Consider the following 54,710-nt stretch of genomic DNA (forward strand, 5'->3'; position numbering starts at 1 on the left):
GCACCTCGATCGCGCCGAGCTTGGCGAGCGGAATGCCGGCGGCGACGCGGATCGCATCGTTCAGGTCCTTCGCCTCGATCAGGATGAAGCCGCCAAGATACTCCTTGGTCTCGATGAAAGGCCCATCTGTCACCGACGTCTCGCCATTGCGGACCCGCACTGTCACCGCAGACTTCGGCGATTGCAGCGCTTCGGCATGGATCATATTGCCGCTCGCCATCAGGTCGCGGTCATAGCCGAGCGAATCCGAATCGAGCTTATGCTTTTCATCCTTGGACATGACGTCGAGCGTCGTGCCATCGAACCAGACCTGGCAGAGATATTTCATCGCAGCGTCTCCTCTCTCAATTTGCTGACAGCCATAGACGAGCGGCTGCCAAACAAATCGACATCCCGATCCGCAGCATGACAAAAATTTTCGGCGCTGTCGAAAAAGCCTGAGCCCGGTCGACCAGTTCCGTCATCTCAAAAAGGAGAAACGGACATGTACAATCTTGAAGCAGCCCTCATCTACCACTGGCAGAAGAAGACCCTGTCGGACGAGGAGATCTTTCAAATGTCAAATCCCGGCGAAGTGATCGCTCGCACAGCGATCGGATTTGCCATTTTTGCCGTGATGATTCTTGGTCTGAATTTATGGGCAGCCTCAAACGACCAACGGCCGCAAGTCGCGGCCGCTTACCAGGTGCAATCGGTGTCGGCAGAAAAGCAATAGGGTGAAGCCCCGTTGCCTTGCTGGCTCGTGGCTTACTGAAATGCCGTTTCGAAGAAGCTGCGGAGCTTGCGCGAATGCAGCGCTTCCGGCGGCATGGCGGCCAGTTTCTGGATCGCGCGGATGCCGATCTGCAGATGCTGGTTCACCTGGGTGCGATAGAAGGCCGTCGCCATGCCCGGCAGCTTCAACTCGCCATGTAGCGGCTTGTCCGAAACGCAGAGCAGCGTGCCGTAGGGAACGCGGAAGCGGAAGCCGTTGGCGGCAATGGTTGCCGATTCCATATCGAGCGCGACTGCGCGGGCCTGGGACAGGCGCTTGACAGGGCCGGCCTGATCGCGCAGTTCCCAGTTGCGGTTGTCGATGGTGCCGACCGTGCCGGTGCGCATGATGCGCTTCAGTTCGAAGCCCTCATAGCCGGTGATCTCGGCAACCGCGGCCTCAAGCGCGACCTGCACTTCGGCGAGCGCCGGAATCGGCACCCAGACCGGCAGGTCATCGTCGAGAACGTGGTCCTCGCGCATGTACGCATGGGCAAGCACATAGTCGCCAAGTCGCTGGCTGTTGCGCAGGCCCGCACAATGGCCAAGCATCAGCCAGGCATGCGGGCGAAGCACGGCGACGTGGTCGGTGATCGTCTTGGCGTTGGATGGGCCGACGCCGATATTGATCATGGTGATCCCGGCATGGCCCTTCTTCTTCAGATGGTAGGCCGGCATCTGCGGCAGCCGCGGCGCGGTCACATCGCCCTCGGGTTGGCTGGAACCAGCCTTCGTGATGATGTTGCCCGGTTCGACGAACTCGGTATAGCCATCGCCGCCGCTCGCCATCAGGTCGCGCGCCCATTTGCAGAACTCATCGATATAGAACTGATAGTTCGTGAACAGCACGAAATTCTGGAAGTGCGCCGCACTGGTCGCCGTGTAGTGGACGAGGCGGGCTAGCGAATAGTCGATGCGCTGCGCAGTAAACGGCGCAAGCGGCGAAGGCTCGCCCGGCGGCGGGATATATTCGCCGTTGGCGATTTCGTCGTCCGTGGTGTTCAAATCCGGTGTGTCGAAGAGGTCGCGCAGCGGAATGTCTTCGAAAATACTGGCGGTTGCTTCGACGTGAGCGCCTTCGCCGAAGGCGAAATGAATCGGGATGGGCGTCGTCGATTCCGACACGACCACCGGAACATTGTGGCTGCGCATCAGGAGCGTCAGCTGCTCCTTGAGATAATGCTTGAAGAGCTGCGGGCGGGTGATCGTCGTCGTATAGACGCCAGGCGCGGTGACATGGCCGTAGGAGAGGCGCGAATCGATATGGCCGAAGCTCGTCGTCTCAATGCTGACCTGCGGGTAGAAAGCGCGATAGCGCGCTGTGATCGGCGCGCCTTTGGCGAGCTTGGTGAAATTGTCGATCAGGAACGCGGTGTTGCGATCGTAAAGTTCCGTCAACGCTTCCACGGCCTTGCCCGGATCATCGAAGGTCCTCGGCTGGAACGGGCTGGGAGAAGAAATGTCGAGGGGTGAAAAGGGAGAGATTCTGTTGCTCATGCGCCATTATAGAGTGTCGTTGGTTACAAGCAAACGACGTTGCAACAGGCGGCCCGGATTCTCGCAGCTATTTTTAGAGCCGCCCACTGGTCGGCGCGAGGATTACGCGCAGACGTTTGTTATTGTACCGTTGTGCAGTAAGGCGCGCCGGTCTGCACGCAGGTGAAGCTTGCGCCGAAGTGCGATTGTGCGCCGCTGCGGCCGGCGTGTTCGACCGCAACCGAGAAGCTGAATGCGAAGACGGCAGCAAACAGCATGATAACAACGAAGCGCCGTGCGATGATGATCGAGTCCATGTTCCTGGCCTACCCGTGCCCTATACTGGACACTGTTTTGCCATGGTCAGGCTGAACAGGTGCTGAGATACCGGTTCATCCGGCGTTCAGAAATATTACCAGTTTCGAATGGTCGCCGGCCTCTCTTCGCAGGCAAATAACAAGAGCCCCGCCGACGTCAGGCACGTCGAGTGCTTTCTGGGACAGGCAGGTGTTGTTTTAGAGCTTCGTCCAGGTCTGCGATTTGCAAAATACCTTCAGCACGCAGCCCTGCATCTTGATCTTGTTGCCGCTGACCGTGCCGGAGCCGCTATAGGTTTTGTCTTCGGAGGGGTCGGTAAGCTCGCCCGTATAGCTGTTACCTGTGCCCTGCATCTTGCCGATCTGCTTGCCGGCATATTTGCCTGTCTTCAGGGTCACGCAATAGCTGTCGCCGCAGGGAGCGATGGCAGCCGTGTCGCCAGCAACCGTTTTCCAATTGCCGACGATCGGCTCTTCGGCAAGAGCGGCACTCGCACTCATCAGCAATGCGATCGCAAGAACGGTAGTGCGGATCATGGTGTCATTCCTCCCCCAAGGCGCATCCGGTTCTGTGACCGGAATGCAGTGAGATTATCTAACGCGAACGTAAAGGTAAATATGGTTTTCGGAGCTCAAATACCCGTTTCGGCGGGTATCCGAGCGCCGTCGAAACACGACATCGAATTCAACTGCGCTCTTTTTGTGGTGAAGAAAGAGTTTAAATCCAAATCTTAACGGAAGGTTAAACTCGCCCGAAAATCCTTAATTTGCAAGGGAAGCGATGTTTAACAAAATCCCAAGTTTACCAAGCATTTGCACTTTGTTTGCATCGAATTAATCATGCATTTTAGGCGTTTTTTGAAAGCCGTCTGCGATAGTGAAGCCATCAAACGAGCGGGGCAAACCCGCCGGCCGGAAGAACCGGAAAGCCGCGAATGACGGCAAGGTTCGGACGGAAAACAGGGCAGATACGAACAGAAGTCAAACAGGGATAATTGCAATGGCACGCTTTGAAACGCCGATGTCTGGAAATGCCATGATGGGTGGTAACAGCGCCGATGCCCTTTGCGAACTGGGCGTGAACTACGCGACCGGCAGGGGCTGCAATGCGGACCTCGTTGCCGCCCACAAATGGTTGAATATCGCCGCCATCCGTGGCAGCGAGCGCGCCGCCGAGCTTCGCGCCGACGTGGCCGCGACCTTGACCAAGATGCAGCTCGCAGCAGCGCTGCGCGCCGCCCGCGAATGGATGACCACGCACTGACGCATGCCGCAAACGATTCGACGTACTGACTGATCTCGAAGGAGGGGATGTCGGCGGTCGACGCGAGGCGAACGCCGAAATGATGAAAACCGCGACCAGCCGGAACAAGGCGGGCGCGGTTTCGTCGTTTTGAGCTTAACCGATCGCCTTCAACACTTTGGGCAGCGCTTCGGCGAGCAGCTCCAGATCTTGCTTCGGGCCGACGCTGACGCGGATGCAGCGGTTGAGCGGCGCAACCCCCGGCATGCGGATGAAGACGCCGTGCTGGATCAGCCCATCGACGATGGCGCGGGCATAGGTGCCGTCGCGGCCGCAATCGATGGCAACGAAATTGGTGGCGGAGGCGAGAGGCAGCAGCCCGTTGACGCGGGCGATCGTGCCGATCTCCTCGCGCGCAGCCCGGATCTTGCCGATTACTTCGGCAAGATAGGCCTGATCCTTCAGCGCGGCGAGCGCCGCTACAGTCGCGAGCCTGTTCATGCCGAAATGATTGCGGATCTTGTCGAAGGCCAGCACGGTCTCCGGTGCGCCGATGACATAGCCGACGCGGGCGCCGGCAAGGCCATAGGCCTTGGAGAAGGTGCGGGTGCGCAAGACATTCGGCAGGTCGATCAGCGTTGAGATATCAGGCAGCGAGCTGGCAGGTCCGGTTTCGCTATAGGCTTCGTCGAGGATCAGCAGGCAATTTTCCGGCAATGCACGGGCAAAGGCGACGATCTTGTCGGCATCCCACCAGCTTCCCATCGGATTGTCGGGATTGGCGAAATAGACGAGCGGCGCATTCTCGCGCTTCACCGCTTCGAGCACTCCATCGAGATCCTCGCGATCATTGACGTAGGGCACAGTAACGAGGCGACCGCCGAAGCCGGCGACATGGAAATTGAAGGTGGGATAGCCGCCAAGCGAGGTGACGACGGGCGTACCCGGTTCGATCACCATACGCGCGATCAGGCCAAGCAGGCTGTCGATCCCTTCGCCGACGGCGATATTGGCGGATTGAACGCCAAGATGCGCCGCAAGCGCCTGCTTCAGCTCGAAATTCTCCGGATCGTTATACATCCAGATATCGCCGGCCCGCTCGCGCATGGCCGCGATGACCGAGGGCGCCGGCCCAAAGCCGTTCTCATTGGCGCCGACACGGGCCTTGACCGTCAGCCCGCGCTGACGCTCCAGCGCTTCTGGGCCGACGAAAGGAACGGTGGAGGGAAGGGCGCTGATCAGCGGCGTGAAGCGCGAGAAGGCGGACATGCTGGCTTTGTTTCCCGAATTCGGTTGCTGGGTGCGGCAGAATAGGCGCTTGGCGGGTGGTTGCAAGAGCGGAAAGATGCGGCCTTCGGATCGCGTCGCCGCACTCATTGAAAATCCGTATCAGTTGCCATTAAAGGGAGTCTCGGTCATCGCGATAGCATCGATCAATGAGGCGCTGATGGATAAGCTCGCAATAGCGTTCCTTGCATCAAACAATGGAACCTCATTTCGGACGGTCAACGAAGCCATCCGAGCGAACACAGTGAATGCTGCCGCTGTCGTGCTGGTTAGCAATAGGGCGTCGTCCGCAGCACTAGCCTATGCTGAGGCCAACGGTATTCCCTCGTTTCATATTCCGACCAAGGACAGGGAAGCTGAGGCGGACAAACAGCTTCGCGACATGCTTGTCGCCTATGGAGCTGAACTCGTTATCTTATCCGGCTATCTCAAGAAACTTGGCCCGCTTACGCTAGCCGCGTTTGATGGGCGAATATTGAATGTTCATCCGGGGCTGCTACCCAAATACGGCGGATTGGGGATGTACGGGCGAAGAGTTCACCAAGCCGTGCTCGATAATCGCGAGACCGAAACAGGCGCAACGATCCACCTCGTAGATGGAGAGTATGACCACGGAAGAACTGTGGCCACAACGACCGTTCAGATCCATCCCGACGATAGCGTACTTTCGCTGGAACAACGGGTCATGGTTGCAGAGGGCGATCTTTTCACTGATCTCATCCGCCGCATATCAATAGGCGGACTGCGCCTGCCGTTATGAAATGAGACGTTCGCAAAAGGCCGAACGCAGTCGCCGGACGCACTCCCAGGATCGACGGCTGCGCGTTCCATCTTGCTGCACCGTCGAAGTCGGAGCGGCAGCAGCTTTTGGGCTGCCACCGATTCGGGTTACAAGCCTGCTTCAGCCATCCAGAGTTCAGCATCCACACCGCCCGGAATTCGCAGCGGGGCGGATGGATCGGTGGCTGCCCGCCACACTGCCTTCGCCACGTCGGGCGCGTGGGTTACAGGACCGGTATCGTCCTGAACATTCTTGACAAATTGCTGAATGAGCGGCGCATAATCAGGATCGTCCAGACCACGCAAATGTGGACGCGCATTCTCCCCAAAGCGAGTTTCCGGCGACCGGCCTGGCAGGACAATATGCACCCGCACGCCAAATGGCTCCATCTCCACTGATAAGGACTCGGTGAAAGCGTTCACCGCTGCCTTGCTCGCCCGGTAGATCCCAATCACCGGCAGAGTCTTGACCGTCACCGTAGAGGTGACGTTGACGATGACTCCGGCCCGACGTTGACGCATCTGGGGCAATACGGCCTGAACCATTGCCAATGTGCCGATCGTATTTGTCTGAAATAGCGACTGCACCGTCTCCGGCGCAGTCAGCTCGATCGGTGAGGGCGCTCCGAAACCGGCATTGTTGACCAATACGTCTATCGGACCGGCGGCCTTCACGGCGTCCGCGATGCTTGCCGGATTGGTGACGTCGAGCGCGAGAATACGCAAGCGTTCGGAAACCGGTAGCAGCTCGGGTTTGGGCGTGCGCATTGTCGCGATGACATCCCACCCTCGTTCAAAAAACAGTTTCGCAGTCTCCAGGCCGAAGCCAGACGAGCAACCAGTAATCAATATCGTGGACATGAGTCTCTCCAAGCAAAAGGAATGATGCCATGGTAGTGACCGGGCGAGAGACTTTATATATGCTATAGTCTCCATTTCTTTAGCGTTAGTCCTGATTATGACCGTCGATCCCCTTGCCGAAATCGTCACGCTGCTGCAGCCGGCCGCACGCTTTTCGAAGCTGGTGGAATGCGCCGGCGCCTGGCGAATTCATCGCGAGGCCACAGGTGAGCCATTCTACTGCGCAATCCTCAAGGGGCATTGCCGCGTAACGTTTGGAGGACATCAGCCTTTCATCCTCCGAGCCGGCGATTTCGTGCTCGCGCCGGCTATGCGCGACATCGTCAGTGAGAGTGTTGACGCACCGGCCACTCTGTCCGCCATGGTTCCGACGCAGTTGAGTGGCGGTCATTTCCGCGTCGGCCGCCTCGAAGGGCCGCCGGACCTGCGCATGCGCATAGGGCATTGCAGCTTCGGCGCACCGGATGCGGCCTTGCTCGTTTCCCTCTTGCCTGATGTCGTTATCGTTCGCGGCGAGCCCCGACTCGCGACGCTGATGCAATTGGTCGGTGAGGAAACGCGCGAGCGCCGGCCGGCACGCGAACTCGTGCTGGAGCGGCTGCTGGAGGTGTTGTTGATCGAGGCATTGCGATCCGGCACGGAAACAACCGTCACGTCGAGCTTGAGTCGCGGCCTTGCCGATGAACGCCTAGCCGCAGCACTTCACGCGATGCATGCGCGTCCTGCCCATCCTTGGACTGTCGCGGATCTTGCGACCGAAGCGGCCCTGTCCCGATCGGCTTTCTTTGCGCGTTTCAGCCGCGTCGTTGGCCTGCCGCCAATGGAATATCTATTGGCTTGGCGCATGGCCCTCGCAAAGCAGCTATTGCGCAGCCGCGAATTGGGGTTGGATCAGGTAGCTGAACGCGTTGGCTACGGATCAGCAAGCACTTTCAGCGTCGCCTTCGCGCGATACGCAGGCATGCCGCCTGCACGATATGCCCGCGGGGACGTGCGAAGCGATTGAGGACGTGAAGCCGAATTTAAACCGGCCGCCTTCTGCCGCGCGCAGCCAGCGCTTCGACGTTGCCGATCATGAAATCGGCGCGCACGACGCGGCGAAGCGTCTCCGGTTCGATCAGGTTGATGAAGCGGACATGGACGCGATTATCGATGCGGCTGACCTCGGCGCAGGCTATGCGGTAGGCGAGACCGAGGATGTTCAGATAGTAGTGGGTCGGCAGGCCGACCGTCGTGGCGACGGTGAAGCTCGCGCCACCACGCGAGATGTCGGTAATCTCGGCGCTGCGCACCGAAATGCCGTTGAGACAGGGACGAACAGCCACGAGACGCGCCGGCCGCTGGACGTAGAAACGTTCCCAGCTGCGTTCGTAGACTTCGGATTTGACTTTCGCCAGATGGGTTGCGCGAAGCATTGTCATTCCCTGTTAGAAAACAGACCGAATTCATCTCGGTTACAGCATGAACCTTGCACGGAGATTTTGCAGAAGCGTCAATTGCATTGGTAGAATTTTAACGGGTTCGTCTTTTGTACCGATTTGGGCGCGTCTTGACAGGAGCATCGGCTTCGATCATACGAACGAGCGGTTCGAGGCGCCTGCCGCTCGCGGATGAAAATCCAAGGTGAAGTCCTCGCTGTTTTGGGTCACGGCCATTCAGGGCATGCTGACTGACGGTAATGCGAGCTCCGTTTCACAGTCGTAAATGCGTGCCTTAGCAAAGGCTGATCTCATGACGACGTATCCGTCCATAGATGAATTGAAGGCTCAGGCCCGACGTCTGCGCCAGGCGATAGCCGAGCGCGGCGACGACATGAGCCACTCGACGGCGCTGGAGCTCATCGCCAAGCAGCACGGGCTGCGCGATTGGAACACGCTCTCGGCGCTTGCGGCGAAACCGAATGACGGGCCGGATGCGCCCTTCGATGTCGGCTCCGCCGTGCGCGGACGCTATCTGAACAAGCCGTTTACCGGCAAGGTTCTTGCGATGTCGGCGAAGTCTGGCGGGCTCTACAGGATCACCATCCACTTCGACGAACCGGTCGATGTAGTGGAGTTCGAGAGCTTCTCGGCATTCCGCCAGCGCATAAACGCCCAAGTCGATGCCGACGGCATTTCGCCGCGCAGGACATCGAACGGCGTGCCGCATCTGGTTCTCGACCTTTAATCTTCATCCCTGCTTGTTACGCCGCTATCTTTGCCGCTCGCGAGCGATTCCGCCCGGATACCACCATGACGCACACCCTCGAAAACAATATGTTTCTCACAGGCTGGCTGCCTGGCGTCTTTGCCAGGACAGCCGCGCCGATAATCGTCATCACCACGGTCAGCGGCCTCTTTGCCGTCGTCGACGCCTATTTCCTCGGCGTCTATGTCGGCGCCGAGGCGCTCTCCGCCGTCAGCCTCATCTTTCCCGCGCTGATGCTGCTGATCGCGCTGCAGACGCTGGTTTCAAACGGCATGGCGAGCATTCTCGCCCGCCGTCTCGGCGCCGGAAATCGTGACGCCGCGAAGTCCGTGTTTACCGGCGCCCATACGCTGGCGCTTGCCGTCGTGGTGGCGATCAACTTCGTCTACTGGCTCGCAGGCCGGCAGTTCATTGCCGTGGCAGCGGCGGGAAACGCCGATGTTGCCCGCAGCGCCGAGGCCTTCATGGGCGTCATGGTCGCGTTCGCGCCGATCAGCTTCTTTCTTTCGATCCATCTCGACGGGCTGCGTTGCGAAGGAAAGCTCGGCTTCATGACGCTGGTGACGCTTGCCTCGACGCTGCTGAACATTCTGGCAAACTGGCTCCTGATGGCGGTCTTTCAGTGGGGCGTCGTCGGCTCCGCCGGCGGCTCGGTCCTGGCGCAATTCATCTGCCTAATGATCGTCATCATCTATCGCCTGCGTCGGCCGAATGGCCTTTGGATCGACATGGCGCTGCATGTTCGCGAGTGGCGCGGCATCTTCGCCTTCGGCGCTCCGATGAGCCTCGGTTTCATCGGCATTTCGCTGAGCTCGGCCGCGATCCTCTTCAACGTGTCGATCTGGCACCAGGGGGATTATGTCGCGACAGTCGGCGCCTACGGAATCGTCACAAGAGTAATGACCTTCGCCTATCTGCCGCTGCTGGGCTTGAGCATCGCGTTGCAGACCATATCAGGCCATAATCATGGCGCCGTCCTTCCAGCCCGCGTCGGTCATAGCGTCCTGATCGCCCTGATTTCGGCTCTGGTCTATTGCGGCGCCGTCGAACTCATCGTCGAGCTGCTGGCGAGACATCTGGGTTCAATCTTCGTCGCCGATCCCCTGATCGTCGCGGAAGTCGGCCGCATCCTGCCCTGGATGATCGGCGCCTACTTCCTCTTCGGTCAGGCGATCATCCTCTCATCTTATTTCCAATCAATCGGCGATGCGAAGCGCGGCGCGATCTTCGGTCTGTCACGGTCCTACCTGTTCACCTTGCCGCTGACATTCCTCCTGCCGCTCGTCTTCGGCGAACGCGGGATCTGGATGACGCCGATCTTCGCTGAGATGGGAATGATCCTGCTCACCTGGCTGGTATTGTCGCGCAATGCAAGGGATCGCAAATGGCGCTATGGCTTGTTGCCGGCATGAGAATGGAAAAGGCCGCGCTTTCGAGCGCGGCCTTTTCGCTATGAGCCTATATCAGGCGTCATTCAGGACTTGAGCAGCCATTCATGTTCCACGGCATTGTGGAATTTCCAGATCCGCTTAGGCCCGGCCATGACATTCAAGTAATAGAGGTCGTAGCCGTGGCAGGCGGCGCAGGGGTGATATCCCCTAGGCACCAGCGTCACGTCGCCATCCTCCAGCACCATGACTTCGTCCAGCGATCGGTCGTCGGTATAGACACGCTGGAAGCCGAAACCCTGTGGCGGATTGAGGCGGTGATAGTAGGTCTCCTCCAGGAAGCTCTCGTTCGGGAGATTGTCTTGATCGTGTTTGTGCGGAGGGTAGGAAGACGTGTGTCCGCCCGGCGTGATCACCTCTACGACGAGCAGCGAATGCGCCGCGCCATCGTCTTCCGGCATGATGTTGTTGACGTGGCGGACATTGGTGCCCTTGCCGCGCGTCAGCGCCGGATGCGTGCCTGGCGGAATGGCGCGAGCTTCATAGGAGCCGCCGCCCGGTGCCGAGCAGACGGCCAGTTCGAGATCGGTCTCGGCAGTCACCGACCAGCTCGAGCCTGCTGGAATATAGAGCGCGTGGGGGGCGCCCTCGAAGGGGCTCATGCGCCCGCCGAGCAAGCCAAAATCCTTAGTCCCCGCCTTGGCGCTTCCCTTGCCGCTGACCCATACGAGGCAGACTTCGCGATCGCCGGTTTCGGCCGAAGCGGTTTCGCCCGGCTTCAGGCGGTGGAGATCGAAGCCGACATAGGTCCAGCCGGCGCTTTTTGGTGTGACATGGGTGACGCGGCCATGCGAGCCGCTAGGTTTGACCTTCAGATTGGGCATGGTCTTGCTCCATTGCTTGGAAAGTGCCCCTCGCCAACCTGTGACGGAGGAGAGGGGTGCTCGTCTTCCGTTATCCCTTGGGAAAGCCTTCGGTTTCCACCGTGTAGCCTGCGGCCGTCATGACGCGCATCAGCTCGGCATGGCCGATCTCGGCCATCTTCTGCGGGGGCGCCTTGCGCGGGTCCTGTTCGGCCTCGACCACGAACCAGCCTTCATAGCCGTAATCGGCGAAGCGCTGGACGATCGCTCCGAAATCGAGCGAACCATCCCCCGGCACCGTGAACGCGCCGAGCGCGACAGCATCGAGGAAGGACTGCCGGCTGCGATCCAGCCCATCGACAACGGACTTGCGGATATCCTTGACGTGAACGTGGTTGATGCGGGCGTGATGATTGTCGATGGCGCGCAGCACGTCGCCGCCGGCAAAGGCGAGATGGCCGGCATCGAGCAGCAGCGGAATGCCTTCGCCGGTATTGCGCATGAAGGCGTCAAGTTCCGGCTCGGTTTCGACCACGGCCGCCATGTGGTGGTGGTAGGAGAGCGGCATGCCTTGGTCGGCACACCATTCGCCGAACTCGGTGACGCGGCGGGCATAGGCCTTCATCTCGTCATCCGAAAGGCGCGGCTTGGTGGCGAGCGGCTTGGAGCGGTCGCCCTGGATCGAGCGGCCGACCTCGCCATAAACGATGCAAGGCGCGCTGACGGCCTTGAACAGTTCGATCATCGGCGCGATGCGGTCCTTGTTTGCCGCAAGCTCCTCGTTGACGAGCGTGCCCGAGAACCAGCCGCCGCAGAGCGTCACGTCGGCGGCGCGCAGGATTGGCAGCATCTCATCAGGGTTGCTGGGGAAGCGCCGGCCCTGTTCCATGCCGGTGAAGCCCGCGCCGCGCGACTGGCGAAGGCATTCCTCAAGGGATACGTCGTCGCTGAGCTCAGGAAGATCGTCGTTCCACCAGGCGATGGGCGACATGCCGAGTTTGGCCTTCATCAATGGTCTCCTTGAAAACACTGTTGGAGGAGCTGAAGCGCTCCTCCAGAAATAGGACAGAAATCAATCAGCCGATGCGCTGGGCGGCGCGGGCCTTTTCATAGGCGGCGCGGGCCTTGTTGACCTCGGCGCGCGGGCTGACCTCGGGAACGGCGACATCCCACCAGTGGCCGCCTTCGTCGGTGGTGATCAGCGGGTCGGTGTCGATGACGATGACCGAGCTGCGATCGTTCTTCTTCGATGCTTCGATGGCCTGTTCCAGCTCGGCGATGGAAGCGACCTTCACGGCAATCGCACCCATGCTGGCAGCATGCGCCCGGAAGTCGATCTCCGGCATCACTTCGAACCGCGAGTCCTTCAAAAGGTTGTTGAAGTTTGCGCCACCGGTCGCCATCTGCAGGCGGTTGATGCAGCCATAGCCGCGGTTGTCGAGCAGCACGATGGTGATCTTCAGGCCGAGCATGACAGAGGTCGCCAGTTCGGAATTCATCATCATGTAGGAGCCGTCGCCGACCATGACGACGACATCCTTCTCCGGCCGCGCCATCTTCACGCCGAGGCCACCGGCAATCTCATAGCCCATGCAAGAGAAGCCATATTCCATGTGATAGCTGCCGGGTGCGGTCGCCGGCCAGAGCTTGTGCAGCTCGCCGGGCAGGCCGCCCGCCGCGCAAACGAGAATGCTGTCCTTGCCGCCGAGCGTCCGCGTAACAGCGCCGATGACCTGGGCGTCGGAGGGCAGAGCGGCATTGGTCGTCGCCATAGCCTTGGCGGCAGCCTCCATCCAGACCTGCTTTTCTTTCGTCGCCTTTTCGGCCAGCGACGCCGGAGCGCGCCAATTCGCCAGGCCGGCGGAAAGCGCCTTCAGCCCCTCGCGCGCATCCGTCACCAGCGGGTGACTATTGTGCTTGAGAGCGTCGTAGGCCGCGATATTGAGGCCGATCATGGCCAGCTTTTCATTCTTGAACAGCGCCCAGGAGCCGGTGGTGAAATCCTGGCAGCGGGTTCCCACAGCGATCACCAGATCAGTCTCCTCGGCAATGGCATTGGCCGCCGATGTGCCCGTCACGCCGACGGAGCCAAGCGCCAGGGGATGAGTCTCGTCGATGGCCGATTTGCCGGCCTGTGTGACGACGACGGGAATACCATGAGCTTCGGCAAAAGCGGCCAGTTCCTTCGTCGCCTGCGAATAGAGCACACCGCCGCCGGCAAGAATGACGGGCTTTTCGGAGCGGCGGATCAATGCGATGGCATTGGCAAGTTCGTCTGCATCCGGCTGCGGACGGCGCGGCACCCAGACATGCTCCTCGAAGAAGCTTTCCGGATAATCGAAGGCTTCGGCCTGCACGTCCTGACACAGCGACAGCGTCACAGGACCGCAATCGAGGGGATCGGTCAGCACCTGCATGGCGCGCTTCAGCGCCGATATGATTTGTTCGGGGCGGGTGATGCGGTCGAAATAGCGCGAGACGGGGCGGAAGGCGTCATTGGCCGACACGGTGCCGTCGCCGAAATCCTCGATCTGCTGCAGTACCGGATCGGGCGCGCGGTTGGCAAAGACGTCGCCGGGCAGGAAGAGAACGGGGATGCGGTTGACGTGCGCAACGCCGGCCGCCGTGACCATGTTCAACGCGCCAGGGCCGATGGAGGTCGTGCAGGCCATGAAGCGCTGGCGGAAGCTTGCCTTGGCATAGGCAATAGCAGCATGGGCCATGCCCTGCTCGTTGTGGGCACGGAAGGTCGGCAGCTCCTCGCGCACCTGATAGAGCGCCTCGCCTATGCCGGCGACATTGCCGTGGCCGAAGATCGCCCAGACGCCGCCGAAAATCGGCTGCTTCTGCCCGTCGATGACGGTCATCTGCTTCTTGAGGAAATGCGTGACGGCCTGTGCCATCGTCAATCGGATCGTCTTGCCCATCGGGCGCCTCCCAAATGCTTGTTTCTTACAGGCCGCGGGTTTTAAGCCACGCTTGCGTCAATTGCCGGAAGCGGCCGGCCATATCGGCAATCGCTTCCTCGTCGTTCATGCCGCCCGACAGCCACGCGCGGGCCGCATCGGAGAAGATAGTCCGCCCGACGGCGAAACCCTTGACCGAAGGGGCCGCCAGCGTCGCCTCGAAACTGCGGATCAGTTCCTCCGCCGGTGCCTCCAGGCCAAGCAGCACGATACCGCGGCACCATGGATCATTTTTGGCGATCACGGCATCGATTTTTTTCCAGGCAGCCGTCGATTCCTGTGGCTCCAGCTTCCACCAGTCCGGCTTGATGCCGAGCGCGTAGAGCTCTTCCATCGCCGTTGGAATCGTCTCGTCGGTCAGCGGTCCGTTTTTGCTGGCAATGATTTCGACCAGAAGCTCGCGGCCAACCTTGCGCGCGGCTTCGAACAGCGTCCGCAGCTTCTCCTGCTGCTCCGCCTTCAGCTCCTTCGGATCGTCTGGATGGTAGAAGCACAGGCATTTGATGCAGTGATTGAGCGGCCATTCGACGAGCTGCGAGCCGATATCCTGGCTGAACTCGAATTTCAGCGGCTTCGATCCCGGCAGCTCGACGGGGCGGCCGATCCAGGAGAAATTCTTGGTTGCCGCATCGAAGAAGGCGTCGCGCCCGAAGCGTTCATCGATCAGCATGCCATAGCCCTGGCGGCCGTCGGCCACACGCGCCGCAGCCTCGACCGCGAGCCGCTTGAAGGCGACGATCTTGTCGTAACCGACGCTTAGCTCATCGCAGACGCTGACGAGCTGCGAACGATGGTCGATCGCAAGCGCCATCAGCAACGGGATTTCGTCGCTGCGGCGCGTCGTTGCCCAATGAATGTGATTGATCGCCTCGTCCTTGCGCAGCGCCCTGTGATTGCTGCCCGTCTTCAGGAAGAAATCGAGTTCCGTCCAGGTCGGATATTCCGGTGAGCAGAGCAGGCGGGAAACGGCAAAGGCGCCGCAGGCATTCGCCCAGGTGGCGCAGGTCTTCAGCGGTTCGCCACGCAGATAGCCGCGCAGGAAGCCGGACATGAAGGCATCGCCCGCGCCGAGAACATTGAAGACCTCGATCGGAAAACCTTGGCCGACGATGCCGGCTTCGAGATTGTCGGAGATCGGGCCGTCATAGACAATGCAGCCCATCGCGCCGCGCTTGAGCACGATGGTCGCTGGAGAGAGGCGGCGGATTTCCTTGAGCGCGCCGAGTACGTTGTCGACGCCCGAGCCGATCATGATCTCTTCTTCGGTGCCGACGATCAGGTCGCAATCCGGCAGCGTCTCCCTCATCTTCGAGGAAACGCGATCCGATTTCACATAGCGCTCGAAGCCCTCTGCATGACCGGCAAGACCCCATAGATTTGGCCGGTAGTCGATGTCAAAGATCACTTTGCGGCCGTTCGCCTTGGCAATGCGGATCGCCTTGCGCTGCGCCGCTTCGGTATTGGGTTTGGAGAAATGCGTGCCGGATACCAGCACTGCGCCGGAGGACTTGATGAAGCCTTCGTCGATATCGTCTTCATTCAGCGCCATGTCGGCGCAGTCTGAACGATAGAAGATCATCGGCGAGACGCCTTCTGCCTCGACCGCCAGCAGCACCAGCGCTGTCAGCCGCTCCTTGTCCGTCGCGATCCCATCGACCGCCACGCCCTCGCGGGCTGCCTGTTCGCGGATGAAGCGGCCCATCTGCTCGTCGCCGACGCGGGTGATCAGACCCGATTTCAAGCCGAGTCGTGCGGTGCCGATGGCGATATTGGCCGGGCAGCCGCCAACCGACTTGGCAAAAGAGGCTATGTCTTCCAGGCGCGAGCCGATCTGCTGGCCGTAAAGGTCGACGGAGGAGCGGCCGATAGTGATCACATCGAGTTTTGTCTCCGGCTGTGTGCCAGGATTGTCGTGTGCCATGATGTCCTCCCGTCGGGGCATGACCTCTTCTGCTTTTCAGCATGCGCCGAGATCATGCGTTATTGAAAGTGCCGGTGCTCGTTTCGTCCCGGCTGCTATGGATCTGGCGGCCATCTCCCGCGGCCGTGATCTTGGTTGTAGTGAAACATTGGTTCCGAGATTTTGTCAATTCGGAATGTTTATTCCATTTTCGTTTTATCGGCTTTTGTCGTAGCTTTTCGCCGGCGCTCGGCAATGGCAACCGGAAAGGCCATGATCAGCGCCATCGACGCCGACAGCGAGCGGAAACCGGCAAAATCGGCTTCCGCCACTTCAAACCAGTAATCCGCGCAGGCGGTAAGCGGCGAGAAGGCCGAATCGGTAATGGCGATGACGGGCACGTTGCGCGCAGCAAGATCCTGCGTCTGCGCCAAACTGTCGGCGGCATAGGGCGAAAAGCTCGCGGCGATCGCAGCGTCCTTCTCCGTGGCGAAGCGGGTGATCTCGCCGTCAATGCCGTTCGGCGAGGCGACGATCTGGTGACGTATGTTGAGCTTGGAAAAGGCATAGGTCATATGTGCCGTCAGCGGATAGGAGCGGCGTTTGGCGATCAGATAGATCGTCTCGGCCGCTGCAAGCACGTCGACGGCCTTGGCGAAGGTATCGGTCTCGATGGTTGCGGCGAGCTTGTTGACGGATTGGCTCGCCGCAGAGAGGAAGCCGGAGAGAATGCTGGCCTCTTCGTTCTCTACGCCGGAGCGTTCGAGCGTTACCAGCCGCTCTTCATAGCTCAGCGTCCGGTCGCGCAGCCGTTCGCGAAAGATGCTCTGAAGATCGGAAAAGCCCTCATAGCCGAGGTGATGGGCAAGGCGCACCAGCGTGGAGGGTTGAACTTCGGCCGCAGTGGCGATGCTCGCCGTCGTGCCGAAGGCGATCTCGTCGGGATTGCCGAGCGCGAAGGCGGCAACCTGCGCGAGGCGCTTTGGCATGGCGTTCTTGCGCTCGATGATGATGCTGCGCAGGCTTTCGAAGTCGCGCGGCACCCTGGTTTGCGTCTCGACATTGTTGTCCATGCGCCGTTCTTCAGCTCCCCACATGCCCGCAATGAAATAGATATTCCATATTTGCAACGATACCGGATTTTGAATCGTTCGGCACGAATAATTTTAAGCTAATGAATTTACACATATAAATACGGGTTTTCGTCATTTCGGATTGAAGTCGATACCATGAGTGCGCTTGTCAAAACGGTCTAAATATTCCAAAAATCGTCCACTTCGGGAGAATATGTGAGGAGGAAAGGCAAATGAAGCCATTGGGCGTTGGATTGATCGGCACCGGTTATATGGGCAAATGCCATGCGCTAGCCTGGAATGCGGTCAAAACAGTATTCGGTGATGTCGCGCGGCCGCGCCTGGTGCATCTCGCCGAGGCCAATGCCGATCTGGCAAAGGCGCGTGGTGACGAATTCGGCTTCGAAAAGGCAACGGCCGACTGGCGCGTTCTCATCGCCGATCCCGATGTCGACGTCGTCTCAGTCACGACCCCCAACCAGTTCCACCCGGAAATGGCGATCGCAGCCCTTGAAGCTGGCAAGCACGTTTGGTGCGAAAAGCCGATGGCGCCGTCCTATGGCGATGCCGAGCGCATGCTGGCCGCAGCCAAGGCCTCCGGCAAGGTCGCCATCCTCGGTTATAATTATATCCAGAACCCGGTGATGCGTCACATCAAGGCGCTGATCGCAGAAGGGGCGATCGGCGCGGTCAATCACGTCCGTGTCGAGATGGACGAGGATTTCATGGCCGATCCGAACGGTCTCTTCTATTGGAAGAGCGAACTTGCTTCCGGTTACGGCGCTTTGGATGATTTCGCCGTGCATCCGCTTTCGCTTCTCTGGTTCCTGTTCGGCCACGTGGAAGCTGTGATCACCGATATGGTGAAGCCCTATGCCGAACGTCCCTTAAAGGACGGCGGCACCCGCGCCGTCGAAAACCACGATCTCGCCAATGTGCTGATGCGGCTTGGCGGCGGCATTTCCGCGGTGCTCATGGCCAATCGCTCTGCCTGGGGCCGCAAGGGGCGGATAGCCCTGCAGATCTTCGGCTCCAAGGGCTCGATCTCCTATGACCAGGAGCGCATGAACGAATTCGAGCTTTATCAGGCCGAGGGCAGGGACAGCGAGCAGGGCTTCCGCAAGGTGCTGGCCGCACCCGCGCACAAGCCCTATGACCGTTTCATCCCGGCGCCCGGTCATGGTCTTGGCTTCAACGATCTGAAGATCATCGAGTGCCGCGAGTTGATCCGCTCCATAGCGGGCGAAGCTGCGTCAGTCGTGGCTTTCAAAGACGGCCTGCGCATCGAAAAATCGGTGCACGCCATGGCGCAATCGTTCCACGAGCGCCGCTGGGTCGAAATATCAAGCTGAGCGTTTGGCCTAATTTTCTCCCGATCCGGGGCGCAGGGTCAGCCGTGATTGACGCTTGCGGATGCAGGCGTTACCCCTGAAGTCCATAGGTAGCCTTCCGCGCAACGCGGAAGGAGCGCCATAATAACAGGGAGTACGGATCGTGACGGGCAGATTGGTCATTATCGGGGCCGGGCAGGCGGGTTTTGCGCTTGCAGCCAAATTGCGCGGGTTGGGTGATTCGCGGCCGATCACCATCGTCGGTGCCGAGGAAAACCTTCCCTACCAACGCCCACCTTTGACCAAGAAGTACCTGCTGGGCGAGATGGCTTTCGATCGCCTGCTGTTCCGGCCCGAACATTGGTACACCGACAATAATGTTGAGATTCGTGTGTCCACCTGGGTCGAACAGATCGATCGTGCCGCAAAGCAGATCGTCATGCAGGACGGCTCCAGGCTGGATTACGAGACCCTAGCGCTTGCGACTGGCTCGACGCCCCGCCGCCTGCCGCCCTCCGTCGGCGGCGCGCTCGAAGGCGTCTATCTCGCCCGTGACAAGCGAGACGCCGATCTTCTTGCTGGCGAAATGCGCCCAGGCCGCCGGGTGCTCATCATCGGCGGCGGCTATATCGGGCTTGAGGCCGCTGCTGTCGCGCGCCATCGCGGCCTTGAGGTCACGCTCATCGAGATGGGCGACCGGATATTGCAGCGTGTGGCGGCCAAGGAAACCGCCGATATTTTCAGAGCCATTCATCAAAAGCACGATGTCGTCATTCGTGAGAAGACCGGCCTGAAGCAGCTCATCGGGCGCAACGATCATGTCATCGCCGCCGAATTGTCCGACGGGTCTACCATCAATGTCGATTTCGTCGTCGTCGGCATCGGCGTCGCCCCGAATGACAGGCTCGCCAAGGAGGCCGGTCTCGAGGTCGGCAACGGCATCGTCGTCGATTCGTTTGCCCGCACCTCCGATCCCGCCATCTTCGCCATGGGCGATTGCGTAGAATTGCCCTGGGAGGGCGGCCGCATCCGGCTCGAATCGGTGCAGAACGCCGTCGATCAGGCTGAGGCCGCGGCGGGAATCATAGCCGGCGGCGAAAAAGCCTATGATCCAAAGCCGTGGTTCTGGTCGGATCAATATGACGTCAAGCTGCAGATCGCCGGCTTCAATCTGGGTTACGACGAGACCCTTCTGCGTCCAGGCCTCCGCGAGGGCGCGGCTTCCGTCTGGTATTTCAAGCGGGGCCGCTTCATCGCCGTCGACGCGATAAACGACGCTAAGGCCTATGTGACCGGTAAGAAGCTGCTGGAAACCGGCGCCAATCCATCCAGGGAGATCCTTGCCGACCCGGCCGCGGATTTGAAGCAGCTGCTGGCTTGATGTGAATTTTCGAGCCCGCCGGAGCATGGTTCGGTCGACAATCGCCTGTTGCTGAATCATGGAAAGAACGTACACAAGCGCGAAAAAGCGCTTGCGTCGATAAATGAATGGCCCTATCAGGGCCGCATCGGAGAGGTGGCCGAGTGGTCGAAGGCGCTCCCCTGCTAAGGGAGTATACCAGAAATGGTATCGTGGGTTCGAATCCCATCTTCTCCGCCATTTTCCTGATTATCCTACCCTGCAGGCGACGGCCCGCGATCTTCGCTGCGCCAAGCCGATCAAGGCCAGCTATTATCGGGAATTTCGGGCTGCAAAGCCTTCGTAACGCTTCAGATATGCTACGAGCGCGCGCAGCTTGGGAGCCATGTTCCGTCGGTTGGGATAGTAGAGGTAGAAGCCCGGAAAATAGGGGCAATATTCCTCCAGGATCGGCACCAGTTCGTTTCTGCCGATGAAGGCGCGAAAGCTTTCCTCCATTCCGAAAGTGATTCCCGCTCCGGCGACGGCCAGCCTGATCATCACGCCCATGTCATTCGTCGTCACCTCCGGCGCGACCTCCACCCGGAATTCCCTGCCTTCCTCGGCAAACTCCCAGCGGTAGGGGACAGCCGTCGGTGAGGATCGCCAGCCTATGCATCGATGCATCGAGAGTTCTTTCGGATGCGTGGGGATGCCGAATCGGTCGCGATAGGCCGGGGAACAGACGGCCAGTTGCCGCTCGTCACCGGCGACCGGTACCGCAATCATGTCCTGCTCGATGACCTCGCCAAGCCGGACGCCCGCGTCATAGCCTTCCGATACGATGTCGAATTCCTCGTCCGTGACGGTGATGTCGAGCTGAATTTCGGGATTGGCGTCCGCAAAGCCTGCGAGAAAGTCGCCGGCGAGAAAACGCTCCGCGATCGACGAGACGGCAAGCCGTAATTGACCGCGAGGTTGGGTGCGCAAAGTCTCCGTCTTTTCCATAGCGGTGCGTATGTCCGAGACTGCCGGCTCCACCTCCGCATAAAGCCGTTCGCCAGCCTCGGTCAGGCTGACGCTGCGGGTTGTGCGCTGCAGCAGCGCGATGCCCATGCTCTCCTCCAATCGCCGAATCGTCTGGCTGACTGCCGAGCGAGTGACGCCGAGCCTATCGGCAGCGGCGCGAAAATTGCGCTCTTGAGCGACCAGGATGAAGACGGAGAGGGCATTGAGATCAGGCCACATTGGTAACTTTTACTTTCCAAGCTGTCACTGAATGGATGTCTTATCACGACAATGAAGCACTGTATCCTTCTCGTATCCGGTTCTGGAAGAGAACCGTTCACATAAGAAGGAGTGATTGAATGCCCATCGACAAAGTGATCCTCATTACCGGTGCCTCCAGCGGTATCGGCGCGGGCATCGCCCGCGAACTCGCTTCTGCCGGCGCAAGGGTCATGCTGGGCGCCAGGCGCATCGACAGATTGGAAGCATTGGCGGCCGAGATACGAGAAAAGGGCGGCACGGTCATGACCCGCCGGCTCGATGTCACCGACAGGGCTGACGTAGCTGCCTTTGCAGAGGCGGCACGCCTGGCGTGGGGAAGCGTCGATGTGATCGTCAATAATGCCGGCATCATGCCGCTTTCCCTAATGGCCTCGATGAAGGTCGAGGAATGGGACAGAATGGTCGACGTTAACATCAAGGGCGTGCTTCATGGCATTGCGGCGGTCCTGCCGGAAATGACGGCGCGTGGTTCCGGCCACATCATCAATATCGCCTCGATCGGGGCGCTGGCTGTCTCTCCGACCGCCGCCGTCTATTGCGCGACTAAGCATGCCGTTCGGGCGATCTCCGATGGGCTGCGGCAGGAATGCCGCGACATCCGGGTCACCTGCATCCATCCGGGCGTCGTCGAGAGTGAGCTGGCCGATACGATCACCGATCCGGTGGCAGCCGAAGCGATGAAATCCTATCGAGCCGTTGCGCTGACTCCCGATGCCATCGGTCGGGCGGTGCGCTTCGCCGTCGAGCAGCCCGATGATGTCGATGTCAATGAAATCGTCGTTCGCCCGACGCGGGCGGCGCATTGATCCGCTCTCTTGCTCTCATCCTGGCAGGCATCCTGTTCGCTTCGCCCGCACTTTCCGAGGATCGAATCCAAATGAAGAAACCGACTCGCGCTTACGCCGGCATGTGGGTAACCGCAGATGGTCATATCCGCCATGAACTCCTGCCGAACGGCCGCTATATCGAGGCGCGAGGCAGCCGTGAGCGTGCCTATCAGGGGCGCTACGTGTTGACTGGGGATCATATCGACTACTGGGACGACACCGGTTTCACCGCAGATGGTGACTTTATCAATGGCGTGCTCCATCACGCCGGGATGATCCTCTATCGAAGGAAATGATGGTTCGGAGCGGTGTTTGGTACTCAGCGGCCCTTCCTTTTCCAATGGCTGCTTGCACTTGTCCGAATCGCTCATCCTGGAATCACCCGCGTCCTTGCTTCGTTTTGGGACGCGGGTGGAAGTCACAAGTGGCTATTTGTCCGGCGACGAAGCGAGGCCAGTGCCGCAAAGAGCTTGCCGGACCGCGCAAAAATCCGCCGGTTAGCCATGGAATGGCCATTTCCCCGCCTTTTTCCAGCTGACTGAAGCTATTCGGGCCGTTGGCGTAAGTACCCGTAGATTAAGACGTTTCTTAACGAAGTCTAAATAAATGCGGCCACCGTGTCGCCGACTTGTGTCCTTTCAGCAACAGGAATTGCGGAAGGCTTACCCAAATCCCCCTTTCGGAGAAGATGTCGATTGCGTGACAGGCCGCGTCTTGTATTTTCACTCTCGGAAGCGAGGGCGATTGATCGTCCACTTCTTGAAACACGAGGATGGGACAGGGAATGCCTTCGGGTAGTTCTCATTCTCGAGATAAAACTTTGACTGGAGGTCAATATGAACATCAAGAGCCTTCTTCTCGGCTCCGCTGCTGCGCTCGCAGCAGTATCCGGTGCTCACGCGGCTGACGCAATCGTCGCTGCTGAGCCCGAGCCGCTGGAATACGTTCGCATCTGCGACGCATACGGTGCTGGTTACTTCTTCATCCCGGGCACCGAAACCTGCCTCAAGATCGGCGGTAAGGTTCGTACCGAAGGCAAGTGGTACGATGCTTACGACGCAGACAGCCACAATGGCACTCTCTGGCACACGCGTGCTGAGCTGCAGCTGCAGACGGCAACCGACACCGAATACGGCCCGCTGAAGACCAACACCGAGCTGCGTTGGGACTGGAATGACGGCAATGCGACGTCGACCAACCTGCTGCACGCCAGCATCAGCCTCGGCGGCTTCACCGTTGGTAAGGAAGACTCGCAGTTCAACGTCTTCACCGGCTACGCCGGCGACGTCATCAACGACGACGTGGTCTATGACGGCCCGTACGAATTGAACCAGATCACCTACAACTACGACGCCGGCAACGGCTTCACGGCTGTGATCTCGGTTGAAGACTCGAACTCCGGTAAGGGCGCAACTGGCGCAAACGGCGAAGACAGCACGAACCACTACCTGCCTGACGTTGTTGCCGGTGTTGGCTACAAGGCTGGCGCATGGGCCTTCAAGGTCGTTGGCGGTTACGACTCGATCGTCGAAGAAGGCGCTATCAAGGCTCGCGTAGACGCTGACTTCGGCGTATTCTCGGCCTTCTTGATGGGCGGCTGGAACACCGACGGCGACAAGCTCAACAAGTACGCTGGTGCAGGCAGTGAAGGCATCGGCTGGGGCGACTGGGCTGTCTGGGGCGGCGTTGGCGTACCGGTCAACGAAAAGCTGAAGTGGAACCTGCAGCTCGCCTACACCGACTCTAAGGTCTTCGCCGCTACCACGAACGTCAAGTGGAACCCGGTCAAGAACCTGCTCATCGAGCCGGAAGTCTCCTACACCAACTGGGACTCCATCAACAAGGACCAGTGGGCTGGTATCCTTCGCTTCGAGCGCTCGTTCTAATCTGATTTGACTTCGGTCATATGAGATTTCTCACTTCGGTGAGGAAAAGCTCGGTCGAAAGGCCGGGCTTTTTGCGTTATCGGCAGCGGCATTTCTTTCTGATCTTGAAGATAGACGCGACCATCTTGGTATGGTGCATTTTTCTCTGCGGATATTGCCTATCGCGCGAAAGTTCTTTTCATGTAATTTTAGGTAGAATTCGCTCCGGGTGCTTCGGAAGTATGACAGATTTGCGACGTGATTTTTGTGCAACGCACTCTTTTGAAACAGCTGTCACAATTGTTCATAGTTTGTCTCTGATATTGCTCTGAAAAAAACGATCTGTAGGTTCCAAATCGGAAGCAAGACTTAGCGTCTTGGTTCTCCCAGATCAGGGGTCAACTTTTAAAGCTAGGTGGGGTAGGGCGCGTCGTTTTTTGCGATGTGATTTCTCATACCTAATTGATATTGAAACTGGAGTTACTATGAACATCAAGAGCCTTCTTCTCGGCTCCGCTGCTGCGCTGGCAGCAGTATCCGGTGCTCATGCGGCTGACGCGATCGTCGCTGCCGAGCCCGAGCCGCTGGAATACGTCCGCATCTGCGACGCTTACGGTGCAGGCTACTTCTTCATCCCGGGCACCGAAACCTGCCTCAAGGTCGGCGGCCGCGTCCGTACCGAAGGCGGCTGGTATAATGCTTACAAGGCTGGCCAGGACGCTGGTGGCCGCGGCACCTATTGGCATACCCGCGCTGAACTCTCTCTCGACACCGCGACCGATACCGAATACGGCCCGCTGAAGACCAATACCGTTGTTCGTTGGGACTGGAATGACGGCAACGCGACCACGACCAAGCTGCTTTGGGCCAACATCAGCCTCGGCGGCTTCCTCGTCGGTAAGGCTGATTCGGTTTACTCGACCTTCACCGGCTACGCCGGCGACGTCATCAACGACGACGTGATCGAATACGGCATCAACGGCACCGACGAACTGAACCAGATCACCTACAAGTACGACGCCGGCAACGGTTTCACGGCTGTGATCTCGGTTGAAGACAGCAACTCGGGCACTGGCGCGACCGGTGCAAACGGCGAAGACAGCACGAACCACTACCTGCCTGACGTTGTTGCCGGTGTTGGCTACAAGGCCGGCGCCTGGCAGTTCCGCGTTGTCGGTGGTTATGACTCCATCGTCGAAGAAGGCGCTGTCAAGGCTCGCGTCGATGCCGACTTTGGCGTTCTCACCGCTTTCGTTATGGGCGGCTGGAACACCGATGGCGACAAGCTCAACAAGTATGCCGGTGCTGGCGGTGCTGGCCTCGGCTGGGGTGACTGGGCCGTATGGGGCGGCGTTGGCGTTCCGATCAACGACAAGCTGAAGTGGAACCTGCAGCTTTCCTACGACGATCTGAAGACTTTCGCTGCAACGACGAATGTCAAGTTCAACCCCGTCAAGGACCTGCTGATCGAGCCGGAAGTGACCTACGTCAACTATGACGCCGTCAACAAGGACACCTGGGCTGGTATCCTGCGCTTCCAGCGCACCTTCTAATTCGGTCGCCGAATCGAATTTGACAGATCTTCCGATCAGACCTCCGATCGGAAGAGGGAAGGCCCGGTTTCCCACCGGGCCTTCTTGTTTCACGAGGACTGAACGATTTCGGGCTTCGTCCTCAAAGCTCCGAGATGAAAGCGCCGATCGCCTCCGGAATATCGCCGAGGTGCAGGATAGGAGCGTGTCCTTGTCCGCCGGCGATTTTAACGACGGTGGCCGGATGGCGCTTTGCCATTTCATCGGTCGTGGATTGCGTCAGCAGCTTCGAATTCTCGCCGCGAATCACCATCAGCGGAATGCTCTGAAATCCTTGGAACTGCGTCCATAGATCGGGAATCGGCGATTCCAGGTCGAGCGCCTGCATTTGCGCGGCAATAGCGGGATCGTAATCGGCGACGGGTTCATCGTCGGCTATCGCGTAGATCGCTCGCGCCATGTCTTGCCAATCCTCTTCGCCAAGCGCGATAAAGGCATTGCCATGGTTCTCCCGCAGGATCTCGACCGCCTCGCTCCAACTGGCGGGCTTCCGGTCGCGATTTAGATAGTCGCGAATATCTGCGAGCCCCGTCTTCTCCAGCACAGGGCCAATATCGTTGAGAATGACCGCTTTCAGGATGTCCGGTCGGCTGGCCGCGAGGATATGCAGAACCAGCCCGCCGCGCGAGGTGCCGATGAAGATGGCTTGCGAGATATCGAGAGCGGCGCAAACGGTCAGGACGTCCTGCGCTTCGACGGCGAGATTGTAGTGGGACTTGTCGGGATCTCGTTCGGATAGGCCACGTCCGCGGGCGTCGAGTGTAATCACCCTGTGTGGGCCTAAGGAATCCTGCGATAGAAGCAGCGCCAACTGGTGAAAATCGCGCGAATTGCGTGTTAGTCCCGGCAGGCAGAAGACAGGCGGCCGGTTGTGCGCCGTCGCTTCGCTGCAGGCATAATCCCGCACATAAAGCTTCAAACCGTCCTCGGCCGCGATCGTTCTGGCAAGGAAGCCGCTTTCATCGTCGCTGCGCATGTATCACTCCCTCAAGTTTCGGATATCGCGAGGGATGTAACGGCATTTCCGCAGCACGCACAACTGGGGTTACCGGCTAGCCGCGACCGCTTATCAGATCGTGTACGATGTCAGCTTTCTGCCCCAGTCGTGCCTTGTAGACCTGATAGTTTTCCATCACGCGCTGCACGTAGTTGCGGGTCTCCGGGAAGGGAATGCGCTCGATCCAGTCGATCACGTCGTCGAGCGACTTGCCGCGCGGATCGCCATAGCGGCTGATCCATTCCGGCACCTTGTTCGGCCCGGCATTGTAGGCGATGAAGGTCAGGATGTAAGATCCGCCGAAGGTGTCGATCTGCTCGCCGAGATAATGGGCGCCGAGCGTGGCGTTATAGCCGGCATCCTGCGTCAGCTTGTCGGCGGAATAGGTTATGCCGTGCCGCCCGGCAACGGCCTTTGCCGTCTTCGGCAGCAACTGCAGCAGGCCGCGGGCATTGGCAGAGGAAACGGCGGCCGGATTAAAGGCGCTTTCCTGCCGGGCGATGGCATAGGCGAGTGCCTTGCCCGAGCCCGAAATATTGGCGTTGTCCGGAATGACGCCGATCGGGAAGGCGAGGGCTGCGACGTCGATGCCGCGCCCATAGGCGATCTTGCCGATCTGTAGCGAAAGCTGGTGATTGCCGGAACGCTCAGCGCGGGCAGTCAGCATGGCGACTTCGCCGGGGCTATCCAGCTGTTTAGCGAGAGCGCGATAGAGCGCGTCGGCTCGCCATCCGTGCCCGGCCGCCTCAAGCCGCGAAATCGCCTGCACCGCCTCGCGTGTCTGGAAGCGCTGGCGATCCGTAGCCGAGGGTGAGGGATAGGTGACATCAAGGGTACGGCGGCCAAGCTTCTCAGCGGCAAGCTGGCCGTAGAAAGTGCTCGGATAGGAGGCGGCCTTCGCATAGAAATCGGCAGCCTTACCCGGTCCGCCTGCCTCTGCTGCCCGGCCGAGCCAATACCAGCCGCGCGATTGCGAGATCGGTCCGTTCGAGACCTGCAGGATCTTGCGGAAATGGGCTGACGCGTTTGCGCCGTCCTGCAAGCCGCGCAGAGCGTACCAGCCGGCATGGAATTCGGCCTCGCCGATATCCTGCGGGCTTTCCGCAACGCTGGCGTCGACGATGCGATAGGCAGCCTTGAATTCACCCTGATCCACCAGTCCGCGGCTGACGATGCGCTGCTCGGCCCACCATGCGCCGGGGCTGACAAGCACGTTGCGGTCTTTGGGCATCTGCGCCAGAAGACTGGCGGCATCGTCATATTTGTTCTGGCGGCGCAGGTTCTCGATGCGCATGAAGAGATAGGCGGGATCCTTGCGCAATTGCGCATCGACGCCCGCAATCAGAGCATCGGCTTTCGGCGAGCGGTCATTGACGGCCGCCCACGCCTTATAGAGCGATTGCGCCTTGCCGAGGTCGCCGAAGCGTTTGGCCTGTGCCGTCCGGTCGCGGTAAAGCAGATAATCCATGCGCGCCTTGTGATCGGCAGGCGAGAGCAGGCTGGAGAATTCCGCAAGGATCTTGTCCTCAAGAGACTTGTCCAATGGCTCATCGCGCCAGATCTTGCGGATCAGCTTTCCGGCCTGTGCCGACGCGCCGCGTGCCATAAGAGCACGTGAGAGAATGATACTGCCTTCTACGGTCTCCGGCTGCGAGTTGCCGAAGGCGACCAGGACCTGATCCGTCGCGGGATTTTCCGTGTAAAGCGCCCGCTCGGAATTGGCGCGCAGGCTGCCAAGCCCCGGCCAGCCGACAAGCTCACGGGCGGCGGCGGCAATCTCGCCGGAGGGAATACCGGGCTGGCCTGAAGTGGCGATTGCCCAGGTCAGGATATGGCGGTCGAGCGTGCCTTCCCCCATGCCATTGCGAATGGCGAGCGCCTGCATCGGGTTCTTGTTGGAAAGCGCGTCTAGGCCTGCCTTCAGGTCGCCGCTCACAGGCGCGATAGCGCCGCCACGCGGGATCGCGGCCGTGCTCATGGGGTCCGGCGCCATGGCAACATAGGCATTGGCGCCCGTCGGTATCTGCTGGCCGGGAAGTTGCGAGGCAACGGCGCCCCAGGCGACCGCCAAGCCCACGGCGGTCCAGATCATGACAGGTCTCTTCATCCGGCTACTCACAAAACAAAAGGCCCCTTCCATTTGCCAAATGCAATATTAACGAAACCTTACCGGTGGTCCGAATTTCAATCAATTATGATATCAGAAACTGCCCTTTACCATTCAAAGCGTGCTTGTCGCCGTCAAGCCTGCGCTTTATGGTGCGCGGATTCATAACCATGGATTGCGGCTGAAGCATGAATGCCGCACCGCTAGGGAGACTTGCATGTTCCAGGGATCCATTCCCGCTCTCGTTACGCCCTTTACTGACGCCGGCAAGGTGGATGAGGCTTCCTTCGCCTCGCATGTCGACTGGCAGATAAAAGAGGGCAGCAAGGGACTGGTGCCCGTGGGTACGACGGGTGAATCGCCGACCCTGTCGCATGACGAGCACAAGCGCGTCGTCGAGCTCTGCATCGAGATCGCCAATAAGCGGGTTCCTGTCATGGCGGGCGCGGGTTCGAACAATACCCGCGAGGCGATCGAGCTGGCGCAGCATGCCGAAAAGGTTGGCGCCAATGCGGTTCTTGTCGTCACGCCCTACTACAACAAGCCGACCCAGAAGGGGCTTTACGCGCATTTCGCCGCGATCGCGGAGGCAGTAAAGCTGCCGATCTATATCTATAACATTCCCGGCCGTTCGGTTGTCGACATGACGCCGGAGACGATGGGCGCGCTTGCCAAGTCCTATTCCAATATTGTTGGTGTCAAGGATGCGACCGGCAAGATCGAACGCGTCTCCGAACAGCGTATTAGCTGCGGACGCGATTTCCGCCAGCTTTCCGGCGAGGATGCCACGGCGCTCGGCTTCAACGCCCATGGCGGCGTCGGCTGCATCTCGGTCACCGCCAACGTCGCACCGCGTCTTTGCGCCGAATTCCAGGCGGCGACGCTCGCCGGCGACTATGCCAAGGCTCTGGACTATCAGGATCGATTGATGCCGCTGCACAAGGCGATCTTCCTTGAGCCAGGCCTTTGTGGCGCCAAATACGGCCTCTCCCGGCTTGGCCGCATGAGCCGGAATGTCCGCTCGCCGTTGCTGTCGACCCTGGAGCCGGGCACGGAGGCTGCGATCGATGCGGCCCTGCGCCATGCCGGCCTCTTGAACTGACGCTATTCGAGGCCATTGCCAAACTCTGCCGGACCGCTCTCTTCACAAGGAGGGCGGTCTCGCTTATTTAGGAACCAGGATGTGGCGCACCTCTGGTTGCCGCCGGAACGACGCAGGAAAAGAAGAAGAATTATGGCACCCAAAGGCAGCCAGCGCGTGGTGAACAAGGTCGTGGCGGAAAACCGCAAGGCCCGCTTCAACTACGAGATCATCGATACCTATGAGGCTGGTCTCGTGCTGATGGGCACCGAGGTCAAGTCGCTGCGTGAAGGCAAGGCCAATATCGCCGAATCCTACGCTTCGGATGAAGGCGACGAAATCTGGCTGATCAACTCGTATCTGCCGGAATACCTGCAGGCGAACCGCTTCAATCACGAGCCGCGCCGTCGCCGCAAGCTGCTGCTTTCCAGCCGCGAAATTGGCCGGCTGCGTTCGGCGATCAACCGTGAAGGCATGACCTTGGTGCCGTTGAAAATCTATTTCAATGACCGGGGCCGCGCCAAGCTGGAATTGGCTCTCGCCAAGGGCAAGAAGCTGCATGACAAGCGCGAATCCGAGAAGGAACGCGATTGGAACAGGCAGAAGAGCCGCCTGCTCAAGGACAATGGGTGAGGGTGAGGAGCGATCGGGCAACGCCCGAGCAATCGATCCAGTGAATCGATTGCAGCGACGAACGCCCTGAGCCTTAGCGAAGGGCCGACTGTCGCGGCAAACGCAAATGCTTCCACGGCGCGCAACTATCTCTGAGCAAAGACAGCTGCGCATGAATCGATTGCAGGGACGAACGCCCCTTCGGCAGGCTCAGGATGCCCCAGCGAAGGGCCGGCTTGCCGCGGCAAACGCGAAACGCTTTCTGCCGCGTGCAGCGAACCCGTCTAATGCAGTCGCTAACTATTCCTCGGATTCCGCAGCGGCGTGACCTCCCTCGGGCGCGCGCGGGGGCCGTTCCGAGGCTTCGCGGCCGATCTCGGCTTTCAGCGAGACAAGGTCGATGAAATGGTCGGCCTGACGGCGCAGGTCGTCGGCGATCATCGGCGGCTGGGTCGACATGGTCGAGATCACTGAAACTTTGCGTCCGCGGCGCTGGAGGGCTTCCACGAGGGTCGTGAAGTCGCCGTCGCCGGAAAAGATCACCAGATGGTCGACGGTCTCGGATTGCTCCATGGCGTCGATCGCCAGCTCGATGTCCATGTTGCCCTTGATCTTGCGGCGTCCCATGGAATCCGTGAATTCCTTGGCCGGCTTGGTGACAACCTTGTAGCCGTTATAGTCGAGCCAATCGATCAGTGGGCGGATGGAGGAATATTCCTGATCTTCGATGAGAGCGGTGTAATAATAGGCCCGCAGCAGATAGCCGCGTTTCTGAAATGCCTTCAGCAGCTTGCGGTAATCGATATCGAAGCCGAGGCTCTTGGACGCAGCGTAGAGATTGGCGCCATCTATAAAGAGTGCAATTTTTTCGCGTGGGTCAAACATTGCTTACTTATCCACTGTTATAAAAACGTAATCACTTCATTCAAACGCTAGCTAAAACAATGCCTTGTAAGGCGTTGCAGAATAATTCGTATTACTTTATGAATTATTCATATAACCGAGATTTAGGGCACGCAATGGGATATTCCAAGCAACTTCCGGTGGAAATCGCCGTTTGTCTAGGGGAATTTTAGCACTTTCCCGGGGGCTGCAAAGGCGCTGAAACAGGAAAAACTTGAATTTGCCATCGTTTGCTTGTATCGGCGTGCTACTCCGAGACATGATGACGACATCACGACCGCAAAGGACAGGCAATGGCCCGTGTCACAGTAGAAGATTGCATTGATAAAGTAGAGAACCGGTTCGAGCTCGTGCTGCTCGCCAGCCACCGCGCCCGCCTGATCTCGCAGGGATCCTCGATCACCATCGACCGCGATAACGACAAGAACCCGGTCGTCGCGCTGCGCGAAATCGCCGACGAGACTCTGTCGCCTGATGATCTCAAGGAAGACCTGATCCATTCGCTGCAGAAGCATGTCGAAGTGGACGAGCCTGAGCCCGATCCGGCAAGCCTCCTGGCAGCAGGTGCTTCCACCACCAGCGAAGAGGAAGAAGACGCTCCTGAAGCCGTTACTTTCGACCAGATGTCGGAAGAAGAACTTCTGGCCGGCATCGAAGGTCTGGTTCCGCCGGAAAAAAGCGACGATTACTGATCGTCGATCTTGATGCTCCGGGCAGGAGCGATATGATGGCAAGATGCGTGCGCCGGTCAGATGACTGGCGCGCTTTTGTTTTTGCGGGAGTAGCTTCGGAATGATGCGGCAATACGAGCTTGTTGAGCGCGTGCAGAAATACAAGCCCGATGCCAACGAAGCTCTTCTCAACAAAGCCTATGTTTATGCGATGCAGAAGCATGGCCAGCAGAAACGTGCCAGCGGCGATCCCTATATTTCCCATCCTCTCGAAGTTGCTGCGATCCTGACGGATATGCGTCTGGATGAATCGACCATCGCAGTCGCTCTTCTCCACGATACGATCGAGGATACGACGGCGACGCGCGCCGAAATCGACGAGATGTTCGGCGAGGACATCGGTCGCCTGGTCGAGGGCCTGACGAAGATCAAGAAGCTGGATCTCGTTACCAAGAAGGCCAAGCAGGCCGAAAACCTGCGCAAGCTGCTGCTCGCCATTTCCGACGACGTACGCGTGCTTCTGGTCAAGCTTGCCGACCGCCTGCACAATATGCGCACGCTCGATCACATGTCGCCGGAAAAGCGCGCGCGCATTTCTGAGGAGACGATGGAAATCTATGCGCCGCTCGCCGGCCGCATGGGTATGCAGGACATGCGCGAGGAGCTGGAGGAGCTCTCCTTCCGCCATATCAATCCGGAAGCGCATGATACCGTCACCAAGCGCCTGGAGGAGCTGTCGCGCCGTAATGAAGGGCTGGTCAAGAAGATCGAGACCGAACTGCGCGATCTGCTTGTTGCCAACGGCTTGGCCAACGCCATGGTCAAGGGCCGGCTGAAGAAGCCCTATTCGGTCTTCCGCAAGATGCAGTCGAAGTCGCTCTCTTTCGAGCAGCTTTCCGATATCTACGGCTTCCGTCTTCTCGTCGACGATATTCCGTCCTGCTATCGGGCGCTCGGCATCGTCCACACCCGCTGGCGCGTCGTTCCCGGCCGCTTCAAGGACTATATCTCGACGCCGAAGCAGAACGATTATCGCTCGCTGCACACGACGATCGTCGGCCCTTCGAGCCAGCGCATCGAGCTGCAGATCCGCACGAAGCGCATGCATGAGATCGCCGAATTCGGCATCGCCGCCCATACGCTCTACAAGGACGGCACGAATAGCAACGGCAATGGTGCGGATGGTGAGCTCCTGTCGCGGGAAAGCAACGCCTATTCCTGGCTGCGCCATACGATCGAGGCCTTGGCCGAGGGCGACAGCCCGGAAGAGTTCCTCGAGCACACGAAGCTCGAACTGTTCCAGGACCAGGTCTTCTGCTTCACGCCCAAGGGCAAGCTGATCGCCCTGCCGCGCGGCGCGACGCCGATCGACTTTGCTTATGCCGTCCATACGAATATCGGTGACACCACAGTCGGTGCCAAGATCAATGGCCGCATCATGCCGCTCGTTACGCGGCTGAACAACGGCGATGAAGTCGAGATCATCCGCTCGGGCGTGCAGGTGCCGCCGGCCGCCTGGGAAGAAATCGTGGTCACCGGCAAGGCACGTGCTGCCATTCGCCGCGCAACCCGGCTTGCCATCCGCAAGCAATATGCCGGCCTCGGCCACCGCATTCTGGAGCGCACTTTCGAGCGTGCCGGCAAGGTCTTCTCGCGCGATGCCCTGAAGCCTGCCCTGCATCGCCTCGGCCAGAAGGATGTCGAGGATGCGATCGCCGCTGTCGGGCGAGGGGAGATGTCGTCGCTCGATGTCTTGCGGGCGGTCTACCCGGATCATCAAGATGAGCGCGTGACGGTCAAGCCTGCCGGCGACGAGGGCTGGTTCAACGTTCGCAGCGCCTCGGGCATGATCTTCAAGATCCCCGGCAAGAACAAGGCCGAGGTTTCCGATGGCGCCGATATCGATGCGCCGCCGATCCGCGGCATTTCCTCGAACGTCGAGGTGCATTTCGCGCCGACCGGCGCGGTTCCTGGCGACCGCATCGTCGGCATCATGGAAAAGGGCAAGGGCATCACCATATATCCCATCCAGTCCCCGGTCCTGCAGCGGTTCGACGACGAGCCCGAGCGCTGGATCGATGTGCGCTGGGATCTGGACGAAGCCAACAAGTCCCGCTTTGCCGCCCGAATCCTGATCAATGCTCTCAACGAGCCGGGCACGCTTGCAAAGGTGGCGCAGACCGTAGCGGACGTCGACGTCAACATTCGCGTGCTCAATACCGTTCGAGTTGCCGCCGATTTCACCGAAATGGCCCTCGATGTCGAAGTCTGGGATTTGCGCCAGCTCAATCAGCTTCTGGTGCAGCTCAAGGAACTCGATTGCATTGCGACGGTAAAGCGCCTCTACGAGTGATGTCGGCCGATCTCAAAGCATCCTGCATATTTTGTGATCATTTTATGACCAAATTCGAGCGCCTTTCGGGATAGATATGCGCTGAGCGCATGGCTGCGTATATTTCAAAGCGGTGGTAATTAACCTTTGTTGCGCCTATCTTCTGGTCATCGAAGAAACGAAACTGAAATGAGAGAAGATAATGTTTAGCCCGATCAAGAAAATCGCCCGTGCCCTGCGTGTTCCGAGTGTTGAAGAACGCGAAATGGCTTATCTGAATGGTTCGCATGACCGTTTTGACCTTGAATATCGTCAGCGTCAGGTCGACCGCGGTCTGTTCCGCACGCGTTAATAGCCGTTAATACTTGAAAGACCAGGAGGGGCGCGTCGTTGTTGCGCCCTTTGGAGCATCCCGATCTTGCGGGATTGCTGCCCGCCGCTGAAGAGGAACGTCCATTTTCTGCTTCAATAGCAGCTGACGTTCCCAAAAAGAGCCGTACTTTCGGTTCTTAATCGGTGCATGATACGCTTGGCCGCTCTTGTCATGACGGCCCCCGTTGCACTAGATAAGCCGCATGCTGTTTCGCCGCCGAAAACCACTGACATTCAAGGAAAAACTGCGGGAGCACCTTTGGCCTCGCAAGGGTTTTGTCCGCTCGTTCCAATATTTCGGCAAGCGCCTCGTTCGCCTTGCCGCATCGCCGCATTCGGTCGCGGCCGGTTTTGCCGCAGGTATTGTGGTGTCCTGGACGCCGTTCATTGGCGTACATTTCGTCATGGCGATCATCATCGCATATCTGATCCGCGGCAATGTCATCGCTTCGGCGCTGGGCTGTCTGGCCGCCGGCAATCCGATTACGTACCCCTTCATCTGGGCTCTGACGTGGGAGATCGGCCATCTGATCCTGTCACGCGATAGCGGCGGTCAGGGCGGCAGCATCGATCTGCCCGCGCTTTGGCACAAGGGCGATCTCTCGCAAATTTGGGATCCGGTGTTGAAGCCGATGCTGATCGGCGGCATTCCACCTGCCATCGTGACGGGCGTGATTGTCTACGCGCTGACCTATTATGGTGTGAAGACCTTCAAAACCCGCCGCAAGGAGCGCCTTATGGAGCGCGCCCGCGAGCGGCTGGCGCTTGCCGAGAACGCATCGAGCGTCTGACCCAGACTGACCTTGTCCGGGCCGCCAGGAGGGCCTTCCCATGATTATCGGCATAGGCAGTGATCTCATCGACATCCGCCGTGTGGAGAAGACGATTGAGCGTTTCGGCGCCCGGTTCACCGAGCGCTGCTTTACCGAGATCGAGCGCGCAAAGTCCGAACGCCGCAAAAACAAGGCGGCCTCCTATGCCAAACGCTTTGCTGCCAAGGAAGCCTGCTCGAAGGCTTTGGGCACGGGATTGGCGCAGGGCGTCTTCTGGCGCGACATGGGCGTCGTCAATCTGCCAAGTGGAAAGCCGACCATGCAATTGACCGGCGGTGCCGCAGAAAGGCTGGTTTCCATGCTGCCGGCAAATCACCGCGCCGCCATTCATTTGACGATAACGGATGATTTTCCTCTTGCTCAGGCCTTTGTGATTATCGAAGCGCTGCCGATGGATGCCTGAATCATAACTGTATGTCGCTTTTGGCACCCGCGCCATTGCCGCGATGATATGAAGCGAGTAGACAGTGCCTGAATATAAGTGCGCCGGTGGGGTGCGAAAAAGGAACAAGACTGCGTGTCCGAGAAAGCCGTAAAACAGCAGAACGCCCTGTGGGAGAACATTAAGGTCATCGTTCAGGCGCTCGTCCTGGCCATGATCATCCGCACGGTTCTCTTTCAGCCATTCACCATTCCGTCCGGCTCGATGATGCCGACGCTTCTTGTCGGGGACTATATCTTCGTCAACAAGTTCGCCTACGGCTACTCCAAGTACTCGCTGCCGTTCTCGCCCGATCTGTTCAGCGGTCGCATTTTGGGCAGCGAGCCGAAGCGTGGCGATGTTGTGGTCTTCCGCTTCCCGCCGAATCCGGATGTCGATTACATCAAACGCGTGATCGGCCTGCCGGGCGACCGCATCCAGGTCAAGAACGACATTCTCTATATCAACGGCCAGGCCGTTCCGCGCGAGCCGCATGGCACCTTCTCGTCCGACTATAGCCAGGAGCCGGGTGACCATATCGCCGTCTACAGCGAACGTCTGCCCGATACTGGCAAGGTCTTCGACACGCTGGATCTTTCGCCGAATTCGCGTGGCGACAACACCCAGGAATATGTCGTTCCGCCGGCCCATTACTTCATGATGGGCGACAATCGCGACAATTCCGACGATAGCCGTTTCGATGTCGGCTATGTCCCCGCTGAGAACCTGATCGGCCGTGCCAGCGTCATTTTCTTCTCGCTGGGTCACGACACCTCGTTCCGTGAAATCTGGAAATGGCCGACCAATATGCGTTGGGACCGTATTTTCAAGGTTGTCGAATGACGAAGGCACAGACGCTCTCCCAGGCGGATCGTGCCAGGCTTGAGGTCGTTATCGGCCACGAATTCGCCGAGAAGGAGCGTCTCGACCGCGCGCTGACCCATGCCAGCGCGCGTACGCACAAGACGGGCAACTACGAGCGGCTGGAATTTCTCGGCGACCGTGTTCTCGGCCTCTGTATCGCGGAATTGCTTTTCAAGACCTTCGGTGCGGCAACGGAAGGCGAGCTTTCGGTTCGCCTCAACCAGCTCGTGAGTGCCGAAACCTGTGCAGAAGTTGCCGATGAGATGGAGCTGCATCTCTATATCCGCACCGGCGCCGACGTGAAGAAGCTGACGGGCAAGCGGATGCTCAACGTGCGCGCCGATGTCGTCGAAAGCCTGATTGCGGCACTCTATCTGGATGGCGGACTTGAAGTCGCCCGCGCCTTCATCCTGCGCTTCTGGGAGCGCCGCGCCATCCGGCCGGAGGGCGCAAGGCGCGACGCCAAGACGGAGTTGCAGGAGTGGGCGCATGCGAAATTCGGCGTCACCCCGGTCTACAGGGTTGATGATCGCAGCGGACCGGATCATGATCCTCGCTTTACGGTGACTGTGGAAGTCAAGGGAACGGCGCCTGAAACGGGAATAGAACGCTCCAAGCGTGCGGCCGAACAGATGGCGGCGACACGGATCCTGGAGCGCGAAGGTATTTGGCAGCCTCAGTTGACTGAGAAGTGACTGCCGGGGAATAGTGGAAAATGACCAATCACCAGGACACGCCCGCCGAAGACGGCGCGATTGAACATATCGGCCCGACGCATTCGGGCTTCGTTGCCCTTATCGGCCCCACCAATGCCGGTAAATCGACGCTCGTCAACCGGCTCGTCGGCGCAAAGGTCTCGATCGTCAGCCACAAGGTGCAGACGACGCGCGCCATCGTGCGCGGCATCGCCATTCACAACAACGCGCAGATCGTTTTCATGGACACGCCCGGCATATTCAAGCCGCGCCGCCGTCTTGATCGTGCCATGGTGACGTCCGCCTGGGGTGGCGCCAAGGATGCCGATCTCATCATGCTGTTGATCGACAGCGAGCGTGGTCTGCGCGGCGATGCCGAAGCCATCCTGGAAGGGCTGAAGGATGTTTCCCAGCCGAAGATCCTCGTCTTGAACAAGATCGACCGCGTTCGCCGTGAGGACCTGCTGGCGCTTGCCGCCGCCGCCAACGAGAAGATCGCCTTCGAGCAAACCTTCATGATCTCGGCGGAAAGCGGCTCCGGCTGCGACGACGTCATGGATTATCTGGCGAAGACTTTGCCGGAAGGTCCCTGGTATTATCCGGAAGACCAGATTTCCGACCTGCCGATGCGCCAGCTTGCCGCCGAAATCACCCGCGAAAAGCTGTTTCTGCGTCTGCATCAGGAGCTTCCCTATTCCTCTCATGTCGAGACGGAAAAGTGGGAAGAGCGCAAGGACGGCTCCGTGCGCATCGAACAGGTGATCTATGTCGAGCGCGAAAGCCAGAAGAAGATCGCTCTCGGCAAGGGCGGCGAAGCGATCAAATCGATCTCGACCGCATCACGCAAGGAACTCTCCGCGATCCTGGAGCAGCCCGTGCACCTCTTCCTCTTCGTGAAGGTCCGTGAAAACTGGGGAGACGACCCCGAGCGCTTCCGGGAAATGGGCCTCGACTTCCCGCATTGACGAGAGTTTGCGTTCCTGCAACGCTTAATATTACAGTGGCTTATTGGGCATATTCTGTTTGCCGCTGTAACTTGAGGGGTGTTTCATGGCGAAGGCAGCAGTGACGGTGCATGGACGACGCACGCCTTGCCAGCAATGTCCGCTGAGATCACTGCCGCATTTCCGGGAATTCGAGCGCGACGAGCTGAATTTCATCAGCGGCTTCAAGAAGGGTGAGCTTCTTGTCGATGCCGGTGCCACGATCTTCCTCGAAGGCGCGCATAGCGCTCACCTTTTCACCATCCTCTCCGGCTGGGGTTTTCGATACAAGACGCTGGAGGATGGCCGCCGCCAGATCCTGAACTACGTGATGCCCGGCGATCTTATCGGATTGCAGGGGTCGATCATGGGGGAGATGCAGCATTCGACGGAAGCGCTCTCGCCGATATCGCTCTGTGTTTTCGAGCGCACGGAGTTGATGACGCTCTATAATTCTCATGCCTCGCTGGCCTATGATCTGACCTGGATCGCATCGCGTGAGGAGCGGATTCTCGATGAGCATCTGCTGAGCATCGGGCGGCGCTCCGCGATGGAGCGGGCCGCTTATCTCATTGCATATCTGCACCAGCGCGCCAGCACTCTGCGCCTTTTCAACGGCAGCAAGGTTATCCCGATCACGCAGCAGCATGTCGCCGATACACTCGGCCTTTCCGTCGTCCATACCAATAAGACTTTGAAAAAGCTGGCGGCCCGAGGGTTGCTCCTTTGGCAGGAGAGGGGCTGCGAGGTTCTGGATGGGAAAGGGCTTGCAGAACTTGCGGGCTGGGACGGTTTTGATTCGGGCAAGCGCCCCTTCATCTAGGCACTGCCTTTTTAGCAAACGCATGTCTTTTTTAAATGCCGGCAATAACTGTATCAGCATAGATTACTGTTATCGTCACTTTTCTACCAGTTTCACCTTTTACTAACCCCGGCGACAAAAGCGATTGGAGCATGGTGACGAGCCCATAGTACCGCAGTGCGAAAAGTGCGAAGCGGGTTGGAGGCAAAGTCATGTCACAAGAGACTGAGCCAAGGCGGATGGGGCAAACCATCCATTCAATACGGGCCGATGATTGGCGCCGGAGGGATAGATGCGGGACTTTTTACGGGCTGCGCCAACTGGCGCATACGTGCAGGGATGGCGCTGATATGACGTTTCAGCGCGTGCTTATACTGGAAGATAATCTCATTATTGCAATGGAGACTGAGGAAATCCTTCGTCTTGTAGGTATCCAGCAGATTGAGATTGCTTCGAATCTGGAACAGGCGGTCAACGCGATCCATTCCGAACATTATGATTTTGCGATGCTTGACGTGAATCTTGGAGAGTCGACGAGCTTCGGCTTTGCCAGATTGCTGATGGAACGCGGCATTTCCTTCGGCTTCGTCAGCGGTTATTCCGATACGCTCGATTTTCCGGCCGATCTGCGGCATGTGCCGCTTTTGAACAAGCCCTTCGACGAGCAATCCATGCGTCTCTTTGTCGAGGCCCTGGCCGGCGGCTCCTCTCTTGCCATGTGACAGCCGCGGCCGTTTGCCCTAAACTCGAATCGCGGAAATTTTTCGGGGCAGCCGGCCGATGCAATGGCAGGACCATGCGATCATTCTGGGTGTCAAACGTCTCGGCGAGACCAGTGTCGTCGCCGAGGTGATGACGCGTGGCCGCGGCCGCCATATGGGGCTGGTGCGATCCGGTCGCTCGCGCGCCATGCAGCCGGTGCTGCAGGCGGGCAATCTCGTCGAGGTCACTTGGCGGGCCAGGCTGCATGAGCATCTCGGCGAGTTTCGCATGGAGCCGGTCACACTCCGGGCAGCGCGGCTGATGGAGACCGCGACCGCCGTCTATGGCGTGCAGGCAATGGCCGCATTGTTGCGGCTCTTGCCGGAGCGTGATCCGCATCCGCATCTCTACGATGCGCTCGATGTCATTCTGGAAAACCTGCAGAACCCTGCCGATGCCGGCGAACTCTTCGTGCGCTTCGAACTTGCCGTGTTGAACGATCTCGGCTTCGGCCTCGATTTGACGGAATGCGCAGCAACCGGCGTGCGTGAAGATCTGGCTTTCGTTTCGCCGAAATCCGGGCGTGCCGTTTGCCGGGCAGCCGGTATGCCCTGGGCGGATAAGATGCTGGCGTTGCCGCCGTTTTTGACGACCGGAGCCTTGATCGCCGCGGATAGGGAAAGCCTTTCCGCCGCTTTCCGCCTGACCGGCTTCTTCCTGCATCGCCATGTCTACGAGCCGCGCGGCATCGAGATCGCTGCAGCTCGCGATGGCTTCATGCAAGCCGCCTTGAAGGCAGTTGCCGTCGCTTCGCCGGACGATGCCATGACATCGCCGAGTCTTGTGGCCAAAGGCTGAGTGAAGGACGCGAAAAGGGGCTTTCTATCGCCGCTTGAGCGCCCAACCCTCCGGCCGTTCCTCAAGTACCGTCACCGCATCGCCGATCTTCACCGAGCCTTCGCTGCGCGGCACGGCATTCCAGCCGAAGAGCGGGCCGGACACGCGCCGGTCGGCTGACATGCGGATGCGGCCCATGGCGGGCATCGGGTTCGGCACGTCGCGCGAGCCGGTCTGCTGATCCTGCGTCGTCATGATGCAGCGCGAGCAGGGTTTGACGAGATCGAGGCGGATGCCACCGATCTCGATTGCCGCCCAGCGATCCTCCGGCCACTCCTCGTCGATATCGATGACGATATTCGGACGGAAGCGCTCCATGTCGACCGCGCCTTCGCCGTGAGCGGCGAGATTGGCGTTGAGCGCCTTCAGCGAGCCGGTGGTGGTAACGAGGATCTGATAGCCATCGGTAAAGGTGACGGGCGTATCCTCTCCCGCCCATTCCGGACTGGCGATACGCTTGGCAAGCCTGTCGAAGAACACCATCCTGACCTCACGACCCATCCATGCCGACAGCGCCTTGTTGGTGTCCTCGTCGGCAACGGAGGCGTTGACGGCTGATTTCCAGACGACGATGTCCATACGGTTGTCGGAATGCGGCGGCGGCACGATGATGTCGGGCTTGCCCTCCATCTTCAGGCGCAAATGGGAGGGTGCCGGCTGGATGTCGATCCGGGCCAATGCCTGTAATTCGCGCTGGGTAATGAAATTGCCAGAGGGATCGACCAGCATGGCGCGGCGGTCGCCGGCGAGACCGAAAGCATCGACGGCTGCCGACGGAATGGCGATGCCGCGGGCGCTCTTGAGGGGATAGATGAAAAGATCGCTGACGCGCATGGGGTGGCCCTCAGATTTCGTCTATGAACATTGCCAGCACGGTTTTCAGGCGGTCGTGCCGTGCTTCGGCAAACCTGGCTCCGGTCTCGGTCTGGAATCCATCCGCCAGTTTGAACAGCTTTGTCTCGAAATGGTCAATGGCGAAGCGCTTGTCGTCAAGCGGCCGCTCTGTCGCAAGTGGATCGAACGGGTCGTACAGGCCGGAGCCGAGACGCCCGGCAATATAGAAACAACGCGCAGCGCCCACCATGCCGATGGCATCCAGCCGGTCGGCATCCTGCAGGATCTTCGCTTCCAATGTTTCCGGTGGCAGGTTGGCAGAGAAACTATGTGTGATGATCGCATGCGCAGCAGCGGCAATGTCGTCGTCTGCCCAGCCGAGTTGCCGCAGAATGCCCGAAGCTTTCTCGGCCGCAAGCCGCGAGGCCTGCGCGCGATGCGGCGAATTCTTTTCGACGGCGACGCAATCATGCAGTAGCACGGCTGCGGCGAGAATGCGCGCATTGCCGCCTTCTTCAGCCTGGATGGCCATGGCATTGCGGAAGACGCGCAGGATATGGGCAATATCGTGCGAACCGTCATCGCCATCCGCGGCGTGGGGAATGAGATCCGCAGCCAGCACTTCGAACGGGGCGAAAGCCCGCGCCATCTTGTCGGTGTCCATAGCTGCACTTGCTCCGGGATGATCAGTCGGCAGGTTTTATTGTCCTATCGGGTCAATGGATTCGCCGCAATCATTCCGTCGCCTTCTTCCGCGTCAGGATTTTTTGATAGAACAGGCCGATACCGATCAGGACAGCGCCGAGGCCGATGAAGGACAGTGCCCGCAGGAAGCCTTCGAGATTCGCCATGTCGATGAGGAAGGCTTTGACGACGGCGATGAAGACTAGCACCGCCGAGGCGATGCGCAGGCTCCGGGCCTCGAAGCGGGCGCCGAGCCCGAGAAGCGCGATGCCGATCAGCAACCAGACGACAGAGTAGGAATAGAGCTCGCCCTGGATGAAGCCGTTCCAGAAGGGAATGTACTCACCCTGCCAGAAGCGCCGCACCGACAAGGTTGCCCATGCGAAGGCCATCACGGCCGTCGCGGCGGCCAGCATGCTGATATAGGGGAACGGGCGCCGGTTACGAGCAAAGAGCGCCAATCCGCCATAGGCGGCTGCAGGCAAAAGATAGGCGAGCAGCAGCAGGTTGAAGAGTGGGATGCGACCCGTGCTCTCGCCTGTCATGAACGGGTTCAGTCCCAGCAGATGCAGGGTGAGGATCATTGCGACCGAAATGACGCCGAGGGCCATGCCGCCGTAACGGAAGACAGGGCTCGCGGCGCTGAGATCGAGCGCCATCAGCGTTGCGGAAGCACCGATTGCCAGCAGCGTATAGATCGACTGTTCCCCGAGCGTTGGAGCCGCATCGTTCAGAACGCCGCCGTTCATGGCGTGGCGCACGAGGATGGCGATCGTTAGCAGTACGAGGAAGCAGGCGAGCGCCTGCAAAGCGTTGCGCAGTCGCAGGTTCGGCGAATGACGCGTGATGAAGGCAGCAAAGACGGCAAGAGCGGCCGGAATGCCGTAGCCGGCAAGCAGCATGTTAAAGACCGGTGTCGTGCCGAGCTCCGAGGGATCGACGATCGTCGGTTGCCAGGCGATGCGCCCCATAGTGATGACAAGCGCGGCAACCATGGTCCATGGCAGAACGGGCCAATTGCGCAGGCGTCCCGCCAATAGATAGGCGATGCCGAGAACCGGCAGCAGGATCGTCGCGGTGGCATGATGCGCAAGCGTATGCAGGGCGAAGACCGCTGCGACGAAGGAGCCGGCCGCGAAGATATTTGTCGGCAGCTTCAACCCTTCTCCGTCGCTGCGATCCTGCCATTCCGCAAGCCCGATGAGAACTAGCGCCAGTCCGATGCCGTAGAGCCCATGCAGCCAGTCGAGCGTCCAGTTGCCGAAGTTGACGAAGCTGATCGTCGCGATCGCCAAGGGCGTGGCTGCCATGACAAGGCTCCAGAGAGCGGCATAGGGCTTCTCCGCCTGGGCGACGCGCCGGAGGAAGAAGGCGCCGATGACTACGAAGAGGGCGCCGAGGCCGAGGACCTCATAGAGCACCGTGCTCTGCAGGCTGGCGGTTCCATCCGTCGTGGATTCGATCCCGGCGATCCAGTTGGTCAGAATGCCGGACGTGCCGACCACGGCGACGAGCGCGGACAGGATCGTTGCCCAGGCTGCATGCAGGCGGCCGGCACCGAAGGCCGCAACCGCTGCGACGATCGCCGCAAACATGAATGTCGCATCGACGATTGGATATCCATATCGAAGGCTGAAGCCGACGATGCAGAGTGATACCGTGAGCGCACCGATCGCGGCCGTCAGCGTCATGCCGAGGGGCTGTCGGACGAGAAATGCCGCCCATTCCATACCGGAGCTTACTCGCTGGGGCGTATCTTCGGCCGGCGCCGTTGTTGCGTCTTCCTTCACCGCTTCTGAGACTGGATAGCGTCCCGGCCACAAGAAGATGGTGCCGCCGATCATGGCCAGCATGGAAAGCGTGACCGGCGCGAGATCGACGACCGGGCTGAAGGTAATGTAGAGCAGCGGCCACAGGCTCAGAAGCCCATTTGCGAGCGACGGCGCGATCAGCCAGCGGCGCAGGCGCGACGCCAAAAGGGTCGCAAGCCAGGTCAGAACGAGATAGCCGAAGAGTGTCCAGGGACGTGGCGCGGTAGAAGCGATGAGGGCAGGGGTCGCCATCGACGCCAGCAGGCCGAGGCCGGCAAGCGCCTGCCCATGCAACAGCGATAGTCCGAGCGTGGCAAGCGAGATGAGCGCGAGAAGAATGAAGGCGGTTGCGGGGCCGATGAATTCGTAGATGGCATGCGCCGCATAGGTCGAGCCGAACAGGGCGACGACACCGGCTGCCGTCAAGACGCCAGGGATCATCGCATTTTGAAAGGCGCTGTTCAGAACCGGCGCGGTGCGGCGGCGGATCACTTCGCCTGCAGCAATCAGGGCAAGGCCGAAGAGTGCCGCAAGAGCCAGACGCACGCCGGGGCTGAGAAGGCCGCTCTCGATCGAATATTTGACCATGAAGATGCCGCCGAGTGCCAGGGCGATGCCGCCGACCCAGACGGCCCAGCGTGCGCCGATTGTGCTTTCTAGGCTTTCCTTCGGTGGGGTGGAGGTCTGGCTCGCAAGAGGAGCGTCTTCTTCCTGGCCGGCATCCGCAATGTTGCGTGCAGCGAGAGCGGGCTCCTCGATTTCGGGCGCGGAAGTATCCTCGATCGCGACTTTCGGTTCGTCGTCCATGGGTTGCGCGACGGCATAAGCCGCCGGAATCGATTCGCCCGTATCCGGCGTCAGCACCTTGCCTTCGAGAGCATTCTGCAGCTCCTGAACGCGCGCCTCAAGCTGCTTTATCCTTAGGTTGTGGCCCCGCAATACCACGATACCGACAATCAGGATGACGAGCGGCAACAATTCCATCATGTCCCCTCCATGGGCAATCCGTCGCACCATATACGAAACTGTTCATCGAGTAAGGCTGGATAACCGGATTAGCCTATGATTCCAGGGGATTATGCCCCGTCGCCTGGCAAGGCATCACAAAACCAATATTAGAAAATCCGGATTTGCCGCTTGGGAACTATGGTTAATACTCATTAACAATTTGTCTTTACCGGCAGCGCGAAGCAGCTTAATACCTAGTTCATAGTTTAGCTCTGAATGTACTGAGTACAAACGACGTCGCATGAGGCGGCTCCTACCCTAGGAGGTTTGTATGTCCCATGTTTCTTCCGTATCCAATAGCTCCTATCCGTATCGTGGCACGCTCTCGCGCCTTGATGCGAATAACGACGGTCTTTTGAGCGAAGGGGAACGCGCAGCGGCCGAGCGCCCCGGCATTCTCGAAGCCGACGATCCCGGTGCTGCTGCCGATGGTTCCAACAGCGCTTTGGGTAACCTGATCGCTAAGCTCATGCAATTGCCGGGCGCCGACGCTACCTCTACGGCAAAGTCGCCGGAATCCAATGCCGTCTACGATCTTAATCTGCTGTCGCCGATGGATGCCTACAACAGTACCTACGGCCAATATGATGCCGATAGCGTAGCGGCCTGATACGTACTTTCATCCGATGAAAGGGCGGCCTGCCGGCACACCGGCAAGCCGCCTTATCATTTTGATGTAGGATCATTTTTTCCAGTTACCGGAACCGTCATGCCTGCCATGCGTTGGGCAACAGCCACGCAGAACCGGGAGGGTGTTCCATGAAGCGGATAATGATCGTTGCAATTCTCGCTCTTGCCGCAGCCGCGCCCGCGGCAGCACAAACCCAAAGTCAAAATACCGCTACTGCCGATTTTGTCGGCCTCGACGGTAAGCAGGCCGGTCGGGCGACGTTGACTGAAGGTAAAAAGGGCGTGCTGATCGAATTGGAAGTGTCCGGCATGCCCGCCAATCGCTGGGTCGCCTTCCATATCCATGAGAATAGCCGGTGTGAGCATACGCACGGCTTCGAGTCCGCCGGCGGGCATTTCAATCCCACAAAGGCGGAACATGGCTTTCTGGCCGCCAGCGGGCCGCATGCCGGCGATATGCCCAACCAGTATGTCGATCAGGATGGCAAGCTGCGCGCCCAGGTCTTCAACGGCATGGTATCGCTGAACGGCAAAGACGGCATTCGCGGCCGCACGCTGATGATCCATGCGGAGTCCGACGATTACCGCAGCCAGCCTGTGGGCGGTGCCGGCAAGCGTCTGGCATGTGCCGTCATTCAATAGGGGCCGGCGGCCAGACAATCGAGGGTGAATCCAGCTGTTGACGCGGTCGGTAACTGGCAGCGATTGTTCTGCCGAGGGCGTGCCTGCTGGCGATGATTTGATGGCTGTCGATGCGTTAGCTGGCCAAGGACAGTGTGAAAGGCGCATTGCCGTCGGCATCGGCGCCGCGGCCGATCTCTTTGACTGCCGCGACCAGGCGCCCTTGGCGTCCCAGCAGCTCATCGCCGATGGTGACCAGCCGGGCATTCGGCGTAACGAATGGCGAGCTCACCCGCAGCCGACGCACCAGCACTAGATCGTCTTGCTCGGGATGAACGGCCAAGGCCGCGATCAGCGCTGCCGCCGGCGAGCGGGAGACGCCCATCCAGCAATGGATCAGCAAAGGCGCGCTTCGATCCCAGCCGGAGGCAAAATCGATAATCGCGCGAACATGCGCCTCCTGTGGAGCGACGAGATCGCCTGTCCCGGCAAAACTGATGTCGTTCATATGGAGCAGCAGATGCCGATCCGCCTGGATGACCGCTGGGCGGTGGAAGCTGTGCTCCTTGGCCATAAGGCTGATCATTTCGCGCGCGCCATGATGAACGGCCATTTCGGCAATGCGCGCGAGCGGCGACACGACGATCCTGGTCACGCCCCAACCCTCATGGCAGCGCGCTCCGCCTCGATCGCTTCGAAGCGCTTCAGAAACAGCCGTTGCGCCTCGATTGCCGGCATCGGCTCGATCGGCAGCATCTCGCGTGTGATGTCGCGCGGCTGGCCGAAGAATTTGCGGGCTTCATCGGGCGTGAAGCCTGCAAGCAGCGTTGCCTCGAAATAGGCAGAGATCGTGTCGGCCTTCTTGATCTTTTCCTTGAGCTTCGGCGCGCAATGCGGAGGCAGGGCGAAGCGCTGGTAGATGGCTGCTTCGAGTCGTTTCTCCACGACCTTGTAATCGCCGCCGACGACGGACTTGAACGGTGAGATCATGTCGCCGATCACATATTCCGGTGCATCATGCAGCAAGGCGGCAAGCAGTTCGTCCGGCGTTGCCGGGTTGAGATGACGAAAGATCGCTTCCACCACAAGGCTATGCTGCGCCACCGAAAAGGCATGGTCGCCGGAGGTCTGGCCGTTCCAGCGCGCGACCCGGGCAAGCCCATGCGCAATGTCACTAATCTCGACATCGAGCGGCGACGGGTCCAGCAGGTCGAGCCTGCGCCCGGATAACATGCGCTGCCAGGCGCGCGCAGTCGTCGCCGATGTCATGCCGACGCCTCATCGGCGCGAGTGGGGAAGGAGAGGCCGGACCAGGCCGGCAGAGACACGGTGACGTCGATATCGCCAGCCCTTATCGGAGCCTCTTCGGCAATGGCTTCGCCGGCCCGGTCGATACGGACGATGGCAAGGCCCATATTGCCGGCGGTCGAGCCGAGAGTTCCGATCGGCTTGCCGCCGACGGTCAATTCCGTGCCGGAGGTGGGCAATTCGGCACTGCCGCTGACGATGACGACACGCCTGCGCGCCGTGCCGCGGTGGTGCATGCGCGAAACCACTTCCTGGCCGATATAGCAGCCCTTGCGGAAGCCGAGGCCGCCGTTCAGATCCATCAGCACATCATGCGGGAACGCGTCCTGCAATGCGAAGTCGAGGCCGGAAACAGCGATGCCGTTAGCGATCCGCAGCACGTCATAAAGTGTCTCGGGATCGCTGCCGTGCTCGCCGGGCGTCCGGCTCAGCGCAATCCCGGCCTTGGCGAAGCGGCTGTCCTTTGGTCCATGCGTCGCATTATCTCCCCACGCGACCGTGACCCCCTGGGTATCCTCTGCGACGAAATCGACCTTGGCGCGCAGGCGATACATGGTGAGCCGCTTCAGCAGACCTTCCCACTGTGCCGTGTCGGTTTCGAGTAAAAACCCTGCACCATCCCGCCAGATCATGAAGTCGAACAGGATCTTGCCCTGCGGCGTCAGCAACGCGCCGGGGCGAGCCTCATCGGCGCCAAGCGAGACGAGATCGGTGGTGATGAGATTGTGCAGAAACGCCTCGGCTTCCGCGCCGGTAATGCGGAAGAAGGAGCGCTCTCTGAGGAATACGGCTGGCATGATGGTTCCGCTGATATGACCTGTAGCACGGCGCGATCTCTAAGACTCGCTTCCTGTACTTCAGGTCTTTGATCTTGCGCATGTCGTTGTCGCAAAACCGCTGCGCACTTTTGCGCGACATGCTTCATCACGCAGAGGTAGGGCCTTCAGCGAAGAACCGCAAGTTCTCCGGTCGGATCATTCGCCCGAGGTGAAGAATTTCCAGCGGCCGTCCGGCGTGATGCCGACGCGATAGAAATTATAGCCGCCGAATTCCTGCATGTCGGCATAGTCGCCGGCCGTCACGATACGCATCAGGTCAACCTTCTCCGGCGTGGAGAGGGTCTTGATGTCCTTTTCGGCGAAATAGGGCCAGACATAGACCTCATCCGGGGTTCCCTGGCCGACATGGGCAAAGCCTGACGACATAATGTCGAGGAGAATGGACTGGATTTCTATGCCGTCGGGATCGCCCGAAAGGTCATGCAGCGTCTTTATCGGATCTTCGCCGGGATCGTCGGCCGTAACCTGGGTCTGTTTCAGGCCTCCTCCGATGTTCATCAGCGGGCGCAGACGCTCAAGATCGCCGGAAGCGGCAGCCTCGACGATCGCGGTACGGAGCTTCTTTACTGGCTCGGGCGCCTTGTCGATATCGAAGAGGAATTCGACCGATTTGCCGGTACTGGAAGCGCCACCGCTGCTCTGTGCAGCCTGCTTGTTGATCAAGGGCTCAGGCGCCGGCAGCGCATTGTTGGCGGGTGCTTCCAGCGCCTGCTCGATCGGTTTCTCGTTCTTCCGTTGTGTGGACTTTGCTGTATCTCTCGCCTGGGGGGCTGGCGGATTGAGCTGAGAAAAGGCGCTAGCCGGAATGGGCAGAGCCACGCTGCCCAAAAACAGGGTTACGGCAGCGAAGGAGGCAATGGAACAGATGAGCGCATTGCCTGGAAAGATACGCATAAGCAATCTCTGGTTGTTATTGCAGGGTCCGGTTCGGAGAGAATTCACCAGCGAGCATGCGTTCACGCAGCGATTCGAGCAAGGCTTCGGCGCCCTGTTCCCCCTGAATCCGGATCGTCTCGCGAATTGCATGGGCAATGGCGGCGTCGGCGATGATTTCAGGCTCGATGCCGTCAGCCATACCGTCTGCCCAGGCTTCGTTCTGGTATTCCAGCGCTGCCTGCATCTTTTCATGAACGATCATGTCGTCGATTTCGTTCAGGCTGGCTTCCATTGTTTCTTTCCTCGAGACGTTCATGTCCTTACCACTTGCTTAATAACTTTATCAGCCTTTTCTCAAAACGACACGGCTCGCTGTCAAAAGAGGTTAATAAATCGTCAATTTCCAAAGCGTGCGGTGATTTCTGTTGCCAGTGTTGCACCTTCGTTACGGTATCGCTCTTCCGCAGTGCGGGCCTGCGGCGTGCAATTCGTGTAAACCGACGCAAAGGACCGATACCCACGGTTGAAAGCCGCAGTCAGTCTTTCTCTTCGTTTCGGCTCGTTCTTAGTTTCCGTGTCGAGCAATTGCTGCATATCGCCCCGCCAACCATCCTCGCGCGTCGGACTGCAGAGATTGCGCAGATAGTCGATCGAGCCGAGAATTTCGGAGAGCCGCGACAGCTGTTCGTCGTAGGGTACCGGCTGTTCCGCACTCCCGCTATCAGGCACCTGTGCCGGCGGCCCACCTGCTGCCGGCTGTGCGGCAGCGGGAAGGGCGGCGGCAAGCGCGATGCAGATCAGAAGCGGTCGGCCAAGGTTGTTATGAATCATGTAACCATGTTGACCGGACAAGCATGACGGGAACAAGGCGTGGCAGGTGGTTTCCACCCCGATATTGCTCAGCATCGTTAATTTCGGGGCCGAGCTATGCGTTTTCTGCAGCAAGCCGTTCCACGCATTCGAGCACGCTGGCCGGAACGGGCAGGGCGCGCACCTCCTCCACCGTGTACCAGCCGATGGCAGCCGCATCGTCGGCGGCCTCGGCGACGGCATCCTCATCGGCGTCCACAAGGAAGACCGAGAGCAGGAAGTGGCTCGTCAGCGTTCCGTCTGCCGCATGGGAGCGCAGGTCGTAAGTTTCGAACAAGCGAGGATTGCGGGCTGAGATGCCGGTCTCCTCCTTGAATTCGCGCAGTGCCGCGTCGGCCGGCGTCTCTCCGTCTTCGGCCCGCCCGCCCGGAAAGGCATACATGTCGGCGGACGGCGGATTGCTGCGCAAGACAAGCAGAAAGCGGCCGTTGCGCTGAAGAATGGCAGAGGAGGCAGGGCGAGGATTGGAAGTCATAGGTTGCTTTGCATTTGGATGAAAAAATGGGGGTGCAACGATGCTAGGTCATCGGCGAGCAATCTCTACAGGAAACGCCGCTTGCTGTCCCGTGGGAAAGCCCATTAACTCGCTTCCGGCGGAAGCCGCGATTCTGAATGCATCGAATATGGGAACGATCCGGGATGATCTACGGGCTATATGCTTTGGCGGCTCTCGCCGAGATCGCAGGCTGCTTTGCCTTCTGGGCGTGGCTGCGTCTGTCGAAGCCCGTCTGGTGGCTGGCGCCTGGCCTGATATCGTTGATGCTCTTCGCCTGGCTGCTGGCATTGGTGCCGAGCGAGGCGGCCGGGCGCACCTTTGCTGCCTATGGCGGCGTCTATATCGTTGCCTCCATTCTCTGGCTCTGGCTCGCCGAAGGGCGGCTGCCGGACCGGTGGGATATTTCGGGCGCCATCATCTGCCTTGCCGGCGCGGGGATCATTCTCTTCGGTCCGCGCGGCTGACATCAGACTTGACCCTCCGCTTCTCGGGTGCAACACAGGCCTCATGTGCGGACGTTTCGCTTTGACATCGACGGCAGACCAGGTGGGCGAAGCGCTCGGCGTCCTGCTGAACGAGGCATTTCCCGCGCGCTATAATATTGCGCCGACGCAGCCGATCCTTGTCGTCATATCGGGCGATAGGCAGCGACCGGGCAGTAACCTGCCGGATCGCCGTGCTCTGCTCGTGCGCTGGGGCTTTATGCCCGACTGGGTGAAGGACCCCAAGGATTTCCCGCTGCTGATCAATGCGCGATCGGAAACGGCCATCGGCAAGGCCTCCTTTCGCGCGGCCATGCGCCATCGTCGTATCCTCATCCCGGCATCCGGTTTCTACGAATGGCATCGACCGCCGAAGGAAAGCGGCGAGAAGTCGCAAGCCTATTGGATTCGTCCTCGCAGCGGCGGCGTCATCGCTTTTGCCGGGCTGATGGAAACCTGGTCGTCGGCCGACGGTTCCGAGGTCGATACGGGTGCGATCCTGACGACGGCGGCAAACAGCGCCATTCGATCCATCCATGACCGCATGCCCGTTGTTATCAAACCGGAGGATTTCGCTCGGTGGCTCGATTGCAAGACGCAGGAGCCGCGCGATGTCCTTGATCTGATGAAGCCGGTTCAGGAGGATTTTTTCGAGGCGATCCCGGTTTCGGATCGCGTCAACAAAGTTGCCAATATGGGGCCGGATGTGCAGACACCCGTAGTGCTCGATCCGGTCAGAAAACCGCCGAAGAAGGCGGATCCGGACGATGGCCAGCTAAGCCTTCTCTGAGCGGCCGCCATTCGGCGGCCAGTGATCGGAAGTGCTGCCTGCCGGTATCGGTCGGCGGCGAGTGCAACGTTATTCTCAGGCGATCTTCTTCTTGAGAGGCTTCGTCTTCAGCATCAGATGTGCTGCAAGAACGGCTTTCAGGCCCAGCGGACGATAATGCTTGCTGGGGTCGATCTTTGCCTGCGGTTGTGCCGGCTGGTCTTTCTTCTGCGTCATGTTTCACTCCTCACCATGCTCCCCCGGAGCATTTTTCGATTCACAGTCGAGTAGTGGTTTTTGTCGTAAATCATGACAAATCGAAGGCGTTTTCCAATCAGCTTTTGTAAACAACGACCATATTTCGAGAGATTAGCGCCGAAACCTCGTGTAGAATCCGCACTGCCGCAATGTTTGAATCTGCGGAAATATCGCGCCGCGCCAGCTCCCCATTGCGCCGTTGAGCGATCACCATGTCTCTGATTGATAAGGAAGACTTGCAGACTTGTGGTTGCGGCGCAGCGAAGCTGCCGAAGGGCTGCCGCGCGGCAATTTAATATGCCGTCGTTAGATATGCCGGCCGATGTCGTCGTTGGAATCGTCGACATTAGGATCGGCGGGGCCGTTGATGGTGTAGGTGCCGTATTTCTTCGCCCAGGAGCGCGCACCGAAGGGCAGGGACAGCAAATAGATGACGACGGTCACGACCATGACATGCCATGTATAGCTCATCAGCAGCGCGACATAGACGACAAGGCCGAGCATGATTGGCAGCACCAGATCGCGCCTTACGCCGTTGCCTTCCGATTTGCCGGACCATACGGGCAGACGGCTGACCAGAAGAAAGCCGATGAGGACGGTGTAGGCAGCGCCCCATAAGGCGAAGGTGCGGTCCGGCGTCACGCCGAGAAAGCCGAGATAAACAGGCAGCAGCACCAGCATGGCGCCGGCAGGCGCGGGTACGCCGACGAAATATTCCGACTGCCAGGAGGCCTTGTGCTCGCGCTCGGCCATGACGTTGAAGCGGGCGAGCCGCAGGCCGGCGGCGATCGTGTAGATCAGTGCCGCGATCCAGCCGAGCGAACGGGCCTGATCGAGAAGGAAGACGTAGACGACGAGCGCCGGGGCAACGCCGAAGTTGACGATGTCGGCGAGCGAATCCATCTGCGCGCCGAACTTCGAGGTGGCCTTCATCAGCCGCGCGACGCGCCCGTCGATACCGTCGAGGAAAGCGGCGACCAGCACGGCCACGACGGCAAGCTCGTAGCGGTTTTCGAAAGCGAGGCGAATGCCTGTCAGGCCCGAGCAGATCGCCAGCACGGTGATCATGTTCGGCACGATCAGCCGCAACGGAATTTCCCGGAGACGCGGTCCGCGTGCTTCGTCGTTGGGCCCGTGTGGCTCGAAAGGCGGAAAAGGCGTCTTCATCTCGCTCGTGTTCCTAGAGCAATTCCAGCAAAAGCGCGAAGCAGTTTTGTGTCCGGAATTGCGTGAAAACAATGGTGTAGAGTATTTCCGTACCTCAGTTTAGGGGGGAAATACTCTCGGATTCAGCTGCGGCGGCTAAGGGTTGCGCCCTTGGCCGAGCCGAATTCGGCAATAACGGTTTCGCCGGCGATCGCCCGCTGGCCGACGGCAACGCGCGACGAAGCACCTTCCGGCAGGAAGACATCGAGGCGCGAGCCGAAGCGGATGAGGCCGATGCGCTCGCCGGCATCCAGCGGCTCGTTCGGATGAACGAAACAAAGAATGCGCCGGGCAACGAGGCCGGCAATCTGCACAACGCCGATTTCGCCATGCTTTGTTTCGATCACGAGGCCGTTGCGCTCGTTCTGTTCGCTGGCCTTGTCCAGTTCGGCATTGAGGAAGCTGCCCTGGCGATAGGCGACGTTGGTGATGCGGCCGCGCATCGGCGAACGGTTCACATGGCAATCGAAGACGTTCATGAAGATCGAGATACGCAGCATCGGCAGGCTGCCGAGGTTGAGCTCAGCCGGCGGCGTCACCATCTGCACGCTCGAAACCTTGCCGTCTGCCGGCGATATCGCCAGATCATCGTCCTGGGGCGTCAGGCGTTCGGGATCGCGGAAGAAATAGGCGCACCACAGCGTCAGGATCAGGCCGATCCAGAAGAGCGGTTTGAAGATCCAACCGAGCACCAGCGACGCGACGAAGAAACCTGCAACGAAGGGATAGCCTTCCTTGTGGACGGGAACGATGACATTGCGTACGCTGTTCATCAAGCTCATCTATGGCCTACTCCGTTAGGGCATTCCCGCCAGGAACCAGGCTCCGGTTCTCCGTCAAGATCATGCCAGTCAAAAGAATGAGAACAAGATAAGCGGTCTTGCTCTGAATACCAGTCGAGCGTGACTACAGGCAAACTCTGTCATGGGCAATGCTTTCGCACACTCGTCCTCAACGCAATCCGTGTCGAACAAGATGCCAACGTTCCCCGGACTTGAAAAGTGTAGCCTATGGAAACCCGGGTGGGACGCAATGAAAAGGCCGCCGATGACGGCGGCCTCCTATGTTCTGCGTCGGCCGATCGGAAATCAGAGGCCGAGAGCAGCGCGGAGTTCCGCCTTGGCGCCTTCATACTCGGTCTTGTAATCGTCATGCGTCATGATGGTTTCGGCGATGACGGTGCCTGCAATGCGGCCCGCTTCGATATCGGAAGCATAGTGGATACCGCCGACGATGCGGTTATGGCCGTATTCCCAGGCGCGTGCCATGATGGCAGGGCGCTTTTCCGGCACCATATTCGCAAGCACGATGCCCATCAGCGTGCCGACCGTGGTGTGGCCGGACGGATAGGAGCCGGATTTGGAGAGCGGTACGATCGGCTTGACGAGATCGCTGTAGAGGTGCGGGC

Annotated in this window: 59 protein-coding genes and 1 tRNA gene (2 of these 60 running past the window's edge); 30 read left to right on the forward strand and 30 right to left on the reverse strand. The window is 59.6% G+C overall.

Annotated elements, in window-relative coordinates; genetic code table 11:
- A protein-coding gene (locus tag FHT85_RS10770) for a YciI family protein (RefSeq protein WP_112335668.1) crosses the window boundary here: on the reverse strand, positions 1 to 328 show its 5' portion. It extends 32 nt beyond the left edge of the window; 328 of the gene's 360 nt are visible here — the first part of the coding sequence; the start codon lies at positions 326 to 328; its stop codon lies off the left edge, out of view.
- Between the two features lie 156 nt (positions 329 to 484).
- Here FHT85_RS10770 and FHT85_RS10775 point away from each other — a divergent pair, with 156 nt between their 5' ends.
- Positions 485 to 715, forward strand: coding sequence for a hypothetical protein (locus tag FHT85_RS10775; protein ID WP_112412315.1), 231 nt, complete (start codon positions 485 to 487; stop codon positions 713 to 715).
- Between the two features lie 32 nt (positions 716 to 747).
- Here the strand turns inward: FHT85_RS10775 and FHT85_RS10780 are convergent, their stop codons facing one another.
- The 3 genes from FHT85_RS10780 to FHT85_RS10790 all read right to left on the reverse strand — a co-directional run bounded on the left by FHT85_RS10780 (position 748) and on the right by FHT85_RS10790 (position 3,083).
- Positions 748 to 2,250 carry an AMP nucleosidase gene (locus FHT85_RS10780; RefSeq protein ID WP_112412314.1) on the reverse strand — a complete coding sequence of 501 codons (1,503 nt, stop codon included), beginning with the start codon at positions 2,248 to 2,250 and terminating at the stop codon, positions 748 to 750.
- 119 nt (positions 2,251 to 2,369) lie between these two features.
- Complete coding sequence (locus FHT85_RS10785; RefSeq protein ID WP_015339266.1) at positions 2,370 to 2,546, reverse strand: hypothetical protein; 177 nt, start codon at positions 2,544 to 2,546, stop codon at positions 2,370 to 2,372.
- A 198-nt stretch (positions 2,547 to 2,744) separates the two neighbouring features.
- Positions 2,745 to 3,083 (reverse strand): DUF2147 domain-containing protein, encoded by a 339-nt coding sequence (locus tag FHT85_RS10790; protein ID WP_112335671.1) that lies wholly within the window; start codon positions 3,081 to 3,083, stop codon positions 2,745 to 2,747.
- A 463-nt stretch (positions 3,084 to 3,546) separates the two neighbouring features.
- Here FHT85_RS10790 and FHT85_RS10795 point away from each other — a divergent pair, with 463 nt between their 5' ends.
- A complete protein-coding gene (locus FHT85_RS10795) occupies positions 3,547 to 3,810 on the forward strand; it encodes a sel1 repeat family protein (protein ID WP_015339268.1) in 264 nt (87 codons plus the stop codon).
- A 135-nt stretch (positions 3,811 to 3,945) separates the two neighbouring features.
- Here FHT85_RS10795 and FHT85_RS10800 read toward each other — a convergent pair whose 3' ends face one another.
- Positions 3,946 to 5,058, reverse strand: coding sequence for a pyridoxal phosphate-dependent aminotransferase (locus tag FHT85_RS10800; protein ID WP_112412313.1), 1,113 nt, complete (start codon positions 5,056 to 5,058; stop codon positions 3,946 to 3,948).
- Between FHT85_RS10800 and FHT85_RS10805 the strand changes: the two genes are divergently transcribed.
- Positions 5,057 to 5,836, forward strand: a complete 780-nt coding sequence (locus FHT85_RS10805; RefSeq protein WP_246779941.1) for a phosphoribosylglycinamide formyltransferase — start codon at positions 5,057 to 5,059, stop codon at positions 5,834 to 5,836. The two genes, FHT85_RS10800 and FHT85_RS10805, sit on opposite strands and share 2 nt — an antisense overlap.
- Before the next feature lie 128 nt (positions 5,837 to 5,964).
- Here FHT85_RS10805 and FHT85_RS10810 read toward each other — a convergent pair whose 3' ends face one another.
- On the reverse strand, positions 5,965 to 6,717 hold the full coding sequence (locus tag FHT85_RS10810; RefSeq protein WP_112412312.1) for an SDR family oxidoreductase: 753 nt from the start codon (positions 6,715 to 6,717) through the stop codon (positions 5,965 to 5,967).
- 97 nt (positions 6,718 to 6,814) lie between these two features.
- Between FHT85_RS10810 and FHT85_RS10815 the strand changes: the two genes are divergently transcribed.
- Positions 6,815 to 7,723, forward strand: a complete 909-nt coding sequence (locus tag FHT85_RS10815) for an AraC family transcriptional regulator (RefSeq protein ID WP_112412311.1) — start codon at positions 6,815 to 6,817, stop codon at positions 7,721 to 7,723.
- Positions 7,724 to 7,739: 16 nt separating this feature from the next.
- Here the strand turns inward: FHT85_RS10815 and FHT85_RS10820 are convergent, their stop codons facing one another.
- A complete protein-coding gene (locus FHT85_RS10820; RefSeq protein ID WP_181476166.1) occupies positions 7,740 to 8,138 on the reverse strand; it encodes a PilZ domain-containing protein in 399 nt (132 codons plus the stop codon).
- Positions 8,139 to 8,448: 310 nt separating this feature from the next.
- Here FHT85_RS10820 and FHT85_RS10825 point away from each other — a divergent pair, with 310 nt between their 5' ends.
- Entirely contained in the window at positions 8,449 to 8,883 is a 435-nt protein-coding gene (locus FHT85_RS10825; protein ID WP_246779942.1) for a glyoxalase superfamily protein, read from the forward strand.
- A 65-nt stretch (positions 8,884 to 8,948) separates the two neighbouring features.
- Positions 8,949 to 10,316, forward strand: a complete 1,368-nt coding sequence (locus tag FHT85_RS10830; RefSeq protein WP_112412309.1) for an MATE family efflux transporter — start codon at positions 8,949 to 8,951, stop codon at positions 10,314 to 10,316.
- Positions 10,317 to 10,378: 62 nt separating this feature from the next.
- Here FHT85_RS10830 and iolB read toward each other — a convergent pair whose 3' ends face one another.
- The 5 genes from iolB to FHT85_RS10855 all read right to left on the reverse strand — a co-directional run bounded on the left by iolB (position 10,379) and on the right by FHT85_RS10855 (position 17,094).
- Positions 10,379 to 11,176: a 5-deoxy-glucuronate isomerase gene (iolB, locus tag FHT85_RS10835; RefSeq protein WP_112412308.1), complete on the reverse strand. Its 798-nt coding sequence runs from the start codon at positions 11,174 to 11,176 to the stop codon at positions 10,379 to 10,381.
- 70 nt (positions 11,177 to 11,246) lie between these two features.
- Positions 11,247 to 12,164 carry a myo-inosose-2 dehydratase gene (gene iolE, locus FHT85_RS10840; RefSeq protein ID WP_112412307.1) on the reverse strand — a complete coding sequence of 306 codons (918 nt, stop codon included), beginning with the start codon at positions 12,162 to 12,164 and terminating at the stop codon, positions 11,247 to 11,249.
- Positions 12,165 to 12,231: 67 nt separating this feature from the next.
- Positions 12,232 to 14,082 (reverse strand): 3D-(3,5/4)-trihydroxycyclohexane-1,2-dione acylhydrolase (decyclizing), encoded by a 1,851-nt coding sequence (iolD, locus tag FHT85_RS10845; RefSeq protein WP_112412306.1) that lies wholly within the window; start codon positions 14,080 to 14,082, stop codon positions 12,232 to 12,234.
- Positions 14,083 to 14,107: 25 nt separating this feature from the next.
- Entirely contained in the window at positions 14,108 to 16,042 is a 1,935-nt protein-coding gene (iolC, locus tag FHT85_RS10850; protein ID WP_112412305.1) for a bifunctional 5-dehydro-2-deoxygluconokinase/5-dehydro-2-deoxyphosphogluconate aldolase, read from the reverse strand.
- Positions 16,043 to 16,221: 179 nt separating this feature from the next.
- Entirely contained in the window at positions 16,222 to 17,094 is an 873-nt protein-coding gene (locus FHT85_RS10855; RefSeq protein ID WP_112412304.1) for a MurR/RpiR family transcriptional regulator, read from the reverse strand.
- Positions 17,095 to 17,327: 233 nt separating this feature from the next.
- Here FHT85_RS10855 and FHT85_RS10860 point away from each other — a divergent pair, with 233 nt between their 5' ends.
- From FHT85_RS10860 to FHT85_RS10870, 3 genes are all read left to right on the forward strand, one after another.
- Positions 17,328 to 18,446, forward strand: coding sequence for a Gfo/Idh/MocA family protein (locus FHT85_RS10860; protein WP_112412303.1), 1,119 nt, complete (start codon positions 17,328 to 17,330; stop codon positions 18,444 to 18,446).
- A 142-nt stretch (positions 18,447 to 18,588) separates the two neighbouring features.
- Complete coding sequence (locus FHT85_RS10865) at positions 18,589 to 19,806, forward strand: NAD(P)/FAD-dependent oxidoreductase (RefSeq protein ID WP_112412302.1); 1,218 nt, start codon at positions 18,589 to 18,591, stop codon at positions 19,804 to 19,806.
- Positions 19,807 to 19,935: 129 nt separating this feature from the next.
- Positions 19,936 to 20,025: transfer RNA gene (locus FHT85_RS10870), tRNA-Ser, on the forward strand.
- Positions 20,026 to 20,097: 72 nt separating this feature from the next.
- Here FHT85_RS10870 and FHT85_RS10875 read toward each other — a convergent pair.
- Positions 20,098 to 21,012, reverse strand: coding sequence for a LysR family transcriptional regulator (locus tag FHT85_RS10875; protein ID WP_112412301.1), 915 nt, complete (start codon positions 21,010 to 21,012; stop codon positions 20,098 to 20,100).
- 119 nt (positions 21,013 to 21,131) lie between these two features.
- On the opposite strand from FHT85_RS10875, the gene FHT85_RS10880 reads away from it, so the two are divergent.
- From FHT85_RS10880 to FHT85_RS10895, 4 genes are all read left to right on the forward strand, one after another.
- Positions 21,132 to 21,860: an SDR family oxidoreductase gene (locus FHT85_RS10880; protein WP_112412300.1), complete on the forward strand. Its 729-nt coding sequence runs from the start codon at positions 21,132 to 21,134 to the stop codon at positions 21,858 to 21,860.
- Positions 21,861 to 21,892: 32 nt separating this feature from the next.
- The gene (locus FHT85_RS10885) at positions 21,893 to 22,177 is read left to right on the forward strand and encodes an Atu4866 domain-containing protein (RefSeq protein ID WP_246712072.1); all 285 of its coding nucleotides are present in this window, start codon (positions 21,893 to 21,895) and stop codon (positions 22,175 to 22,177) included.
- A gap of 540 nt (positions 22,178 to 22,717) precedes the next feature.
- A complete protein-coding gene (locus FHT85_RS10890; protein ID WP_112414592.1) occupies positions 22,718 to 23,767 on the forward strand; it encodes a porin in 1,050 nt (349 codons plus the stop codon).
- 464 nt (positions 23,768 to 24,231) lie between these two features.
- Entirely contained in the window at positions 24,232 to 25,299 is a 1,068-nt protein-coding gene (locus FHT85_RS10895; RefSeq protein WP_112337965.1) for a porin, read from the forward strand.
- A 121-nt stretch (positions 25,300 to 25,420) separates the two neighbouring features.
- Here FHT85_RS10895 and FHT85_RS10900 read toward each other — a convergent pair whose 3' ends face one another.
- Positions 25,421 to 26,314 (reverse strand): alpha/beta fold hydrolase, encoded by an 894-nt coding sequence (locus FHT85_RS10900; RefSeq protein ID WP_112410709.1) that lies wholly within the window; start codon positions 26,312 to 26,314, stop codon positions 25,421 to 25,423.
- 76 nt (positions 26,315 to 26,390) lie between these two features.
- Entirely contained in the window at positions 26,391 to 28,442 is a 2,052-nt protein-coding gene (locus tag FHT85_RS10905) for a lytic transglycosylase domain-containing protein (protein WP_112410708.1), read from the reverse strand.
- Between the two features lie 217 nt (positions 28,443 to 28,659).
- Between FHT85_RS10905 and dapA the strand changes: the two genes are divergently transcribed.
- Positions 28,660 to 29,544, forward strand: coding sequence for a 4-hydroxy-tetrahydrodipicolinate synthase (dapA, locus tag FHT85_RS10910; RefSeq protein WP_015339290.1), 885 nt, complete (start codon positions 28,660 to 28,662; stop codon positions 29,542 to 29,544).
- A 132-nt stretch (positions 29,545 to 29,676) separates the two neighbouring features.
- The gene (smpB, locus tag FHT85_RS10915) at positions 29,677 to 30,156 is read left to right on the forward strand and encodes an SsrA-binding protein SmpB (RefSeq protein ID WP_015339291.1); all 480 of its coding nucleotides are present in this window, start codon (positions 29,677 to 29,679) and stop codon (positions 30,154 to 30,156) included.
- 279 nt (positions 30,157 to 30,435) lie between these two features.
- On the opposite strand, the gene FHT85_RS10920 is transcribed toward smpB, so the two are convergent.
- The gene (locus FHT85_RS10920) at positions 30,436 to 31,020 is read right to left on the reverse strand and encodes an NYN domain-containing protein (RefSeq protein WP_112337962.1); all 585 of its coding nucleotides are present in this window, start codon (positions 31,018 to 31,020) and stop codon (positions 30,436 to 30,438) included.
- A 311-nt stretch (positions 31,021 to 31,331) separates the two neighbouring features.
- Here FHT85_RS10920 and rpoZ point away from each other — a divergent pair, with 311 nt between their 5' ends.
- The 11 genes from rpoZ (at position 31,332) to recO (ending at position 40,571) form a co-directional block, all read left to right on the forward strand.
- Positions 31,332 to 31,730, forward strand: coding sequence for a DNA-directed RNA polymerase subunit omega (rpoZ, locus tag FHT85_RS10925; RefSeq protein ID WP_015339293.1), 399 nt, complete (start codon positions 31,332 to 31,334; stop codon positions 31,728 to 31,730).
- 100 nt (positions 31,731 to 31,830) lie between these two features.
- A complete protein-coding gene (locus FHT85_RS10930; protein WP_112337961.1) occupies positions 31,831 to 34,062 on the forward strand; it encodes a RelA/SpoT family protein in 2,232 nt (743 codons plus the stop codon).
- A 181-nt stretch (positions 34,063 to 34,243) separates the two neighbouring features.
- Positions 34,244 to 34,393, forward strand: coding sequence for a DUF3563 family protein (locus FHT85_RS10935; protein WP_015339295.1), 150 nt, complete (start codon positions 34,244 to 34,246; stop codon positions 34,391 to 34,393).
- 223 nt (positions 34,394 to 34,616) lie between these two features.
- Positions 34,617 to 35,204 (forward strand): DUF2062 domain-containing protein, encoded by a 588-nt coding sequence (locus FHT85_RS10940; protein ID WP_015339296.1) that lies wholly within the window; start codon positions 34,617 to 34,619, stop codon positions 35,202 to 35,204.
- A gap of 40 nt (positions 35,205 to 35,244) precedes the next feature.
- A complete protein-coding gene (acpS, locus tag FHT85_RS10945; protein WP_112410707.1) occupies positions 35,245 to 35,649 on the forward strand; it encodes a holo-ACP synthase in 405 nt (134 codons plus the stop codon).
- 114 nt (positions 35,650 to 35,763) lie between these two features.
- On the forward strand, positions 35,764 to 36,510 hold the full coding sequence (gene lepB / locus FHT85_RS10950) for a signal peptidase I (RefSeq protein WP_015339298.1): 747 nt from the start codon (positions 35,764 to 35,766) through the stop codon (positions 36,508 to 36,510).
- Complete coding sequence (gene rnc / locus FHT85_RS10955) at positions 36,507 to 37,226, forward strand: ribonuclease III (protein ID WP_112337959.1); 720 nt, start codon at positions 36,507 to 36,509, stop codon at positions 37,224 to 37,226. The genes lepB and rnc overlap by 4 nt, the downstream gene beginning before the upstream one ends.
- Positions 37,227 to 37,246: 20 nt before the next feature.
- Positions 37,247 to 38,191 (forward strand): GTPase Era, encoded by a 945-nt coding sequence (gene era, locus FHT85_RS10960; protein ID WP_112337958.1) that lies wholly within the window; start codon positions 37,247 to 37,249, stop codon positions 38,189 to 38,191.
- A gap of 85 nt (positions 38,192 to 38,276) precedes the next feature.
- Complete coding sequence (locus FHT85_RS10965; protein WP_112410706.1) at positions 38,277 to 39,032, forward strand: Crp/Fnr family transcriptional regulator; 756 nt, start codon at positions 38,277 to 38,279, stop codon at positions 39,030 to 39,032.
- Between the two features lie 329 nt (positions 39,033 to 39,361).
- Complete coding sequence (locus tag FHT85_RS10970; RefSeq protein ID WP_015339302.1) at positions 39,362 to 39,733, forward strand: response regulator; 372 nt, start codon at positions 39,362 to 39,364, stop codon at positions 39,731 to 39,733.
- Between the two features lie 58 nt (positions 39,734 to 39,791).
- Entirely contained in the window at positions 39,792 to 40,571 is a 780-nt protein-coding gene (gene recO, locus FHT85_RS10975) for a DNA repair protein RecO (protein ID WP_112410705.1), read from the forward strand.
- A gap of 24 nt (positions 40,572 to 40,595) precedes the next feature.
- Here the strand turns inward: recO and FHT85_RS10980 are convergent, their stop codons facing one another.
- The 3 genes from FHT85_RS10980 to FHT85_RS10990 form a co-directional block, all read right to left on the reverse strand.
- Positions 40,596 to 41,444, reverse strand: a complete 849-nt coding sequence (locus tag FHT85_RS10980) for an MOSC domain-containing protein (protein WP_183774077.1) — start codon at positions 41,442 to 41,444, stop codon at positions 40,596 to 40,598.
- A 10-nt stretch (positions 41,445 to 41,454) separates the two neighbouring features.
- A complete protein-coding gene (locus tag FHT85_RS10985; RefSeq protein WP_409527326.1) occupies positions 41,455 to 42,108 on the reverse strand; it encodes an HD domain-containing protein in 654 nt (217 codons plus the stop codon).
- 70 nt (positions 42,109 to 42,178) lie between these two features.
- The gene (locus tag FHT85_RS10990; RefSeq protein WP_112410724.1) at positions 42,179 to 44,923 is read right to left on the reverse strand and encodes a DUF2339 domain-containing protein; all 2,745 of its coding nucleotides are present in this window, start codon (positions 44,921 to 44,923) and stop codon (positions 42,179 to 42,181) included.
- A gap of 295 nt (positions 44,924 to 45,218) precedes the next feature.
- Here FHT85_RS10990 and FHT85_RS10995 point away from each other — a divergent pair, with 295 nt between their 5' ends.
- The gene (locus tag FHT85_RS10995; RefSeq protein WP_112410703.1) at positions 45,219 to 45,557 is read left to right on the forward strand and encodes a hypothetical protein; all 339 of its coding nucleotides are present in this window, start codon (positions 45,219 to 45,221) and stop codon (positions 45,555 to 45,557) included.
- 149 nt (positions 45,558 to 45,706) lie between these two features.
- On the forward strand, positions 45,707 to 46,219 hold the full coding sequence (locus FHT85_RS11000) for a superoxide dismutase family protein (protein WP_015339310.1): 513 nt from the start codon (positions 45,707 to 45,709) through the stop codon (positions 46,217 to 46,219).
- 115 nt (positions 46,220 to 46,334) lie between these two features.
- Here the strand turns inward: FHT85_RS11000 and FHT85_RS11005 are convergent, their stop codons facing one another.
- The 7 genes from FHT85_RS11005 to FHT85_RS11035 form a co-directional block, all read right to left on the reverse strand.
- Positions 46,335 to 46,853: a tyrosine phosphatase family protein gene (locus FHT85_RS11005; RefSeq protein WP_112410702.1), complete on the reverse strand. Its 519-nt coding sequence runs from the start codon at positions 46,851 to 46,853 to the stop codon at positions 46,335 to 46,337.
- Positions 46,850 to 47,467, reverse strand: coding sequence for a YfbR-like 5'-deoxynucleotidase (locus FHT85_RS11010; RefSeq protein ID WP_112410701.1), 618 nt, complete (start codon positions 47,465 to 47,467; stop codon positions 46,850 to 46,852). The genes FHT85_RS11005 and FHT85_RS11010 overlap by 4 nt, the downstream gene beginning before the upstream one ends.
- Complete coding sequence (locus tag FHT85_RS11015) at positions 47,464 to 48,303, reverse strand: YgfZ/GcvT domain-containing protein (protein WP_112410700.1); 840 nt, start codon at positions 48,301 to 48,303, stop codon at positions 47,464 to 47,466. Before FHT85_RS11015 ends, FHT85_RS11010 begins: the two co-directional genes overlap by 4 nt.
- Positions 48,304 to 48,480: 177 nt before the next feature.
- The gene (locus FHT85_RS11020; RefSeq protein WP_112410698.1) at positions 48,481 to 49,239 is read right to left on the reverse strand and encodes a hypothetical protein; all 759 of its coding nucleotides are present in this window, start codon (positions 49,237 to 49,239) and stop codon (positions 48,481 to 48,483) included.
- 16 nt (positions 49,240 to 49,255) lie between these two features.
- On the reverse strand, positions 49,256 to 49,513 hold the full coding sequence (locus tag FHT85_RS11025; protein ID WP_015339315.1) for a hypothetical protein: 258 nt from the start codon (positions 49,511 to 49,513) through the stop codon (positions 49,256 to 49,258).
- A gap of 104 nt (positions 49,514 to 49,617) precedes the next feature.
- Positions 49,618 to 50,052: a TIGR02301 family protein gene (locus FHT85_RS11030; protein WP_112410723.1), complete on the reverse strand. Its 435-nt coding sequence runs from the start codon at positions 50,050 to 50,052 to the stop codon at positions 49,618 to 49,620.
- A 94-nt stretch (positions 50,053 to 50,146) separates the two neighbouring features.
- Positions 50,147 to 50,566 carry an NUDIX hydrolase gene (locus tag FHT85_RS11035; protein WP_112410697.1) on the reverse strand — a complete coding sequence of 140 codons (420 nt, stop codon included), beginning with the start codon at positions 50,564 to 50,566 and terminating at the stop codon, positions 50,147 to 50,149.
- A 164-nt stretch (positions 50,567 to 50,730) separates the two neighbouring features.
- On the opposite strand from FHT85_RS11035, the gene FHT85_RS11040 reads away from it, so the two are divergent.
- Together FHT85_RS11040 and FHT85_RS11045 are read left to right on the forward strand one after the other, a co-directional pair.
- Entirely contained in the window at positions 50,731 to 51,051 is a 321-nt protein-coding gene (locus tag FHT85_RS11040) for a YnfA family protein (protein ID WP_112337948.1), read from the forward strand.
- 43 nt (positions 51,052 to 51,094) lie between these two features.
- Entirely contained in the window at positions 51,095 to 51,859 is a 765-nt protein-coding gene (locus FHT85_RS11045; RefSeq protein ID WP_112398177.1) for an SOS response-associated peptidase, read from the forward strand.
- Between the two features lie 75 nt (positions 51,860 to 51,934).
- On the opposite strand, the gene FHT85_RS11050 is transcribed toward FHT85_RS11045, so the two are convergent.
- The 4 genes from FHT85_RS11050 to FHT85_RS11065 form a co-directional block, all read right to left on the reverse strand.
- Positions 51,935 to 52,075, reverse strand: coding sequence for a hypothetical protein (locus tag FHT85_RS11050; RefSeq protein ID WP_015339320.1), 141 nt, complete (start codon positions 52,073 to 52,075; stop codon positions 51,935 to 51,937).
- Positions 52,076 to 52,402: 327 nt separating this feature from the next.
- Entirely contained in the window at positions 52,403 to 53,263 is an 861-nt protein-coding gene (gene pssA / locus FHT85_RS11055) for a CDP-diacylglycerol--serine O-phosphatidyltransferase (RefSeq protein WP_112337946.1), read from the reverse strand.
- A gap of 122 nt (positions 53,264 to 53,385) precedes the next feature.
- Positions 53,386 to 54,084, reverse strand: coding sequence for a phosphatidylserine decarboxylase (locus FHT85_RS11060; protein ID WP_112410696.1), 699 nt, complete (start codon positions 54,082 to 54,084; stop codon positions 53,386 to 53,388).
- A 306-nt stretch (positions 54,085 to 54,390) separates the two neighbouring features.
- Positions 54,391 to 54,710: the end of an acid phosphatase gene (locus tag FHT85_RS11065; RefSeq protein WP_112410695.1), read on the reverse strand. Its footprint extends 379 nt past the window's final position; only the last 320 of its 699 coding nucleotides appear in the window; its start codon lies beyond the right edge, outside the window; the stop codon is at positions 54,391 to 54,393.

The sequence above is a fragment of the Rhizobium sp. BK312 genome (genome assembly GCF_014193605.1).
Taxonomy (GTDB): Bacteria; Pseudomonadota; Alphaproteobacteria; order Rhizobiales; family Rhizobiaceae; genus Rhizobium.

What these genes read in the sequence shown, in the direction of transcription:
- FHT85_RS10775 (WP_112412315.1), top strand. Translation starts at nt 485, where the DNA reads ATGTACAATCTTGAAGCAGCCCTCATCTACCACTGGCAGAAGAAGACC.
- FHT85_RS10780 (WP_112412314.1), bottom strand. Translation starts at nt 2,250, where the DNA reads ATGAGCAACAGAATCTCTCCCTTTTCACCCCTCGACATTTCTTCTCCC.
- FHT85_RS10785 (WP_015339266.1), bottom strand. Translation starts at nt 2,546, where the DNA reads ATGGACTCGATCATCATCGCACGGCGCTTCGTTGTTATCATGCTGTTT.
- FHT85_RS10790 (WP_112335671.1), bottom strand. Translation starts at nt 3,083, where the DNA reads ATGATCCGCACTACCGTTCTTGCGATCGCATTGCTGATGAGTGCGAGT.
- FHT85_RS10795 (WP_015339268.1), top strand. Translation starts at nt 3,547, where the DNA reads ATGGCACGCTTTGAAACGCCGATGTCTGGAAATGCCATGATGGGTGGT.
- FHT85_RS10805 (WP_246779941.1), top strand. Translation starts at nt 5,057, where the DNA reads ATGCTGGCTTTGTTTCCCGAATTCGGTTGCTGGGTGCGGCAGAATAGG.
- FHT85_RS10800 (WP_112412313.1), bottom strand. Translation starts at nt 5,058, where the DNA reads ATGTCCGCCTTCTCGCGCTTCACGCCGCTGATCAGCGCCCTTCCCTCC.
- FHT85_RS10810 (WP_112412312.1), bottom strand. Translation starts at nt 6,717, where the DNA reads ATGTCCACGATATTGATTACTGGTTGCTCGTCTGGCTTCGGCCTGGAG.
- FHT85_RS10815 (WP_112412311.1), top strand. Translation starts at nt 6,815, where the DNA reads ATGACCGTCGATCCCCTTGCCGAAATCGTCACGCTGCTGCAGCCGGCC.
- FHT85_RS10820 (WP_181476166.1), bottom strand. Translation starts at nt 8,138, where the DNA reads ATGACAATGCTTCGCGCAACCCATCTGGCGAAAGTCAAATCCGAAGTC.
- FHT85_RS10825 (WP_246779942.1), top strand. Translation starts at nt 8,449, where the DNA reads ATGACGACGTATCCGTCCATAGATGAATTGAAGGCTCAGGCCCGACGT.
- FHT85_RS10830 (WP_112412309.1), top strand. Translation starts at nt 8,949, where the DNA reads ATGACGCACACCCTCGAAAACAATATGTTTCTCACAGGCTGGCTGCCT.
- iolB (WP_112412308.1), bottom strand. Translation starts at nt 11,176, where the DNA reads ATGCCCAATCTGAAGGTCAAACCTAGCGGCTCGCATGGCCGCGTCACC.
- iolE (WP_112412307.1), bottom strand. Translation starts at nt 12,164, where the DNA reads ATGAAGGCCAAACTCGGCATGTCGCCCATCGCCTGGTGGAACGACGAT.
- iolD (WP_112412306.1), bottom strand. Translation starts at nt 14,082, where the DNA reads ATGGGCAAGACGATCCGATTGACGATGGCACAGGCCGTCACGCATTTC.
- iolC (WP_112412305.1), bottom strand. Translation starts at nt 16,042, where the DNA reads ATGGCACACGACAATCCTGGCACACAGCCGGAGACAAAACTCGATGTG.
- FHT85_RS10855 (WP_112412304.1), bottom strand. Translation starts at nt 17,094, where the DNA reads ATGGACAACAATGTCGAGACGCAAACCAGGGTGCCGCGCGACTTCGAA.
- FHT85_RS10860 (WP_112412303.1), top strand. Translation starts at nt 17,328, where the DNA reads ATGAAGCCATTGGGCGTTGGATTGATCGGCACCGGTTATATGGGCAAA.
- FHT85_RS10875 (WP_112412301.1), bottom strand. Translation starts at nt 21,012, where the DNA reads ATGTGGCCTGATCTCAATGCCCTCTCCGTCTTCATCCTGGTCGCTCAA.
- FHT85_RS10880 (WP_112412300.1), top strand. Translation starts at nt 21,132, where the DNA reads ATGCCCATCGACAAAGTGATCCTCATTACCGGTGCCTCCAGCGGTATC.
- FHT85_RS10890 (WP_112414592.1), top strand. Translation starts at nt 22,718, where the DNA reads ATGAACATCAAGAGCCTTCTTCTCGGCTCCGCTGCTGCGCTCGCAGCA.
- FHT85_RS10895 (WP_112337965.1), top strand. Translation starts at nt 24,232, where the DNA reads ATGAACATCAAGAGCCTTCTTCTCGGCTCCGCTGCTGCGCTGGCAGCA.
- FHT85_RS10900 (WP_112410709.1), bottom strand. Translation starts at nt 26,314, where the DNA reads ATGCGCAGCGACGATGAAAGCGGCTTCCTTGCCAGAACGATCGCGGCC.
- FHT85_RS10905 (WP_112410708.1), bottom strand. Translation starts at nt 28,442, where the DNA reads ATGAAGAGACCTGTCATGATCTGGACCGCCGTGGGCTTGGCGGTCGCC.
- dapA (WP_015339290.1), top strand. Translation starts at nt 28,660, where the DNA reads ATGTTCCAGGGATCCATTCCCGCTCTCGTTACGCCCTTTACTGACGCC.
- smpB (WP_015339291.1), top strand. Translation starts at nt 29,677, where the DNA reads ATGGCACCCAAAGGCAGCCAGCGCGTGGTGAACAAGGTCGTGGCGGAA.
- FHT85_RS10920 (WP_112337962.1), bottom strand. Translation starts at nt 31,020, where the DNA reads ATGTTTGACCCACGCGAAAAAATTGCACTCTTTATAGATGGCGCCAAT.
- rpoZ (WP_015339293.1), top strand. Translation starts at nt 31,332, where the DNA reads ATGGCCCGTGTCACAGTAGAAGATTGCATTGATAAAGTAGAGAACCGG.
- FHT85_RS10930 (WP_112337961.1), top strand. Translation starts at nt 31,831, where the DNA reads ATGATGCGGCAATACGAGCTTGTTGAGCGCGTGCAGAAATACAAGCCC.
- FHT85_RS10935 (WP_015339295.1), top strand. Translation starts at nt 34,244, where the DNA reads ATGTTTAGCCCGATCAAGAAAATCGCCCGTGCCCTGCGTGTTCCGAGT.
- FHT85_RS10940 (WP_015339296.1), top strand. Translation starts at nt 34,617, where the DNA reads ATGCTGTTTCGCCGCCGAAAACCACTGACATTCAAGGAAAAACTGCGG.
- acpS (WP_112410707.1), top strand. Translation starts at nt 35,245, where the DNA reads ATGATTATCGGCATAGGCAGTGATCTCATCGACATCCGCCGTGTGGAG.
- rnc (WP_112337959.1), top strand. Translation starts at nt 36,507, where the DNA reads ATGACGAAGGCACAGACGCTCTCCCAGGCGGATCGTGCCAGGCTTGAG.
- era (WP_112337958.1), top strand. Translation starts at nt 37,247, where the DNA reads ATGACCAATCACCAGGACACGCCCGCCGAAGACGGCGCGATTGAACAT.
- FHT85_RS10965 (WP_112410706.1), top strand. Translation starts at nt 38,277, where the DNA reads ATGGCGAAGGCAGCAGTGACGGTGCATGGACGACGCACGCCTTGCCAG.
- FHT85_RS10970 (WP_015339302.1), top strand. Translation starts at nt 39,362, where the DNA reads ATGACGTTTCAGCGCGTGCTTATACTGGAAGATAATCTCATTATTGCA.
- recO (WP_112410705.1), top strand. Translation starts at nt 39,792, where the DNA reads ATGCAATGGCAGGACCATGCGATCATTCTGGGTGTCAAACGTCTCGGC.
- FHT85_RS10980 (WP_183774077.1), bottom strand. Translation starts at nt 41,444, where the DNA reads ATGCGCGTCAGCGATCTTTTCATCTATCCCCTCAAGAGCGCCCGCGGC.
- FHT85_RS10985 (WP_409527326.1), bottom strand. Translation starts at nt 42,108, where the DNA reads ATGGACACCGACAAGATGGCGCGGGCTTTCGCCCCGTTCGAAGTGCTG.
- FHT85_RS10990 (WP_112410724.1), bottom strand. Translation starts at nt 44,923, where the DNA reads ATGGAATTGTTGCCGCTCGTCATCCTGATTGTCGGTATCGTGGTATTG.
- FHT85_RS10995 (WP_112410703.1), top strand. Translation starts at nt 45,219, where the DNA reads ATGTCCCATGTTTCTTCCGTATCCAATAGCTCCTATCCGTATCGTGGC.
- FHT85_RS11000 (WP_015339310.1), top strand. Translation starts at nt 45,707, where the DNA reads ATGAAGCGGATAATGATCGTTGCAATTCTCGCTCTTGCCGCAGCCGCG.
- FHT85_RS11010 (WP_112410701.1), bottom strand. Translation starts at nt 47,467, where the DNA reads ATGACATCGGCGACGACTGCGCGCGCCTGGCAGCGCATGTTATCCGGG.
- FHT85_RS11015 (WP_112410700.1), bottom strand. Translation starts at nt 48,303, where the DNA reads ATGCCAGCCGTATTCCTCAGAGAGCGCTCCTTCTTCCGCATTACCGGC.
- FHT85_RS11020 (WP_112410698.1), bottom strand. Translation starts at nt 49,239, where the DNA reads ATGCGTATCTTTCCAGGCAATGCGCTCATCTGTTCCATTGCCTCCTTC.
- FHT85_RS11025 (WP_015339315.1), bottom strand. Translation starts at nt 49,513, where the DNA reads ATGGAAGCCAGCCTGAACGAAATCGACGACATGATCGTTCATGAAAAG.
- FHT85_RS11030 (WP_112410723.1), bottom strand. Translation starts at nt 50,052, where the DNA reads ATGATTCATAACAACCTTGGCCGACCGCTTCTGATCTGCATCGCGCTT.
- FHT85_RS11035 (WP_112410697.1), bottom strand. Translation starts at nt 50,566, where the DNA reads ATGACTTCCAATCCTCGCCCTGCCTCCTCTGCCATTCTTCAGCGCAAC.
- FHT85_RS11040 (WP_112337948.1), top strand. Translation starts at nt 50,731, where the DNA reads ATGATCTACGGGCTATATGCTTTGGCGGCTCTCGCCGAGATCGCAGGC.
- FHT85_RS11045 (WP_112398177.1), top strand. Translation starts at nt 51,095, where the DNA reads ATGTGCGGACGTTTCGCTTTGACATCGACGGCAGACCAGGTGGGCGAA.
- FHT85_RS11050 (WP_015339320.1), bottom strand. Translation starts at nt 52,075, where the DNA reads ATGACGCAGAAGAAAGACCAGCCGGCACAACCGCAGGCAAAGATCGAC.
- pssA (WP_112337946.1), bottom strand. Translation starts at nt 53,263, where the DNA reads ATGAAGACGCCTTTTCCGCCTTTCGAGCCACACGGGCCCAACGACGAA.
- FHT85_RS11060 (WP_112410696.1), bottom strand. Translation starts at nt 54,084, where the DNA reads ATGAGCTTGATGAACAGCGTACGCAATGTCATCGTTCCCGTCCACAAG.